Consider the following 54,264-nt stretch of genomic DNA (forward strand, 5'->3'; position numbering starts at 1 on the left):
GCGGCAAGCTGAACGTGGCGCTGTCGCCGGGCGGCACCCTGGATGTTGGCGTCTATCGCGTCATCAACTACGGCGGCGCGCTGTCCAATCCAGCGGCGCTGACGCTGGGCGCGCTGCCGACCGGGGCGGCTCGCGGCGACTACTTCATCCAGACCTCGGTGGACAAGCAGGTCAACCTGATCAACACGCATGGGCTGACGCTGAACCATTGGGACGGTAACGCGGGGCCGAAGAACAACAACCGGGTCAACGGCGGCGCAGGCACCTGGGTGGCGCCGGGCGGCGTGAACGACAACTGGACCGATTCCACCGGCTCGGTCAATGCGGCCTGGGACCAGGACGCGTTCGCGGTCTTCGGCGGCCAGAGCGGTACGGTGCGGGTCGACAGCACCACCAATGGGCAGATCAGCGTGCAGAGCATGCAATTCGTCGTCGACGGCTATGTCTTGCAGGGCAACGCGGCGGGCGACCAGCTGACCTTGAAGGGCCTGGCCACGGGAAGCGGGCCGAACGAGGCGGCGATCCGGGTGGGCGACGGCACGGCGGCTGGCGCGGGTTATACGGCAACGGTTTCCACGGTGCTCGATGGCCTGGCCAAGGTGGTCAAGACCGACCGTGGCACGCTGACGCTGGACGGCGTCAATACCTATGCCGGCGGCACGGCGGTCAACGGCGGCACATTGCAGGTATCGCGGGACGAGAACCTGGGCGCCCTGGCGGGCGCGCTGTCGCTGGATGGCGGCACGCTGGCCACGACGGCAAGCTTCGACACGGCGCGCGCCATCACGCTGGGCGGAGGCGACGGCGGCATCAACGTCGCGGCAAGCGCCAGCCTGGGCGTGACCAGCGCCATCAGCGGCAGCGGCGCGCTGCGCAAGGCGGGCGCGGGCACGCTGGCGCTGCACGCGAACAACAGCTATATCCGAGGCACGACGATCACGGCGGGCCCACTGCAACTGGGCGCGGGCGCGGGCGGATCGGCCACGGGCAGCATCGTGGGCAACGTGGCCAATAACGGCACGCTGGCCTTCAACCGCAGCAATAGCCACACCTTCGGCGGGTTGATCAGCGGTTCAGGCGGTGTTACGCAATTGGGCAACGGCACCACCATCCTGACTGCCGCCAATACCTATACGGGCGGCACGACAATCATGGCGGGTGCGTTGCAACTCGGCGCGGGAGGGGCAATTGGCGGGATTGTCGGCAACGTCGCCAACAACGGCAGCCTGGTTTTCAATCGCAGCAATACCTATGCGCATGGGGGGGGCATCAGCGGTACCGGCTCGGTCACGCAACTGGGCAGCGGCACGACCGTCCTGACCGCCAACAATACCTACACCGGCGGCACCATGATCACGGGTGGCACGTTGCAGTTGGGCGCGGGCGGCGCGACGGGCAGCATCGCGGGCAACGTGAGCAACAATGGCACGCTGGCCTTCAACCGCGGCGACACCTACGCCTACGGCGGGGTCGTCAGCGGCTCCGGCGCCGTTGCGCAGCGGGGCGCGGGCGTCACGGTGTTCAGCGGCAACAACAGCTACACGGGCGCGACCACGGTATCAGCGGGCAGCCTGTATATCGACGGCGACCAGACGGCCGCGACCGGGGCCACCACCGTGACCGACGCCCGGCTGGGCGGCAAGGGCGTGATTGGCGGCGACGTGACGCTGGCGGGCAACAGTACGCTGTCGCCCGGCGCGAACGGCGCGGAGCCTGGCACGCTGACGATCAAGGGCAATCTGACGCTGGGCAGCGGCACCGCGCTGGATTACTCGTTCGGCGAGGTCAACGTGGCGGGCGGCGCGCTGAACGACCTGATCGTGGTGGACGGCGACGTGTCGCTGGGCGGCAAGCTGAACGTGGCGCTGTCGCCGGGCGGCACCCTGGATGTTGGCGTCTATCGCGTCATCAACTACGGCGGCGCGCTGTCCAATCCAGCGGCGCTGACGCTGGGCGCGCTGCCGACCGGGGCCGATCGCGCCGACTACTTCATCCAGACTTCGGTGGACAAGCAGGTCAACCTTACATACAGCAACGGCATGACGCTGAACCATTGGGACGGTAACGCGGGGCCGAAGAACAACAACGCCGTCGAGGGCGGCGCAGGCGTCTGGGTGGCGCCGGGCGGCGTGAACGACAACTGGACCGATTCCACCGGCTCGGTCAATGCGGCCTGGGACCAGAACGCGTTCGCGGTCTTCGGCGGCCAGAGCGGTACGGTGCGGGTCGACAGCACCACCAATGGGCAGATCAACGTGCAGAGCATGCAATTCGTCGTCGACGGCTATGTCTTGCAGGGCAACGCGGCGGGCGACCAGCTGACCTTGAAGGGCCTGGCCACGGGAAGCGGGCCGAACGAGGCGGCGATCCGGGTGGGCGACGGCACGGCGATTGGCGCGGGTTATACGGCAACGGTTTCCACGGTGCTCGATGGCCTGGCCAAGGTGGTCAAGACCGACCGTGGCACGCTGACGCTGGACGGCGTCAATACCTATGCCGGCGGCACGGCGGTCAACGGCGGCACATTGCAAGTATCGCGGGACGAGAACCTGGGCGCCCTGGCGGGCGCGCTGTCGCTGGATGGCGGCACGCTGGCCACGACGGCAAGCTTCGACACGGCGCGCGCCATCACGCTGGGCGGAGGCGACAGCGGCATCAACGTCGCGGCAGGCGCCAGCCTGGGCGTGACCAGCGCCATCAGCGGCAGCGGCGCGCTGAGCAAGGCGGGCGCGGGCACGCTGGCGCTGCACGCGAACAACAGCTATATCCGAGGCACGACGATCACGGCGGGCACACTGCAACTGGGCACGGGCACGGGCACGGGCGCGGGCGGATCGGCCACGGGCAGCATCGTGGGCAACGTGGCCAATAACGGCACGCTGGCCTTCAACCGCAGCAATAGCCACACCTTCGGCGGGTTGATCAGCGGTTCAGGCGGTGTTACGCAACTGGGTAGCGGCACGACCGTCCTGACCGCCAACAATACCTACACCGGCGGCACCACGATCTCGAGGGGCACGTTGCAGTTGGGCGCGGGCGGGACTATCGGCGGCATTGTCGGCAACGTGGTCAACAACGGCAGCCTGATTTTCAATCGCGGCAATGTCCACACGCTCGACGGCGTCATCAGCGGGACGGGCTCGGTCACGCAGCAGGGCGCGGGCACCACGGTGCTCAGCGGCAACAACAGCTACACGGGCGCGACCACCGTCAGCGCCGGCGGCCTGTACGTCAACGGCGACCAGACCGCCGCCACCGACGCCACCACCGTCAACAACGCTACGCTGGGCGGCAAGGGCGTGATTGGCGGCGATGTGACGCTGACGGGCAACAGCACGCTGTCGCCCGGCGACAACGGCCCCGCGCCCGGCACGCTGACGATCAAGGGCAATCTGGCGCTGGGCAGCGGCACCGCGCTGGATTACTCGTTCGGCGAGGTCAACGTGGCGGGCGGCGCGCTGAACGACCTGATCGTGGTGGACGGCGACGTGTCGCTGGGTGGCAAGCTCAACGTGGCGCTGTCGCCGGGCGGGCGCTTCGATGTCGGCATCTACCGCATCATCAACTACGGCGGAACGCTGTCCAACCCCGCGGGCCTGACGCTGGGCACGCTGCCGGCTGGCGCCAACGCCGCCGACTATTTCATCCAGACCTCGGTGGACAAGCAGGTCAACCTGGCCTACACCAATGGCCTGACGCTGAACTATTGGGATGGCGATGCCGGCCCGAAGAACAACAACCAGGTCAACGGCGGCGCGGGCACCTGGGTGGCGCCAGGCGGCGTCAATGACAGCTGGACCGATTCCGCCGGCACGATCAATGCGGCCTGGAGCCAGGGCACCTTCGCGGTTTTCACCGGCCAGGGCGGCACGGTTCTGGTCGATAGCACCACCAATGGGCCGATCTACGCGCAAGCCATGCAGTTCGCCGTCGACGGCTATGTCCTGCAGGGCAACGGGGCTGGAGACAAGCTGACCCTGATGGGCACGCCCTCGGGCGGCGGCGGCCTCGATGATGCCGTCATCCGGGTGGGCGCGGGCTCGGCCGACGGCGCCGGCTATACGGCCGCCATCTCGGCGGTGCTCGACGGCACGGTCAGGCTGGTCAAGACCGACCTGGGCACGCTGGTGCTGTCTGGCGTCAACACCTATACCGGCGGCACGGCCGTCAACGGCGGCACGCTGCAGGTCTCGCGGGACGAGAACCTGGGCCTCGCGGCGGGCGCGCTGTCGCTGGCTGGCGGCACGCTGGCCGCGACCGCCAGCTTCGACACGGCGCGCGCCATCACGCTGGGCACGGGCGGCGGTGGCATCAATGTCGCGGCGGGGGCCAGCCTGGGCGTCACCAGCGTCATCGGCGGCAACGACGCCCTGACCAAGGGAGGCGCAGGCACGCTGACGCTGCATGCGGACAACGGCCATTCCGGCGGCACCACGATTTCGGCGGGCACGTTGCAGCTGGGCACGGGCGGCACGACGGGCAGCATCGCCGGCGATGTGGCCAACAATGGCGTGCTGGCCTTCAATCGCAGCGATGCCTACACCTTCGGCGGCCAGATCAGCGGCAGTGGCGCGGTCACACAGATGGGTAGCGGAACCACGGCGCTGACCGCCGACAACCGCTACACCGGCGTCACCACCATCGCGGCGGGCGCGCTGCAGCTGGGCGCGGGCGGTGCAGCCGGCGGCATCGTCGGAGACGTGGTCAACAACGGTCGCCTGATCATCCATCGCGACAATACCTACGCCCATGCCGGCGCCATCAGCGGCTCGGGCTCGGTCACGCTGCAGGGCGGGGGCACCACGGTGCTGACCGGCGACAGCGACTACACGGGCGGCACGCTCATCTCGGCCAGCACGCTGCAGCTGGGCGCGGGCGGCGCGACCGGCGGCATTGCCGGCGACGTGACCAACAACGGCGCGCTGGTGTTCAACCGTGGCAATGCCTACACCCACGGCGGCGCCATCGACGGCACCGGCAGCGTCACGCAGCGGGGCGGCGGGACGACGGTGCTGACGGCCGACAACCGCTACACCGGCGGCACCATGATCTCGGCGGGCGCGTTGCAGCTGGGCGCGGGCGGGACGACGGGAAGCATCGTCGGCGATGTGAGCAACAACGGCGCCTTGGTCTTCAACCGCAGCGACGCCTACACCTTCGGCGGACTCGTCGACGGCAGCGGCACGCTCACGCAGGCGGGAGCCGGCGTCACGGTGCTGACGGCTGATCACGCCTATACCGGCGGCACCACCATCTCGGCCGGCACGCTGCGGCTGGGCGATGGCGGCGCAAGCGGCTCGGTGCGCGGGAATATCCTCAACAACGCCGCGCTGACAATCGACCGTGGCGACCTGGTGTCGATGACGAACCTGATCTCGGGCTCGGGCCGGTTCACGCTGGCGGGCTCGGGGCAGACGGTGCTGAGCGCCAACAATGCCTACACGGGCATGACCGAGGTGCTCAAGGGATCGCTCCATATCAACGGCGACCAGACCGCCGCCACGGGACAGGCATTCGTGCTGCCGACCGCCACGCTGGGCGGCACCGGCATCATCGGTGGAGACGTGCGCGTGGCCGGCACGCTGTCGCCCGGCGGCGCGACGGGCGCGCCCGGCACGCTGACGATCAACGGCAAGCTGACGCTGGACGATGGGTCCAGGCTGGCCTACAGCCTCGGCCAAGCCGGCGTGGTGGGCGGCCCGCTCAACGACCTGACCATCGTCAAGGGCGACCTGGTCCTGGGCGGCACGCTGGACGTCGTGACGTCGCCCGGCGGCCGCTTCGATCCGGGCGTCTACCGCATCATCAGCTACGGCGGCGCGCTGACCGACAAGAGCCTGGCCATCGGCACGATTCCAGCACCGTCCTTCTCGCTCCAGACGGCCGTGGCCGGGCAGATCAACCTGGTCCACATGGGAGACTTGAGTCTGAACGTCTGGGACGGGTCAGCCACGGCCGACAAAAACAATGGCAGGGTCGACGGCGGCGATGGCCATTGGCAGCACGCCACGGGCAACGACAACTGGACCAACTCGCGGGGCACGCTCAACGCGTCCTATGGCGACGGCTCTTTCGCCATTTTCATGGCGGCGGCCGGCAAGGTCACGGTGGACAACAGCCTGGGCCAGGTGCGCAGCGGCGGCATGCAGTTCGCCAGCGACGGCTATCGCCTGCTGGGCGACGCCATCGAGCTGGCGCCGGACGCCGGCGGAGGCGCGATGATACGCGTGGGCGACGGCGCCGGCCCGGGCGCCGGCTACACCGCCACCGTGGACGCCGCACTGACGGGCGGCGCGCGGCTGGTCAAGACCGACCTGGGCACGCTCGCCCTGAATGGCGTCAACACCTACACGGGCGGCACGGAGATCAACGGCGGCGCGCTGCAGATCGCCGATGACGCGGCGCTGGGCGCGGCCGGCACCGCCATCCGCCTGGATGACGGCACACTGCGCACCACGCGGAGCTTCACGCAATCGCGCGCCATCACACTTGGCGCGCGAGGGGGCAGCGTCGAGCCGCAGGCCGGCACCACGCTGACGCTGGCCAGCAGTATTGGCGGCGCCGGCTCGCTGACCAAGCTGGGCGTCGGCACCGCGATCCTGACTGGCAACAACAGCTATGGCGACGGCGTTTTGGCCACGGACGGCGTCACCCTCATCAAATCTGGCACGCTGCAGGTTGGCGATGGCGGGACCAGCGGCAATATCCTGGGAACGGTCAGCAACGACGGGACTCTGGCGTTCAACCGCGCGGACCGCTATGTCCAGGCAGACGTGATCAACGGCAGCGGGCAGGTGATCCAGCAGGGCGGGGGCACGACCGTGTTCAACGCCGTCAACGGCTACACCGGCGGCACCACGGTGGCGGCTGGCGCGCTGGCCGTGGGCGATGCCTCGCATGCCGGCGCGGCGATCAACGGTGGCGCGGTGACGGTCCAGGGCGGCGCCACCTTCGGCGGCTATGGCAGCGTCAAGGGCAACGTCGGCAACGCCGGCACGCTGGCGGTGGCTGATGCCTTGCCCGGACTGGGCGGCGGCGCGGGCGCCTTCGCCATCGTGGGCAATCTGAGCAACAGCGGCACGGTGAACCTGGCGGGCGCCAGGCCCGGCAACCGACTGACGATCACCGGCAACTACGTGGGCCAGTCCGGCGCGCTGTCGCTGAACACCTACCTGGGCGCCGACGCCTCGCCGTCCGACAAGCTGGTGGTGGACGGCGGTTCGGCGTCGGGCGCGACGGCGCTGCGCATCGCCAACAAGGCGGGACCCGGCGCCAAGACCACAGGCGACGGCATCCAGGTGGTGCAGGTCATCAACGGCGGCACCACCGCGTCCGACGCCTTCACCAGCGCAGGGGTCTACGCGGGCGCTTATGCCTACAGGCTGTTCCGTGGCGGCGTCACCGCAGGCAGCGAGCAGAACTGGTATCTGCGCTCGGAGCTCAAGTCCGATGCCGCATCCAGGCCGATATACCGGCCGGGCGTATCGATCTATGGCGTGGCGCCGTCGCTGGCGCGTGAGTTGGCGGTACAGCAGATCGGCACTTTCCACGACCGCCGAGGCAACGAGGAACGGTTCGGCGATCGCCGCGCGGGCTGGGCGCGCACCTGGGGCGATCATCTCTCGGACCGCCGCGACGGCACGGTGGGAGCATCGTTCAGCGGCAATACATACGGCATGCAGGTTGGCCAGGACCTGCTCGCGCGCACGAGCGATAGTGGCCACCAGGATCGCTACGGCGTGTTCCTGGGCTATGCGAGCGCCAATGGCGACGTGAAGGGGGACGCCATGGGGCAACGCGGCTACCGCGCCGGCAAGCTCGGCATCCAGTCCCGCAGCGCGGGCGCCTACTGGACTCACGTCGGACCCGGCGGCTGGTACACCGACACCGTCATCCTGGGCAGTCGCCTGAAGTTGAATCCCACCTCCAGCGCCGGTGATACCCGGGCCACCCGGGGCCGCGCCTTCACCGCGTCGGTCGAAGCGGGATTGCCGATCGCGCTCAAGCCCAACCTTAGCCTGGAGCCGCAGGCGCAGATCATCTACCAGAACACTCGCATCGATTCGGTCAGGGATTCCGCGTCCGACGTGTCCTTCGCGCCGAAGGACGCGCTCATCGGCCGCGTCGGCGCGCGGCTGCAGGGCGAGTACCAGGCCAAGGGCGCGACCTGGAAGCCCTATGTGCGGGCCGACTTGGAGCACACGCTGGGCGGACGCGACAAGGTCAGCTTCAGCGGCGGCGCGACCACCGCGTCGGGCATGGGCGGCACCCAGGCCAGGCTGGGCCTGGGCGTTGCCGTGGACGCCAGCGACCGCGTCAGCGTCTCCGCGTCCGCCAGCTACGGCTTCAACCTGGGCGGCGAGCGGCGCGAGACGGTGCAGGGCAATCTGGGCGTGCGGATCCGCTGGTGAACGGCGGATCGCCGGGCTCGGCGCCTGAGGAGGCGACGAGTCCGGTCGCCACGGGTATTCGATATATATGCGGAAAATAATGAACATCACATTTTTGTGATTATTTTTGGCGTTTCAGTTTTTCCATGAAAAGGGGATATTTCCAGGAAATATCGATTGCATTAAATACGCCTGCCCCTGGACGGTTGGCTGGGAATTATTCAAGGGTTGGAGTCTTGATGAATGATTTACCCCGATCAGGAAGGGCGTGGAATTTCATCGCGCCAATCCAGGAGCGTGTATCTCGGGAGGCACCATGCCGTCCTTGCCCGAGTAAGGAAAAAAGGCGTGTCGTGGGCTGAAAAAATACACGGATACAGCCCTGCATCGGAACTTTTGTGGATATTGGTCGAATATCTTCGAATATGTATTCACTAATTTACATGGATATGGATTTTTTTGTTTTTGTGCTTGATTGGTATTAATGATTCGTGTCAAAGTAAATCAAAGGCCGCCTTTCTTGCTGCGTTAATTATCAGATTTTCCCCCTGAGTCGTGCCGCGGAAATTATTCGCAAATCCGGCAGCGTAAACCGCCACCGGGTGGGCTGCCGCATTGGCGAGCCGCGATGCGTGCCCCGCGGTCTATCCTGGCTGGAGGATGGCATGCGAGAACGGAAGCAGTCCCTTGTCCTGGTGCCGCGGCGCCTGAGCCTGCTGATTGGCGCGGCCCTGTTCGGCGGCTGGCCCGGTCCGGCCGCCTACGCGGCCTGCGTCACCTCCGGGACCAGCACCACCTGCAACACCAGCGCGCCGAATCCCGCGACCGCGCCGATCGGCCAGGGGCCTGCCACCGCGTCCGGCGCGTCCGTCACCCTGCAGCCCAACGCCCAGCTCGCGGTGGGCAACGCCAACGCCATCAGCCTGGGCGACAACGCCACCATTTTTCTAGGCGCCGGCGCTGTAGTCAGCAATACGGCCACCTCCGGCGCGGGCTTATGGACGGCCGGCAACAACACCGTCGAGTTCGGTTCCAGCGGCACGCTCACGGTGTCGGCGGGCGCCAAGATCCAGGCGCTGGGCACGCAGGCCAATGGCGAGGCCGTCAACGTCATGGGCGCGGGCAACACCATCCTCAACTATGGGCTGATCTCGGGGGGTAACGCCGCCGCGATCTGGTTCGAGGACCGCAGCAAGGGCGCGGCCAACACGGTCGACAACTACGGCATCATCCAGGCGGGCAACGGCACCAGCAGCAACGTCATCGGCAACAGCGGCAGCGGCGACGTCAGCTTCATCAACCGCAGCGGCGCCACCGTGCGCGGCAGCCTGACCTTCGCCAGCGGCAACGACTCGCTCACGCTGTATCCGGGCTCGGTCATCACCGGCGGTTTCAACGGCGGCGGCGGCACCAACAGCCTGTCGCTGGCGGGCGAGCAAGGGTCCAGCGATACCTTGCCCGGCACCATCAGCAATTTCCAATCGCTGATCAAGACCGGCGACGGCAAGTGGACCTTGTCCGGCTCGGTCGGCAGCAATGGCGGCGGCACGCCGCTGGCGGTGCAGGTGCAGGACGGCACGCTGGCCCTGACGGGCAACAATGCCGGTTTCAACGGCTCGGTCAGGGTCGATCCGGCCGGCACGCTGGAAGCCCGCGCGCAAAGCCTGCCGCCCAGCGTGACCAACAACGGGCTGGTGTTGTTCAACCAGCCGGACAACGGCACTTATGCCGGCACGATCAGCGGCACCGGCTCGGTCAGCAAGATCGCGGCCGGCATCCTGACGCTGAGCGGGGCCAATACCTACCAGGGCGGCACGCGCATCCAGGGCGGCACCGTCGTGGTCGGCGCCGACAACGCGCTGGGCGCCGGCAGCGGCGGCGTGACGCTGGACGGCGGCGCGCTGGCGTTCAACAGCAGCTTCACACTGGGTTCCGGCCGAGCCGTCAGCGTGACCGCCAACAACGGCACACTCAGCGCCAATGCCGGCGTGACCGGCACGCTGACCCAGGCGATCACCGGCGCCGGCGCGCTGACCAAGGACGGCGCCGGCACCATCGTGCTGACCAGCAACGCCAATAGCTGGGCCGGCGGCGTCACCATCGCCGCCGGCACGCTGCAATTGGGCAATGGCGGGGCCTCGGGCAGTCTGCCGGGCGCGTCCGCCGTCGCCAACAATGGCATGCTGGCCTTCAACCGCAGCGATCAGTTCACCTTCGGCAACCTCGTCACCGGCACCGGCGGCCTTAGCCAGATCGGCGCCGGCACGACCATCCTGACCGCCAACAACAGCTACGCCGGCCCGACCTCGGTGACGGGCGGCGCGCTGTATGTGAACGGCGCGCAGACCGGCACGGGTCCGGCCACGGTCGGCAACGGCGCCACGCTGGGCGGCACGGGCCGGCTGGGCGGCAATGTCACGGTCCAGTCCGGCGGCACGCTGGCGCCCGGCGGCGTCGGCGCGGTGCCGGGCACGCTGACGGTCGGCGGCGACCTGACCTTGCAGGGCGGGTCCACGCTGGCGTATTCGTTCGGCCAGGCCGGCGTGGTGGGCGGCCCGTTCAATGACCTGACCAACGTGGGCGGCAATCTGGCGCTGGGCGGCACGCTCAATGTGCAGACCTCGGCCGGCGGCTCGTTCGACCCGGGCGTCTACCGGGTGATCAACTACGCCGGCACGCGCAGCGGCACGCTGGCGCTGGGCACGGTGCCCTCGCCGGGCAACTATTTCATCCAGACCTCGGTGGACAAGCAGGTCAACCTGGTCAACACCAATGGCCTGACGCTGAACTACTGGGACGGCGCCATCGGCCCCAAGAACGACGGCCAGGTCAATGGCGGGTCGGGTGTCTGGACAGCCAACGGCGCGCTGACCAATGACAACTGGACCGGCATGGACGGCGCGCTGAACGCGCCGTGGACCCAGAGCGCCTTCGCCGTGTTCATGGGGCAGAGCGGCATCGTCAGCGTGGACAGCATCATCAACGGTCCGCTGCTGACGCAGGGCATGCAGTTCGCCGCCAACGGCTACACGCTGGTGAACAACACCGCGCTGGATGCGCTGACGCTGGTCGGCGTGCCCGTGAGCGGTGGGCCGAACGAGGCCGTGATCCGCGTGGGCGACGGCACGGCGGGCGGCGCCGGCTATACCGCCGCCATCGCCGCTACGCTGGCCGGCGCGGCCAAGCTGGTCAAGACCGACCTGGGCACGCTGGTGCTGTCTGGCGTCAATACCTACACCGGCGGCACGGCCATCAACAGCGGCACGCTGCAGGTCTCGCAGGACAGCAACATGGGCGACCTGGCGGGCGCACTGTCGCTCAATGGCGGCACGCTGGCCACGACCGCGACATTCGACACGGCGCGCGCCACCACGCTGGGCGCGAGCGGCGGCAGCATCAATGTCGCGGCGGGCACCAACTTCGGCATCACCAGCGCCGTTGGCGGCAGCGGCGCGCTGAGCAAGCTGGGCAGCGGCACGCTGGTCCTGCACGCCGACGCCGGCTATGCCGGCGGCACGACGATTTCCGCCGGGACGCTGCAGCTGGGTTCCGGGGCGGGGGGCTCGGCCACGGGCGGCATCCTGGGCAACGTGGCCAACAACGGCACGCTGGCCTTCAACCGCAGCAACAGCTACACCTTTGGCGGGCTCGTCAGCGGCACGGGCAGCGTCACGCAGCTGGGCGGCGGCACGACCATCCTGACCGCCGACAACACCTACACGGGCGGCACCACGATTTCGGCGGGCACGCTGCAACTGGGCGCGGGCGGCGCCACGGGCGGCATCGTCGGCAATGTCGTGAACAACGGCGGCCTGGTCTTCAATCGCGGCAACGGCTACGCCTTTGGCGGCGTCATCAGCGGGACGGGCTCGGTCACGCAGCAGGGCGCGGGCACCACGGTGCTCAGCGGCAACAACAGCTACACGGGCGCGACCACCGTGAGCGCCGGCGGCCTGTACGTCAACGGCGACCAGACCGCCGCCACCGGCGCCACCACCGTCAACAACGCTACGCTGGGCGGCAAGGGCGTGATTGGCGGCGACGTGACGCTGACGGGCAACAGCACGCTGTCGCCCGGCGACAACGGCCCCGCGCCCGGCACGCTGACGATCAAGGGCAATCTGGCGCTGGGCAGCGGCACGGCGCTGAATTACTCGTTCGGCCAGGCCAATGTGGCCGGCGGCCCCCTCAACGACCTGACCAATGTGGGCGGCAACGTTGCCCTGGGCGGCAAGCTCAACGTGGCGCTGTCGCCGGGCGGGCGCTTCGATGTCGGCATCTACCGCATCATCAACTACGGCGGTACGCTGTCCAACCCCGCGGGCCTGACGCTGGGCACGCTGCCGGCCGGCGCCAACGCCGCCGACTATTTCATCCAGACCTCGGTGGACAAGCAGGTCAACCTGGCCTACACCAATGGCCTGACGCTGAACTATTGGGATGGCGATGCCGGCCCGAAGAACAACAACCAGGTCAACGGCGGCGCGGGCACCTGGGTGGCGCCGGGTGGCGTCAACGACAACTGGACCGATGCCGCCGGCTCGGTCAATGCGCCCTGGAGCCAGGGCGCCTTCGCCGTCTTCACCGGCCAGAGCGGCACGGTGCTGGTCGACAGCACGAGCAACGGACCGATCAACGTGCAGGGCATGCAGTTCGCCACCGATGGCTATGTGCTGCAAGGCAATGCCGCCGGCGACAAGCTGACCCTGACGGGCACGCCCACGGGCGGCGGCGGTCCCAACGAGGCCGTCATCCGGGTGGGCGCGGGCTCGGCCGACGGCGCCGGCTATACGGCGACCATCTCGGCCGTGCTCGACGGCGCGGCCCGGCTGGTCAAGACCGACCTGGGCACGCTGGTGCTGTCTGGCGTCAACACCTATACCGGCGGCACGGCCGTCAACGGCGGCACGCTGCAGGTCTCGCAGGACAGCAACATGGGCGATCTGGCGGGCGCGCTGTCGCTCAATGGCGGCACGCTGGCCACGACCGCGACGTTCGACACGGCGCGCGCCACCACGCTGGGCGCGAGCGGCGGCAGCATCAATGTCGCGGCGGGCACCAACTTCGGCATCACCAGCGCCGTCGGCGGCAGCGGCGCGCTGAGCAAGCTGGGCACCGGCACGCTGACCCTGGGCGCGGACAACGGCTATACGGGCGGCACCACGATCGCCGCCGGCACGCTGCAGCTGGGCTCGGGTGCGGGCGGCTCGACGGCGGGCAGCATCCTCGGCAACGTCAGCAACAGCGGCACGCTGGCCTTCAACCGCAGCAACACGTATACCTACGGCGGCATCATCAGCGGCGCGGGCAACGTCGAACAGATGGGCTCTGGCACCACCGTGCTGACCGGCAACAGCAACTACACCGGCGGCACGCTGATTTCCGCCGGCGCCTTGCAGCTAGGGGCTGGCGGGGCGACGGGTAGCATCGGCGGCAACGTCACCAACAATGGTTCGCTGGTGTTCAACCGCGGCGACACCTACACCTTCGGCGGCTTCATCAGCGGCACCGGCAGCGTCACGCAGCAGGGCAGCGGCACGACGGTGCTGACGGGCAACAGCAACTACACCGGCGGCACCACGATCTCGGCGGGCAGGTTGCAGCTGGGCGCGGGCGGCACGACGGGCAGCATCGTCGGCGACGTTGCCAACAACGGCGCGCTGGTGTTCAACCGCAGCGACGCGTATACCTTCGGCGGCCTGATCAGCGGCGGCGGCACGGTCACGCAGGCCGGCGCCGGCACCACGGTGCTGACCGCCGACAACACCTACGCCGGCGGCACCACGATCTCGGCCGGCACGCTGCAACTGGGCAATGGCGGCGGGACGGGCAGCGTGGCCGGCCCGATCTCGAACGCCGGCACGCTGGTCGTGGACCGCAACAACAACGTCGTGCTCGCCGGCCCCATACGCGGCAGCGGCAAGCTGGTGCAGCAGGGCGTGGGCGACACCTTCCTGACCGGCGACAACACCTATAGCGGCGGCACCGTCATTTCCGCCGGCACCCTGCGGCTGGGCGCCGGCGGCACCACCGGATCGGTGACCGGCGACATCCTCAACAACTCGAAACTGGTGATCGAGCGCAGCAACGACGTGCTGATGACCGGCCTGATCTCGGGCACTGGCCAGTTGGTGCAAGAAGGCGCCGGCCAGACGGTGCTCAGCGGCAACAACTCCTATGCGGGCTCGACGCTGGTGAATTTCGGATCCCTCTATATCAACGGCGACCAGACCGCCGCCACGGGACAGACATTCGTGCTGCCGACCGCCACGCTGGGCGGCACCGGCATCATCGGCGGAGACGCGCTCGTGGCTGGCACCCTGGCGCCCGGCGACACCACCGGCGCGCCCGGCACGCTGACCATCAACGGCAACCTGACGCTCGGCAACGCGGCCAAGCTGGCCTATAACTTCGGCCAGGCCGGCGTGGTGGGCGGCCCGCTCAACGACCTGACCATCGTCAAGGGCGACCTGGTGCTGGACGGCACGCTGAACGTGGCCACGCCGCCCGGCGGCAGCTTCGATCCGGGCGTCTACCGCGTCATCAGCTACGACGGCGCGCTGACCAATAACGGCCTGGCCATCGGCACGATTCCGTCGCCGTCGTTTTCGGTCCAGACGGCCGTCGCCAAGCAGGTCAACCTGGTCAACACCGCCGGCCTGAACCTGAACTTCTGGGACGGCGCGGCCGTGGCGGGCAAGAACAACGGCACGGTCGACGGTGGCGACGGCCTGTGGCAGAACCCGGCGGGCAACGACAACTGGACCAATTCGCTGGGCGTGCCCAACGCGCCGTATGCCGACGCCACATTCGCCATCTTCATGGCCGCGCCCGGCAACGTTACCGTGGACAACAGCCTGGGCCAGGTGCGCAGCGGCGGCATGCAATTCGCCAGCAACGGCTATCGCCTGCTGGGCGGCGCCATCGAGCTGGTGCCGGACGCCGGCGGCGGCACGACCCTCCGCGTCGGCGACGGCAGCAGCCTGGGCGCGGGCTACGTCACTACCGTGGATAGCGTGTTGACCGGCGCATCGCGGCTGGTCAAGACCGACCTGGGCACGCTGGTGCTGAACGCCGCCAATACCTACACGGGCGGCACCGACATCAACGGCGGCACCGTGCAGATCGCCAGCGATACCGCGCTGGGCGCGGCGGGCACGGCCATCGGCATGAACGCCGGCACCTTGCGCACCACGCAAAGTCTCGCGCAATCACGCGCCATCATGCTGGGCGCGCAAGGGGGCGGCGTGGAACCGCTGGCCGGCACCACGCTGACGCTGGCCGGCAACATCGGCGGCGCCGGCTCGCTGACCAAGCTGGGCGCCGGCACCGCGATCCTGACGGGCAGCAACAGCTATGGCAGCGGCACCGTCGTCAAGGATGGCGTCACCATCATCAAGGCGGGCACGCTGCAGGTGGGCAACGGTGGCACCAGCGGCAACATCATGGGCACGGTCAGCAATGACGGGGTGCTGGCGTTCAACCGCGCGGACCGCTATGTCCAGGCCGACGTGATCAACGGCAGCGGGCAGGTGATCCAGCAGGGCGGGGGCACGACCGTGTTCAACGCCATCAACGGCTACACCGGCGGCACCACGGTGACGGCTGGCGCGCTGGCCGTGGGCGATGCTTCGCATGCCGGCGCGGCGATCAACGGTGGCGCGGTGACGGTGCAGGGCGGCGCCACCTTCGGCGGCTATGGCAGCGTCAAGGGCAACGTCAGCAACGCCGGCACGCTGGCGGTGGCCGATGCCTTGCCCGGCCTGGGCGGCGGCGCGGGCGCCTTCGCCATCACCGGCAACCTGGTCAACAGCGGCACGGTCAACCTGGCCGGGGCCAATCCGGGCAACCGGCTGACCATCACCGGCAATTACGTGGGCCAGTCCGGTGTACTGTCGCTGAATACCTACCTGGGCGCGGACGCCTCGCCGTCGGACAAGCTGGTGGTGGACGGCGGCGCGGCAACGGGCGCGACGGCGCTGCGCATCACGAACCAGGCCGGGCCGGGCGCCAAGACCACCGGCGACGGCATCCAGGTGGTGCAGGCCATCAACGGCGGCACCACCGCGCCCGGCGCCTTCACCAGCGGCGGGATCTACGCGGGTGCCTATTCGTACATGCTGTTCCGAGGCGGCGTGACGCCCGGCACGGAGCAGAACTGGTACCTGCGCTCGGAGCTGACGCCCGTCGTCGATCCCAAGCCGATCTACCGGCCCGGTGTGTCGATCTATACCGAAGTGCCGTCGCTGGCGCGCGAACTGGCGGTGCAGCAGATCGGCACCTTCCACGACCGCCAGGGCAACCAGGATCTGCTGACCGGCGCCGGCCGCCTGCCGGCGGGCTGGGCGCGCACCTGGGGCGATCATTTCTCGGAGCGCCGCGACGGTACGGTGGGCCAGTCGTTCAGCGGCAACGTGTTCGGCATGCAGGCAGGCCAGGATCTGTACGCGCGCGTTGGCGACAGCGGCCACCAGGACCGCTACGGCGTGTTCCTGGGCTACGCGCGCGCCGACGGCGACGTGCGCGGCGACGCGATGGGGCAACGCGGCTACCGCGCCGGCAAGCTCGCCATCGATTCCTACAGCCTGGGCGGCTACTGGACCCATATCGGCCCCGGCGGCTGGTACACCGACACCGTCATCATGGGCAGCCACCTGAAGGTCAATCCCAAGTCCACGGCGGGGGATACCTCGTCCACCAAGGGCCGCGCCTTCACCGCGTCGGTCGAAACGGGATTGCCGATCGCGCTCAAGCCCAACCTGAGCCTGGAGCCGCAGGCGCAGATCATCTACCAGAACACCCGCATCGATTCGGTCAGGGATTCCGCGTCGGACGTGTCCTTCGCGCCGAAGAACGCGCTCATCGGCCGCGTTGGCGCGCGGCTGCAGGGCGAGTACCAGGCCAAGGGCGCCACCTGGAAGCCCTATGTGCGGGCGGACCTGGAGCACACGCTGGGCGGACGCGACAAGGTCGACTTCAGCGGCGACACCACCAGCACGTCGGCCATGGGCGGCACCCAGGCGCGCCTGGGGCTGGGCGTCTCGGTCAAGGCCAGCGAGCGGGTCAGCGTCTACGCGTCGGCGGGATATGGCTTCAACCTGGGCGGCGAGCGGCGCGAAACGGTGCAGGGCAACCTGGGAGTGCGGATCAACTGGTGAGCGCCGCGCCGACGACGGTTTCAGCGGTCATGAAAATACCCCCACGCCGCGCGCACTGCGCGCGCTTGCTGCCCCCCGAGGGGGGCGCTTTTCATCTTGGGGCGGCCCGGCAATGAAAAATACCCCCCACGCCGCGCGCACTACGTGCGCTTGCTGCCCCCCCGAGGGGGGCGCTTTTCATCTTGGGGCGGCCCGGCAATGAAAAAAGCCCGACAATGGCGCTCGTCATCCTCCACCCAGGACAGCGGATATGAGCGGGAACGCAGGGCAGGGCAATACGGACGGCGGGGCGGCGTCGGGTTCGCCATGGCGCCGGATCGAGGCCGGCGTGGCCGCGCTGGTCCTGGTTCTGGCCCTGGCCGGGTGCGGCGGCGCGGGGCCGCGCGGCGGTACGCCCGCCACCGTCCAGCCACCGCCCGTGTGCCAGGCGGACGCGGCGCCGCCGTTCCAGCCGGAAACCTTGCCTGGCCGCGCCAGCCTGCAAGGCGCGCTGGCCCCGGCCTTGTCCGGCCGGCTGCAAGGCGCGTTCGACCTGGCCGTCTCGCGCTTGCCGGCCTCCTCGATGAGCGCGGCCGTGGCCTTGCCCGGACAAGGCAGCTGGAGCGCGGCGCAAGGCTCTGCCGAGCCTCTGTATGCCTGGGCCAGCGCCGGCAAGCAGGCCATCGCCGCCGTGGTCCTGCAACTGGCCGACGAAGGCAGGCTGAGCCTGTCGGATACGCTTGCACAGCGGTTGCCCGACGCGGCGAAGCTGCCCAATGCCGAGCGCATCACCATCGCGCAACTGCTGGCCCACACCAGCGGCCTGTACAGCGCCAATGAGGCGCGGGCGGCCCAGGGCAAGCGCGGCCCCTACACGCAGCAGGAGGAGCTGGACATCCTGGCGCGCCATGGCGCGCTGTTCCCACCCGGCGCCTGCTGGCGCTACTCGAACTCCGGCTATCGGCTGCTGGGCGCGATAGTCGCCCGCGTCACGGGCCGGCCCTGGCAGGACGAAATCCAGGCGCGCGTGATCGACCGGCTGGGCCTGCGGCACATGCGCGTGGTGACGGACGCCACGTCCCTGGTCGGCGTGGCGCCACCGTCGACGGCGGACGGCAGCCCGGCGCTGGACCTGGCCGAGCCCGGCGCGGCCGGCGCGCTGCTCGCGTCCGCCGCCGACATGGTCCGTTTCGAGCAGGCGTTGCTGGATGGCGAGCTGTTGAGCCCCGCCAGCCTGCAAGCGATGCTGGGCGAGACGCACCGGGGCTTCCAGCCCGGGATGTACTATGGTCTGGGCACGATGGTCTATGACATCCCCGACCGTGGCGGCCGCTTGCGCTGGCTTGGGCACAGCGGCGGCGGGCCGGGCATCAGCGCCGTCGTGGCCTATGACATCGACCGCCGCGCTTTCGTGGCGGCGGTCGTCAACGGAGGCGGGGACGCGCACGCGGTGGCCAATCTGCTGTTGCGCGCGTTGGATGCGCGCCAGTCGCAGGGCCGGGGCCTCGCGCCCTGACGTCCTTGCCGTGGCGGGGGCAGCGATCGTGCCGCCGGCTTGGAAGGCCTAGGGTTTATCCCAGGTGCGGGTCTGTCGATTTCCCCGACTCCCAGTCGTCGTGCCAGTACGACCCACTCTTTGCGAAGGAGCTTTCCATGGCTACCGGAACCGTCACCCTGCACCGTGTCCTGCGCGCGCCCGCCGAGCGCGTCTACAACGCCTTCCTGGACCGCGACGCGGTTGCGCGATGGCTGCCGCCCTATGGCTATCTATGCCAGGTGCATGAACTGGACGCCAAGGTCGGCGGCAAGCACCGCATGACCTTCCGCAATTTCGGGACGGGGCATGGCCATTCCTTTGGCGGCACCTATCTGGAACTGGTGCCGAACCAGGTCATCCGCTACTCCGATCAGTTCGACGACGCCAGCATGGCCGGCCAGATGCAGACCCGCGTCACGCTGCGCGAGGTGTCCTGCGGCACCGAGATCAGCGTCGTGCAGGAAGGCATTCCCGAGATGATCCCGACGGAGATGTGCTACCTGGGCTGGCAGGAATCGCTGGAGCAGTTGAAGCGGCTGGTCGAGCCGCAACTGCCGGATTGAAGCGCGACGATCTGCCGGAAGCGCAGCGGCCTGGCTGAAGCCTGGGCGTAACGGTCCGGTTGAAGGTCGGCGCGCGTCGCTTCAGGCCTCGCGCAACAGCACGTCTTCATAGAAGGCGCCGACCGGCAGCGCCAGGTCGCGCACCTGGATCTCCAGCACCCAGATGCCGTCGGCGGGCGCGAAGTCGGCGTGCGCCAGCTTGTGCTTGCCGTACAGCGCGTGCGGGAAATCCGAGACGCGGTGGCCGGGGATCTCGCGCACCAGCGCGCAGCCGTATTCGCGGGCATAGGCGTCGGCGCGGTCGTACAGCGCCTCGCCGGTCGCGCCGGCCAGCCAGTCGAGCCGGGCGCGGCGAAAGACCTCGCGCGCGGCGCGGGCGCAGCGCGCGCCGGCATCGTCGCGGCCGGTGACGAAGGTGTCGCCGTAATCACCTTCGTAGCCGTCCCAGACTGGACCGATGTCGACCACGAAGGTGTCGTCATCCCGCAGCACGCGCTGGAAATCCGTCGGCTGCACCGCCGGCGACTGGGTGTCGGCGCCGAAGCGAACATAAGTCGGATGCCAGTTGTGCGAGGCGCCCATGCCGCGCAGATGGGCGTCGGCGGCATTGACGGCGTCGCGCGTCGTCATGCCGGGGCGGATCAGCGCGGCGATGTCGCGCACGGCGTCCAGGGAGCGCTGGCGCGCGTCCAGGATGCCCGCCATCGTGAAGCGCTGGCCGACGCGTTCCCAGGCATGTTCGTGGCGCGGCGGCGCATCGACGGCGGCGCCGGCGGCCGAGGGCAGGAAGGCTTCCGACAGGAAGCGCGCGCGCGGCAGGCCCGCCTCGACGAGCCGGGCGCGGGCCTCGCGCACCATCGCGGGATTGCCGCAGGCGTAGACCACGCTGCGGGTCCAGTCGTGGCCGGCGGCCAGCGCCAGGTCCTGGACGCGGGGTGGCGCGGACGCGCTGGATCGCGTCCGTGCGCCGCCGCCGTCCAGCTCGACGGCGTGTTCCCGCGTCGTGTCCGACAGCGCGGCATGCCAGCGCAGGCCCGCATGCTTGCCCTGCAGCGCATTCAGCAGCGGCGCGGCGTAGCAGTCGTCCGGCGTCCGGCCGCCCCAGTACAGGGTCACCGATGCCATGCGCCGGTCGTGCAGCGCGGCCATCAGGATGGGGAACACGCCCGCGAAACCCGTGCCGGTGGCCAGCAATACCAGATGGTCCGGACCGTCTTGTGAACCACTCGATGAGCCTTTCGGCAAACTGCCCGGCGCACCGTGGCGCCAGCCATCCCCGGGCCAGACGCAGGCGCCCAGCGGGCCTTCCAAGGTCAGCGCATCGCCCGGCGCCAGGCGCGGCAGGATGCCGTCGGTGAAGACGCCGCCGGGCATGCGGCGGATGTGGAACTCCAGCCGGACCGGCCCGGACGCATCGCGCTCGGCGACGTGCGACGCGGAGTCGCCCGACATCGTGGCGCTCGAAGCAGCGGGGCTCGCAGTTGTGGCGACCGAAGCTGTAGCGACCGAAGCAAGGGAGTCCGGCGTAGCGGCGACCGGTACGTTGGCGATGGAGAAGTTGCGCCGGCTGCCGTCTTCCAGCAGCAGCTGCACATGCTGTCCCGGCAGCCAGGCGTAGGGCCGCGCGTCCTCCAGTTCGACGACGAGCTGCGTCACGTCCGGCGCCAGCGGCAGGCGCGACACCACGCGCGCGCGGCGCGGCTCGGGCGGCCGGGCCGGCGCCTGCCAGTGCGGAAAGGCCAGGCGCAGGTCGCTGACCGCGCGGCACTGGCACATCAGCAGCTCGTCGTCGGCGGTGACATAGGAACGTTCGTTGGCCGGTGCGATGCGTTCGTAGCGGCCTTCCAGGACCGTGGCGCGGCACGAGCCGCACTCGCCGCGCTGACAGGAGAAGGGCACCTGCGCGCCCTGGGCCAGCGCCGCGTCCAGGATGGAGGCGCTGCCGTCCGAGGAGAAGGCGCCGGTATCGACGGTAATGGTGTGGCAGGGGGCGGACAGCGGGTTCATCGCGGATTCCAGGAGGTTTGCCCCGATGGGGCCATGCGGGCAATTTATCGATAGAATGGCTTTTCAAATAGAGCCATTTTCATCAATCTGAGCAAGCCACTTTTCCGACCGGATCCTGGCCGGATCCGGGCCGCAAGGCGCGGACCGGCGTTGCCGGCCGGCAAGCAGGGAAGGGGCATGCAAGAGCCGCCGCCATGAACATGCCAGCCACATCATCCACGCCGCCCGCGTCCGCCCGGCGCCAGGAAGCCAGCCTGGACCTGCCCGTCGACCCGCCGCGCGACGGCGAATCCAAGCAGGCCTGGGTCTATCGCCAGATCCGCGAGCGCGTGCTCAAGGGCGCGCTGCCGTCCGGCGCGCGCCTGCCGTCCACGCGCAGCCTGGCGCAGCGCTGGCGCATCGCGCGGTCCACGGTCGAGGCGGCCTACGACCAGCTGCGCGGCGAAGGCTACACGGCCGGCACGGTCGGTTCGGGTACGTATGTGGCGGCCGTCATCCCGGACAATTTCTTCCGCAAGGGACTGCCGGGAGAGAGCGGGGCGTCCTGGGGCGCGGATGCAAGGGACAAGACGGGCAAGGCCGCGCTCGCCCCGGCCCGTCTCGCGGCCGGGCGGCCGGCGCGCCCGTTGCCGCATGAGCAGCCGGCGACGTCCGCGGAACAGGCGGCGTCCGACGAACCGCCGTTCGCTTCGCGCAGCGCCGACGCCGCGCTGTTTCCCATGACGGCGTGGAGCAAGGGACTGGCCGCCAGCGCCCGGCGCCTGACGCCCGCCCAGTTGGCCCGCGACGAGCCGCAGGGCTGGCCCGCGCTGCGCGAACAGATCGCGCGCTACCTGGGGGCGGCGCGCGGCATCGTCTGCGATGCCGCGCAGGTCGTGGTGCTGTCCGGCATTCGCGACGGCCTGGACCTGTGCGGCCGGATCCTGCTGACGCCGCGCGACAAGGTGCTGATCGAGGATCCCGGCTATGTGAATGCGGTGCCGATCTACCGTCCGTACACCTCGAGCATCGTGCCGCTGCCCATCGATGACCAGGGCTTTGCCGTGGCGCGGGCGCGCCGCCTGCGCGGCGTGAAGCTGGTCCATGTGACGCCCGCGCACCAGTCGCCCACCGGCATCACCATGCCCGTGTCGCGCCGCCTGGAACTGCTGGACTGGGCCGCGCAGGCCGGCGTCTGGGTCGTGGAGGACGACTATGACAGCGAGTTCAACTACGACGGCGCGCCGCTGGCGGCCCTGAAGAGCCTGGACGGCGCCGACCGCGTCATCCACTGCGGCAGCTTCAACAAGACCTTGTTCAATGCCCTGCGCGTCGGCTATGCGGTCGTGCCCAAGGCGCTGGCGCCAGCTTTTGCCGAGGCACGGCGCAAGACCGGGCGGTCGGGCAGCCTGATCGAACAGATGACGCTGGCGCGCTTCCTGGAAGACGGCGGCTTCGCGCGCCACGTGCGCAAGGCGCGCGGCGTGTATGCGCGCCGGCGCGACGCGGCGCTGCAGGCGCTTCGACAGGCCGTGGGCGCCGATGCCTTGCGCGTCAGCGGCGAGCACGCCGGCTTTCATCTGCTGTGGTGGCTGCCGCCGGGCTGGGACGCGCGGCAGGTGGTCGAGGCGGGCCGCAAGGCCGGCGTCGGCGTGCAGGACGTAGCCGAATTCGCGCGCAAGGCGACGCCGGCGCCGGGCGTGGTGATCGGCTACAGCGCGGTGGACGAAGCGCGGCTGCGGCGGCTGGGTGCGCTGCTGGCGGCGCTGCGGCCGGGGCGCGCGCGCGGATAAGGGCGCTGCCGGCACAGCAACGGACGCGGCGGCGCAATGACGGCAATGATGGAACGGGAGGCGGCCGGTGCGGGTTAAGCTTGCGGCCTTGATCTATCGCCACCCATGCTTTTCATGAAGAAACTCCTCGCCTTGCTGTGCGTCTCCTGGTCCGTGCCTGCGGGCGCGGCCTATGTTCCCGATGCCGTCGAACAGGCGGTGCTGGCGGCGGTGCTGCGCGATGAAGTGGTTTCGTTCTCCACCGGCGGCCATAGCTTCGTGGGCGAGGCGCAAGGCATCGTCCCGGTGACGGCCGCGTCGGCCTCGCAGGCCATGGCCGCCCGCGGCCACAACGCCAGGATGCCTGAACTGAAACAGCCGCTGCTGCTGTCGGGCGCGCTGGCCGCTACGGGCAGCGTCGCGGGGCAGGGGGATTGGTTTGATTTCGCCGATACGGCCGCGCCCAAGGTGCGCGCGCGCCTGGCGCCGGGCCAGGCCTTGGCGGGCAAGCCCCGGGCCGGCCAGGAACTGACGCTGGTCTGCGGCAAGATGGATCTGGCCAAGGACACGCTCAGCTTCAGCGGCTGCGAGCCCGCCGCCGCCGTCGCCGAGCGCGAGACGGCAAAACTCAAGGACGCGCTGGCCGCGTTCTACCAGGGCCAGCCGACCGATGCAAAAGTCGCCACGCTGGCGATCAACATCTCGCTGTATGCGCAGGAACTGCCCGCCGGCAGCGGCTGTCCCGGCGACGAGGCGCGCTGCGGGGCGTCCGTCGCGGCGGTCAAGCTGCCGAGCCTGGGGCACAAGAACGCCGTATTGCAGCGCTTGCGCGAGGCCGGCGTGGATCTGAGCGCGTTCAGTCCGCGCCAGCAGCCCTTGTTCGGGCACTAGGCGCGACAACGCGGGCCGGCCGGCAAGCCCGGCGGCCCTGGCGCCAAAGGCCTCCACCGCGTGGCCGCGCCAGATCACAGGCCACAACGCCAGAGCGCGATCGTCCAGCCCGCGTCGGACGCGCGGCGTTTCCTTGCATTGCCGTATCGGCCGGCCACGGCAGGCGACCGCGCGCTTGTCGTCGGACTCACTTCCATCCCCGCCCACCCTAAGGGTTAGACCTGATATCAGCTGCTCTACGCGCCTTGTAGGATCCCGTTAAATAAAAATGGGATCCCATTTGATCGATGTCATGGACAGGATCACGACTTTCACCACACAAGGAGCCAGAGGCACATGAGCAATATCGACAGCATCACCGGCAAGCGCATCCTCAACGAGGGCGGCCGCGGCGGCCCGTTGACCGAGGACCACCAGGGCATGCGCGCCTGCCACCAGGACGACCTGGAGTGGACCAATCTGCGCTACGAGGGTCAGTACGCCAAGATGATGTTCCACCCGACCGCCGAGGATCCGACCATCCCGAACGCCGGCATCGTGCGCTACGAGAAGGGCTCGGGGCATCCGCTGCACAACCATTACTTCGCGCAGGTCTGGTACATCCTGGAAGGCCAGTTCCGCATCGAGGGCAAGCTGTACGGCAAGGGCGCGATGATCTTCCATCCCGATCCCCATTTCGAAAGCGCGCTGGAAACCGTGGAGACGGGCGCCATCCTGTACGTGCAGTACGTCGGCCCGCACACGCGCCAGGGCGCCATCTATGAAGGCCGCTTCAACGTGACGGAGCGGCGGCCGCTGGAGGAAGAGACCACGGCGGTCTAGCGCCGGACCCGCGCGCCCACGGCGCCGCCGCCCGGCCAGGCCATGGCGGCGGCCCGCCGATGGGACTGCCGCGCAACCAGACCCATGCATACAGACGCGCATTCCCCCGCCCGCGATACGCAGGCGGGCGGGGACGAGCGCGCGCTCGAATCGGAGACACCGGGATGAATACCCCCGCAGCAGCGCCCCAACACCGTTCCCGCAAGCACTATGTGACCGCGGGCCTGTCCAGCATGATCGGCACCACCATCGAGTGGTACGACTTTTTCCTGTACGGCATTGCCGCCGCGCTGATTTTCAACAAGATCTATTTCCCCGCGATCGACCCCATCACCGGCACGCTGGCCGCCTTCGGCACCTATGCCGTGGGCTTCGTCGCGCGGCCCCTGGGCGGCATCGTGTTCGGCCATTTCGGCGACCGCGTCGGCCGCAAGTCCATGCTGATGATCAGCCTGATGCTGATGGGCGTGCCGACCGTGCTGATCGGGCTGACGCCCAGCTACGAGTCCATCGGCTACTGGGGCGCGGTGGCCCTGGTGTTCTGTCGCTTCCTGCAAGGCCTGGCGGTCGGCGGCGAGTGGGGCGGGGCGGTGCTGATGGCGGTGGAGCATGCGCCCGAAGGCAAGAAGGGGCTGTTCGGCAGCCTGCCGCAAGTCGGCGTCGCGCCCGGCCTGATCCTGTCGTCGCTGGCGATGGGCGCGGTGTCGCGGCTGCCCGAGGCGGACATGCTCAGCTGGGGCTGGCGCCTGCCGTTCCTGGCCAGCGTGTTCCTGCTGCTGGTGGGCTGGTACATCCGCGCCAAGGTCGGCGAGTCGCCCGAGTTCCAGGCCGCGCTGGCCCAGCCCAAGCCCGAGGCGCCGCCGCTGCGCGCCGTGCTGCGCGATCACAAGGCGCCGGTGCTGGCCGCGCTGGTGGCCTGCATCTCGGAGAAGACCTGGTTCTACACCATCGCGACCTTCTCGCTGACCTACGCGGTCGGCACGCTGGGCCTGCCGCGCGAGACCATCCTGAACGGCGTGATCTGGGGCGCGGCCGCCGCGCTGGTCACCATTCCGCTGTTCGGCTGGCTGGGCGACCGCTGCAGCAAGCAGGCGATCTTCATCGCCGGCGCGCTGGGCATCTCGCTGTTCTCCGCCGGCTTCTTCGCGCTGCTGGACGAGAAGACGGCGTATCACACCAACGTCGCCATGCTGGTGGCCTTCGGCGTGGTCTATGCCGCCATGTACGCGCAGGAGTCCAGCCTGTTCGCCAGCATGTTCCCGCCCGAGGTGCGCTACACCGGCATCTCGCTGGCCGTGCAGATCGGCGGCGCCATTGGCGGCGGCACCGCGCCGCTGGTCGCCACCTACCTGCTGGCGCAGGGCGGCGGCTCGCCCCGGCTGATCGTGTTCTATCTGGCCGGGCTGGGCGTGGTGGCGGCGGTGTGCGGGCTGATGATGCGGCCGTATCGCCAGCCGCTGGCGCAGGCAGGCGCGCCGTTCGCGTCGGGCAGGGCGGGCAAGCGCGTCGCGCCGCTGGCCAGCCGTTGAATGCAGGCTTGAAGGCGGGCGTGGAAGCGCGGCCCTAGCGCCGCGCTTCCATCCATTCCACCACCAGCTCGGTGGTGCGCGAGATGTGCGTGGCCATCGCTTCGCGCGCGGCCGCGCCGTTGCGCGCGGTCAGCGCGGCGATGATGTCCTCGTGCTGGCGGATGTTCTCTTCCATCAGCCGGGGCGGCATTTTCGAGGCAAAGCCCAGCACGTTCGAGACGATGCTGCCCTGCAGCTCGGCGACCAGTTCGTGCAGCCGTTCGTTGTGGCTGGCCTGGGTGATCAGGTTGTGGAACAGGGCGTTGAATTTCAGCCAGTCCGACCCGCCTTCGCTGCGCACGCGGGTGCGCAGCGCCTCGGCGTAGCGCTGCTGATGCTGCGCCAGCAATTCCAGGTCCTTGTCGTCGATCCAGTCCACCGCCAGCTGCGCCGCCAGCCCTTCGAGCTCGGCCCGGATCTGGAACGATTCGCGGATGGCGCGCACCGAGGGCACCGTCACCACGGCGCGGCCGGTGCTGGTCAGCGTGATGGCGCGGCGCGCCTCCAGGAAGCGCAGCGCCTCGCGGATGGGCGTGCGGCTGGTCTCGAATTCGGCGGCCAGCTCGTACTGGCTCAGCGCGTCGCCGGGCAGGTACTGGCCGTTGCGGATCCGCTGCAGGATTTCTTCCGAAATCTCGATCGAGGATCTGGACGCGTTTCGGGTGTTGCGGGTCTCGCTCATGCTCGGATCCATGGGGCCGGTCTGTGGCGGCCGTTCCTGGCGGCGGCGCCTTATGGCGGGGATGGTAGCACGCGGTTTGCGCGCGATTTCACCGCGCGCGCGGCGCCGGATTGCGTGCCGACAAGCGTCGGACATATCAGGCGCCCAGGAATTTGATATTGGACCGTGGCCCAGGCGCGTCCCTAGACTCTGCCCTGTACTGCGGGTTGTGAAGGAGACAAACACAATGCACTTGCAAGGAATTATCGGCTATCTGCTGACGCCCTGCGACGACGCCGGGCGGGTCGATCACGCGCTGCTGGCGCGCCACGTCGAGGAAATGATCGGCGCGGGCGTGCACGCGCTGGCGCCGCTGGGCAGCACCGGCTGCCTGCCGTACCTGGACGACGCCGAGCGCGAGGCCGTGGTCGAGACCGTGGTCGGCGCGGCGGCCGGCCGGCTGCCGGTGCTGGCCGGCGTTTCCAGCCTGGGCACCGCCAGCACCGTGCGCCACGCGCGCCACGCCGAGCGCGCCGGCGCGGCGGCGGTGCAGGTGCTGCCCAGCACCTACTGGAAACTGACCGAGGCCGAGATCCATGACTACTACCGCGAGGTCTGCGACGCGATCTCGCTCCCGGTGATGGTCTACAACAACCCCTTCACCACCGGTATGGACCTGCCCGTGCCGTTCCTGGCGAAGCTGGCCGCGCTGCCCAACGTCACGATGATCAAGGAAAGCAGTCCCGACGAAGGCAAGATCGCGCGGCTGCGCCAGGCCTGCCCGGACAAGACCGCCGTCTACATCGGCCTGAACCGCATGGCGCGCGGCGGTTTCGCCGCCGGCGCCGCCGGCTGGTGCACGGCCTCGGCCAATGTCGCCGCCGCGCATGCGGTGAACCTGTACCGCTGCGCCATGGCCGGCGACCAGGCCGGGGTGGACGACTGGTTCGCGCGCCAGTCCGGCCTCTTGAACTTCCTGATGGAACATGGTCTGCCGCGCACGGTGGCCGCCGGCCTGCGCCTGCGCGGCATTCCCAGCGGGCGGCTGCGCGCGCCGCTGGCGCCGCTGGCCCCGGAACACGAACACACCTTACTGAACATCCTCAAGCAAATGGAGATCGTGCAATGAAGCTGGGATTGCGCCGCCGTCTGGCGGTCTTGTTGGGAGCGGCGCTGCCGATGGCGGCGGCGTGGGCGCAGGCGTATCCGACGCAGCCGGTCCGGCTGATCGTGCCCTTCGGCGCGGGCGGCGTGACCGACACCACCGCGCGCGTGTTCGCCGAGGGCTTGACGCGCGAGCTGGGCCAGCCGGTGGTGGTCGAGAACCGGGGCGGCGCGGGCGGCTCCATCGCCGCCAGCGCGGTCGCCAAGGCCAATCCCGACGGCTACACGCTGCTGGTGATCACCAATGGCATGTACGCCGTCAACCCCTTGATCTACAAGACGCTGCCCTACGACCCGAACAAGGACTTCGCCTATATCGCCATGCTGGCCAACACGCCCACCGTGCTGGCGGTGAGCGCGGACAGCCCCCACAAGACGCTGCCCGACCTGATCAAGGCGGCGTCCGCGCAGGCCGACAAGATCGCGTTCTCGACGGCGGGCGAGGGCTCCGACAACTACCAGGTGCTGGAGGTATTGCAGCAGGCCACCGGCGTGAAGATGCTGCACGTGCCCTACAAGAGCGGCGCCGAATCGCTGACGGCCGTGATGAGCGGCAACACCGACGTGACCGCCATCTCGGCCGTCACCGCGACGGGCTATATCCAGGCCGGCCAGATCCGCCCCTACGCGGTCACTTCGTCGCGCCGCCTGGCCAGCCTGCCCGATATTCCCACCGCCAAGGAAGCGCTGGGCCTGGACGTGGAAGGCGGCTCGCTGTCCGGCATCGCCGCGCCGGCCGGCACGCCGCCCGAGGTGGTCGCGCGCCTGAACGCCGCCATCGCGGCTGTCGCTGGCGGCGCGATGGCGCAGGACAAGATCTATGCGCGCGGCAGCGAGCGCATGGAGGGCTCGCAGGAGGCCTTCACGCGCAGGGTGGCGCAGGAGCAGACGAAGTGGGCCGGCATATTGGCTCGTCAGGGCAAGTAAGGGCGCGGCATGCGTTGCGGCTGGGAACGGTTCTCGCGCATTGGGGACCGTCACCCCTCATGGCCGTTCCGCATCCCCGCCTTCGCCCAGCGCCTCGCGCGCCGCGTCGATGAACCAGCGCACCGCCGGATTCGCCGGTTCGGCGTGCGCGGCCAGCGCCACGGCGTAGCTCAGCGGCTCGCCGGCGGCGTCCTCCAGATCGACGAACGCCACATTGTCGATGGCGATCCGGCGCAATGCCTCCGGCACGATGGCCACGCCCAGCCCGGCGGCGATCAGGGGCAGCGTGACCAGGGCGTGCGAGGACTCCTGCATCACGCGCGGATGAAAGCCCGCACGCTGGCAGGCCGCCGCGATCTCGGCGGCGAATCCCGGGCTGTCCGAATGCGCCAGCGCCACCAGCGTGTCGCCGTCCATTTCGGCCAGCGCGGCCGACCGGCGGCCGGCGAGCCGATGGCCCGCCGGCACCACCAGCGCCAACCGTTCTCGGCCCAGCGGCGTCATGGCGATGCCCGGCACGCCCGACGCGGGCGGCACCAGCTGCGCCGCGTCCAGCTCGCCGCGCTGCAACTGCGCCAGGATCCCCACCGTGCTGCCGCTGCTCAGCCGCAGCCGCACCTGTGGAAAGCGCTGGCTGAACGCAGGCAGGATGCGCGGCAGCAGGTTCAGCGCCGCGCTCGGCACCGAACAGATGCGCAGCGCGCCCACGCGTCCCTGCGCGGCATCGCGCGCCGCCTGCAGCGCGGACTCGGCGCCGTCGAGCAGGCGCCGGGCTTCATCCAGGAAGGCGATGCCCGCGACCGTCAACCGCACACCCTGGCGGTCGCGCTCGAACAGCTCGGCGCCGATCTCGGCCTCCAGCCGCTTGATGGCGATGCTGAGCGGCGGCTGGGTCATGTGCAGCCGCTCGGCGGCCTTGCGGTAGTTCAGTTCGGTGGCCAGCACCACGAACTGCTTGATCTGCCTGAAATCCATCGCGAGTCCCCTGATCTTGTTTTGCGGGTCGTCGCGGCTGGCTGGCCAGGCGCGCGCCCAGGCGCGATTGTGCGCGCATTGGCGCGGGCTTGCACGCCGCTGGCATGGCATCGCAGCGGGACGCCGAAGGGCCATGCCAGCGGCAACGACGCTTTGGACTGCCCGATGCCGGCGCGACGCCGCCGGGCATGCCGGTCCGCGCGTCCTGGACAGGGCAGGGGCGCGACATTCTTCTACGCTTCGTAACGCACCGCGCCCGGCGGGCGGCAGTATCCTCTGCGATTCAGGGTCGCCCGGGAAGGCGCCGGGCGCGGTTCCAATAGGTGAAGCCGGGCGCAACGCAAGGCGCGCACGGCCCGTCCGCCATCTCCAGGAGACAAGCATGATCAGCAAGAACACGATATGCCTGTGGTACGACAAGGACGCGCTGGAGGCCGCGCAGTTCTATGCCCGCACCTTTCCCGACAGCGCCGTCGGCCGCGTGCTGCGCGCGCCGGGCGACTATCCGTCGGGCTCGCAGGGCGATGTGCTGACGGTGGAGTTCACCGTGGCGGGCGTGGCCTGCCTGGGCCTGAACGGCGGCACGGCGTTCAAGCACAACGAGGCGTTTTCGTTTCAGATCGCCACCGACGACCAGGCGGAAACCGACCGCCTGTGGCACGCCATCGTTGGCAACGGCGGCCAGGAAAGCGCCTGCGGCTGGTGCAAGGACAAATGGGGCCTGTCGTGGCAGATCACGCCGCGCGTCCTGACCGAGGCAATCGCCGATCCGGACCCGGCGGCGGCCAGGCGCGCGTTCGAGGCGATGATGACGATGGGCAAGATCGACATCGCGGCGATCGAGGCGGCGCGGCGCGGTTGACGCGCCGGGCGCGCCAGCGGCGAGATGGCAGGGCCGCGCCGGCTAGCCGGCCTCCGGCAGCAGCCGCAGCCCCGTCCGCTTCACGAATTCCTCGTAGCTGATCGGCGGCCCCGCCTTGGTGCTGGCGCTGTTGGCCTGCCAGTGCACCCAAGAGCGCCCCGTGGTGGCGTCGTACACGACCTTGTAGATATAGGCCGGCACGGCCACGCCGCTGCCGATGGTCCTGGGCTTGTCGGCGTAGACCGGTCCGGTGAACACGTAGACATCGCCGGACGCGCGCATCACGTACTTGCGGGTGTCCTGCTCGATCTGGCTCCAGGCGCCGCCGTTGTGCGTCTGGTCCTGCGGCACCATGTTGGCCAGCGAGAAGCTCTGCGCCATCGCGTCCGGGGTGGACATGTCTCCCGCCGGCGCCATGTGCCCGCGCGAATAGCCCGAGCCCTTGTAGTCGTCCAGCTCGGCGCGTTCCGAGCGCGGCAGGCGCGCCTCGGCGTAGAACTTGTCGGTGCGGCGCAGCCCCTGGCCCTGGGCCAGCGTCTGCCGGTTCAGGCGCTCGGCCACGAACACCGGCGTCTTGGTCTGGCCGTTGTGCAGGATCGCGAAGGCCGAGAAACAGACCTCGCGCAGCTGCTGGCTGCCGGGCACTTCCGGTGGCCGGAAGCTGGGGAAGAACTGCCGGCATTCGGCGAAGATGGTCTGCGCCGGCGCGCCCGTGGGCACGGCGATCGGCGCCGTGGCGGCGGGCGCGTTCTGCTCGCGCGGCGGCTGGCGATGCTGGGAATTCTGCTGCGGCTGATGGTGCTGCTGCGGCCAGCCCAGCCGCGCCAGCACGTCCTGCACCGGCGCCGGCATCCGCCACTGCGGATTCAGCATGTAGGTGGCGGCGCCGAAGCTCGCCAGGGACGAGAACAGCAGCGCCTTCAGGAAGCGGGGGAAGCGGCCGCCGGCGCTGGCGCGGGCCGGGGATCTGCGTGGGGGGCTTTTCTTCTTGGCGGGGGTCTTCGCGCGCGTCATTACTACCTGTGAGCTACGTGGCGGCCGCTACAGGCGGCCGGCATGGTCACGGATTGTAGATGAGTGACAAATCCAGCTCTATTGACGCGCGCGGGGTTCGCGGGCATGGCGCGGGGCAGGGCGCGCGCGAAGAAAAGACAGGCCGTCCGGGGCCGGCGGGCCGGCCCCGTCCCGGGGGCTCAGCCCTGTTGCAGATGCGCTTCGAACTGGCTGCGGTTGAACAGCTCAAAATACAGCACGTCGCTCCAGTACAGGCCCACCGGACGCTCAGTGGCGCCCGTGCGCGTGCTGTCGAAATCGTTGTCCAGGCGCAGTCCGTGGAAGGCGTCCAGCGGTTCCGCGGCGGGTTCGGCAACGGCCGTCCGAAGCGCGCGGGCGGCTTCGTCCACATTGGCCGGCAGCGCGTCCAGGGCCGCGCCGGCGTGCCGGCAGCGCGCGATTTCCGCGTCCACGCAGGCCTTCAGCTCGGCTTCGCCGGCGTGGGACATGATGTCCAGCTCGATGGTCTCCAGCAGCAGATGGCTGTCGCGATGGGCGTCGAGAAAGGCCAGTGTCTCGTCCAGCGCGGCCAGCAGCTGGTCCGAGGCGGGAGCGGCGGACGAGGCCGGAACCGGCGTCCGGGCGGCGTCCGCTTGCGGCGAGAACATCTGCTTCACGCGGTCCATGAAGGACGCCGGCTGCGACGCGCCGGAAGCGCTGGCCGCCGCCGTGGACCCAGGCGCGGGAGCCAGCGCCTGCGCCACGGCGGCGCGGACGATATCGGCAAAGCGCCGCACGCGCGCGTAGCCCGGTTCGAACACGCCGCTGATCGCATACAGCCGGGTCTTGCTGCCGGGTTCCTCGTCTTCCATCCCGTCCGACACCAGCGAGGCGCATGGCTGCGGATCGCCGGACATCAGCAGCCGGTACATGAAGGGCACGTCATACGGCCATTCCGACAGGCCGGAGATCGTCTCGGGGCGGTCGGCGTAGGCGGCGGGGCGGTTGCTGAGGCTGTAGAGATAGGATCGATTGGCCATGGGAGGGGGGGTATAGGGGGCGGATGGGAAGGATGCGCTATCTTAGTGCTGTTCTTGTCACTGTCTAGTGTCTGGACGAGCGGATTTTCCGGCCTGTCCATATCCGGGTCACTGCTACCTAGTCGTGTAGCAATTCTCACGTAAAATTTTGTTGCCGCCTTTACATATCGGCGCAATGCTTCGTTGCCGAGATGCACGTCGATCTCTTCACTCTCTACCTCATCATCATCGGGACGCTGCTCGCCAGCGCCTGCCTGACCTACTGGGAGCACCGGACCCATCCCGGTCGCAGTACGTCGCTGCGGCTGTTGGCGGCCGGCTTCGCCACGCTCGCGGCGGGTTGCTCCATCGCTCTGTACCGCGCGGCCCTGCCCGGGGTGCTGGGCTCGGCGCTGAGCAACCTGGTCATCCTGAGCGGCTATCTGCTGGTGCTGAACGCCGTGGCCGCGCTCAACGGGCGGCTGTACCGCGCCGGCTCGCTGGGCCTGCTGGGCGTCATGGCGCTGATCTGGGCCGGCGCGGGCTATTCCGGGCAGAACCTGGTCTGGACCTATGTCAGCGCCTTTCCCATCGCGCTGGTCAGCGGCATGACGGCCTGGGAACTGCTGCGCTGCCAGGCATTGAGATCGCTGTTGCCGCTGCGCATCGCGGTGGCCGTGACCAGCCTGCACGCGCTGCTCTACCTGGGTCGCAGCTTCGTCCTGCCCTGGTGGGTGGCCGGGCACGGCGCGGCCGCGCAGATGCTGGCCAGCAATATCACCATGTACGAGGGCGTGCTGTATTCCATCGTGCTGCCCATGACGCTGCTCAAGCTGGTGCGCGAGGAAACCCATGGCCAGCTGCTGCGGGAATCGCAGACCGACTACCTGACCCGGCTGGGCAACCGCCGCTGGTTCTTCGAGCAGGGCCAGCGCCTGATCGACGGCGGCCGGGGCCGCGAGCCGCTGGCCGTGCTGGCCTTCGACCTGGACCAGTTCAAATCCATCAACGACCGCTACGGCCACCAGACCGGCGACCTGGTGCTCAAGTCCTTCGCCGACATCGCGCGCGGCGTGCTGGGGCCGGCGGTGCTGCTGGCCCGCATCGGCGGCGAGGAATTCGCCGCGGTGCTGGCCGGCCGCGACGCCCGCCGCGCCGTCGCGCTGGGCGAGGACGTGGCACGGCGTTTCGCCGAGACGCTGTCCAGCCGCGTCGACAGCCTGGGCATCCCGGCCACCGTCAGCATCGGGCTGGCGCAGTTCGAGCACGACGCGCCGGCCCTGGCCCAGGGGCTGTCCTCCGCCGACCAGGCGCTGTACCGCGCCAAGGCGCTGGGCGGCAACCGGCTGGAAGTGGCGCAGCTGGCCGCGCGCATGGCGGCCGATTGAGACGGCCGGCGGCGCGTGCATGACAGCGCATCAGGCTGGCGCATCAGGCGATAGGCGCAGACCCGCCGGCGGCAAGAATGGATGCACGTCCGCTGGCTATACTCCCCGCGACCCGAACACGGAACCGTTCTCCATCATGTCCCATTCCCTCTCGCAGACACCCAGCCGGGACGGCTATTGGTTCGAACACCTCAACGACGACATTGCCCTGGAGCGCCACGGCAATCAGGTCAGGCTGGCCCGGTTCCAGCCGCCCTGGCTGGTGGTGGACCAGACCATCGCCACGCTCATCATCAGCGGCGGCTGGCCCGGACGGCTGTGGCGCGCGCGCGTCACGGAACTGGGCGACATGTCCGGCCTGGTGGCGAACCCCGGCTATTGGCGCGCGGCGGCCATGGAGCTGCTGGAGGAACTGCCGCTGTCCGTCCTGTTCGGCGCGCACGGCGAGCGCGTGGTGGCATTGCTGGAGCAGATCCAGGCGCTGTCGCGCGCGCAGGCCGAATGCCTGGCGGCGAACCTGGATCCGGACGCCGGCCACGCCTACGGCCGGGCCTGGCTGCGCTGGTCCGAGGCGCAAGGGCAGCAGCGGTCCACGCCGGCGGACGACTGGGAAGGCACGCTGGCCGCGCCCAGCGCGCGCGGCAAGGACAAATCGCCCATTCATTCCGGTTTCCTGCTGGTCCATGACCAGCTGCGCCGTCGCGCGCTGGCGCTCGACGGCGACCAGGCCATCGTGATCGAGACGGACGAGGACGGCGAGACCGAGGAAATGCTGGCGCCGTTGTGGCAAGGCGTGAGTGACGCACTGCTATATGCGGCGATGGCGCAGGGCGCGCCGCAATACGTGGACGCCGGTGACGAGGCGGCGCTCATGCGCGCCTGGCGGGCCTGCTACGAGCGTGGGTAGGCGTCTGGTGCGCGCTTGCGGCGACTAGCGGCATGTTCAGCGCGCCTGATCCTCATCTGGCTTGATGCCGGCCGCTGCCAGGCGCCAGCTGGGAATGCGGTATTCATACCAGGCCTGTTCCAGCGACTGGTAGCGCGCCAGCCAGGGTGCGAGGTGGTTCTCGATGTCTGCCGGCAGGGCCGCCAGCCAGTTGGCCAGCTCCTGTTCGTTGTGGATTGTCAGCACGGCGCCGCTGCCCAGCGTGGGTTCGTCGATCAACCCGTCGCCCGGCTTCAGATAGGCGCGGCGGTACAGGCGCCCCTTGTTCCAGATCTCGGCCGGCACATAGACCGGCCATTCCCTTTCGCACGGAAAGGACGCGTACACGCCCAGGGACAGGTGCTGTGCATTGTCGAAGGAGCCGCGATAGCGGATCAGCTCCGCGCCTTGCTGTACCTCGCCGCAGGCCCGCCACAGGCAACGCTTGCCCTTTTTCTTCCAACCCGCAAAGGCTGGCTGCGCGCGCAGCAGGTCCATGACGGCTTGTTCCAGATCGGCGAGGGCTATCGACATGCGGGATTCCCTTGAAGGTTGAGGGGTAGAGTGCAAGAGGCGGACGGCAGGGCGGGGATGCCGGGTGCGCGGGTCGCCTTTGGTCATACCTTGATGCCAATTCAAGCCGGGACCGGCCACCCTGGCGGTCAAAGTATCATGACCACGTTTTCACGGATCGGCCACGCTCAAGGCCAGAAGGATTTTCGATGAAAAAATGCGTTCCGCTCGCGCTCTTGTCTGCCGTCCTGCTGACGGCCTGCGGTCCCAACAAGATCGTCGCCGACCTGCCGTCGCCTGATGGCAAGTACCACGTCGAGGTCCGCCTCTGCCCGCAGCCCGGTTCGCTGACCTGGACCGAGAAGACGCAGGTCTCGGTGCTGCCCAAGGACGCCACCGAAAAATGCCAGGGATCCTTGCAGGCCGTGGCCCAGTTCGATTCCTACGGGCCGCAGGACCAGTTGCAGGTGGAGTGGCTGTCCGCCACCGAAGTCCGCGCCTGGCACCCGCAGTTCAATCCGGAGTACGGTCCGCAGTCGGCCAACTACAAGCCCGGCAACCCGATCAAGCTGATCTTCAAGCCCAAGCCCTAGGCGGCGCTCACAGCGTGTTCTTGTGGACCTTGCCGTCCTTCATGATCAGGCGCAGGTTCTTGTCGGGATCCGCCAGGAAATCGAGATTGGCCGAGGGATCGCCGTCGGCCACCAGCAGGTCGGCCCAGGCGCCCGGCGCGATCCGGCCCAGCGCGCCGGGGTAGGGATTGCGCTCGCCCGATAGCGCCAGCAGCTCGCCGTTGATGCCCGTGGCCTGGCCCAGCAACGTCAACGGATCGTAGAAGCGCGTCAGCTTCGCCAGCTGCCTGCCCTGCGTCGCGGTGTTGCGAGGATTGAACAGGATGTCGGTGCCCCAGCCCGTCTTGACGCCGTGCTTCTGCGCCAGCGCATAGGCCTGGACCGTGCCCTCGGCCACCTGCTTCTGGCTGGCCTGCCGCTCGGCGTCGGGATAGGCGTTGCTGTCCTCGTCCTGGAGGAACGGCTGCAGGCTCCACCACACGTCCTGGTCGCGCATCAGGCGCACGCTGGCCTCGTCGGCCAGCTGGCCGTGCTCGATGCATTTCACGCCGGCATGGATGGCGCGCTGGATGCCCTTGGGCGTGTAGACGTGCGTCATCACATAGGTGTTCCAGTCGCTGGCGGCCTCGACCCCCGCGCGCAGCTCGCGCTCGGTGAATTGGGTGCTGTCCAGCGGGTCGTACAGCGAGGCCACGCCGCCGCCCGCCAGCATCTTGATCTGGCTGGCGCCCAGCATCAGCTGCTCACGCACGCGGCGCAGCACCTGGGCCTCGCCGTCGGCGATCATGGCCACGCCGGTGTTTTCCACCAGGCTCAGCGGCGCGTTGTCGGCGCGCGGCAGATCGCTGCGCAGCCGGAAATCCCCATGCCCGGACGTCTGCGAAATCATTGCCCCGCTGGGATAGATGCGCGGCCCGTCCACCAGCCCCTCGTCGATCGCGCGCTTGAGCGCGAACGCCGGCCCGCCCGCGTCGCGCACCGAGGTGAAGCCGCGCATCAGCGTGCGCTGGGCTTCCTTGGCGGCCACCAGGTACAGATAGCCCAGGTCGGCCGTCATGGCCGTCATCTGCGGAATCGCCGCCAGCATCGTGTGCCAGTGCACGTCGATCAGCCCCGGCAGCAGCAGCTTGCCCTGGCAGTCCAGCACGCGCGCGCCTTCCACCGTGGCGGACGCCGGCAGCAGGTCGGCGATGCGCTTGCCCTTGACCAGCACCTGCACGCCCTCGCGCGCCGCCTTGCCCGAGCCGTCGAACAGGCGCAGCTTGGTCAGCAGCAGCGGGCGCGCGTCATCGGCCAGCGCGGCCGCCGCCGTCGCCACGGACGGCAGGGCGAAGGGCGCCAGCATGGCGGCCATGCCGCCCAGGAAATGGCGGCGCGACAGGTCCTCGGTCACGCGCTGGTGCAGCCGCTGGCACTGCGCGTCGTGGCAGGCGCACTGGCGGGTGCGCAGCGGCCCCAGGATCCGGGAAAACGGCGAGGAGGAATCGGAACGGTAAGTCATGGCTGGCCCGCCCGGTCACGGTAGGCCACAGCGACCATGGTCATCAGCACGAAGGTGATCAGCACGCACAGCAGCGTGCCGACCACGCCAGAGGCGATGCGTGCGCCGGTGGGGTAGTACAGCAGCGGTTGCAGGTCCATGGCGACGAAGCTGCCGATCACCAGCAACAGCAGCAGCGCCAGCATCAGCGGCCAACGCGGGTAGCGCATCGCCGCGCGCGCGTCGCGGAATCCATACTCGCCCGTGACCGCGACGCGCGGCAGGGACACGCCCACCACGGCCAGCGCGTACAGCACCGGCAGCCAGATCAGCGCCATCAGCGCGGTCAGGGAAGAGAAGAAAACCTTATCGGTCTTGCCATCGAGCAGCGCGTACAGCACAAAGGGCAGATCGCCGCAGACGCGCGCCAGATAGGTGACGCCGATGGCCAGCGCGGCCAGCAGCACCAGGTGACGGGCCTCGCCGGCGCTGCCGCGCGCCGCGCCATCGTCGGCCGCGTGATTGACGACCCGGTGCCAGGCGTAGCTCATGCGCGCGAAGGCGATCAGATTGACCAGCGCGAGCACCACGAACAGCCAGTCGCGGAACTGGTACGGCTTGGGCGTCAGCAGGGCGAAGGGCAGCGACAGCGTGAAGACCGCCAGGGACCAGGGCGCGGCGGCCAGCATGGCGCGGCCCTGGTTGCGGATGACGCTTGCGGTCGCCGAGATGAAACGGCGCGCTCCGGGTGTGTTCGACAAGGGATTCCTTTATCTGGCAACGAGGAGCTTAGTTTATACAGGTAGCGGCGCGTTGCCGCGCCGGCGATCCGCGCGGACGATGGAACGCATTCAGGGCAACTGCCGACTCAGCGGGGATGGATGCCATGCCCGCCGATCCGCGCGACCCGCCCGCGTTCTCCCTGAGCCAGTTCGAATGGCTGGTGCATCGTCGCCAGCACGAGGCCGCCGGATGCCTGTTGCTGCTGGGCCTGCGCCGCCTGGACGAGCGCCACGGGGCGCTGCCTGCCGGGCTGTCCGAGGACGCCCGGGCGCATTTCCTGGCCCGCTGGGCGGCGGCCATCGGCGCCCTGTTCGCGGACCCGGGCTTCCAGGTCTCGCGCGACGGCTTCGAACAGTTCCTGGCGCTGCAGCGCTGGCTGGCGGCCATCTTCGGCGCCACGCCGTTTGGGCATGCGGATCACGTGATCGCCGCGCTGGCCGGCGCGACGCGAGGGCGGGGCGGCGGGCTGGCGTTGGGGCCGGGCGACTTGCTCAAGTACTGCGTGTTGTGCGTGCCGGACTCCGAACTGGACGTGCCGCTGGACGCGCTCTGGGCCCATGACGCGCGGGCGGCGGCGGGCCTGTGCATCGCCCAGCTGGCCGCGCGCCAGATGGTCACGCCTTCGGCCTGCGCGCGCCGCGAGACCATGCTGCGCTGGCTGCCTTGCAAGCTGGCGCAGTTGCCGGACCTGCGCGGCCTGCCGACAGCCGTGCTGCATGACGCGTACATGCATTGCAGCTATGCGCTGGCGGCGGACAAGCACGACATCAAGCGCGAGATCAACCGCCTGCTGCGCCAGCGGCTGCTGGCCGACGGACTCGACGACATGCGCGCTCATCCGCCAAGGCGCGCGCGGCCCTTGATGCTGGTGGTGCTGGAGGCCTTCTCAGCGCAGCATTCCCTGTATCGCACGCACTCGTCGACCTTGCGCGCGGCGCGCGCCCGCTTCGAGCTGCACGGGGTGGCGATGGCCGGCGTCGTCGATGCGGCCGCGAGGACGGTTTTCGATCGCTGCCACAGCCTGTCGCCGCCGGATGAGGTGGCGCAGGCCGTGGCGCTGGCGCGCGAACTCCGGCCAGACATCATCTATTACCCAAGCATCGGCCTGTCGCCGCTGGCGGTCCGGCTGAGCAATCTGCGCCTGGCGCCGCTGCAGCTCGCCGCCGCCGGCCATCCCGCGACCACGCACGCGCCAGGCATCGACGCCATGCTGGTCGAGGAAGACACGCTGGGCGATGCCTCTTGCTTCAGCGAGCGCGTGGTCACGCTGCCCAGGGACTGCGTGGTGCATGTGCCGCCGCCCGGCTTCCAGGCCCGGCCCGCGTCGCCAGGCGTGGCCAGCCCGCATCCAGACCCGGAACGCCCGCTGCGCGTCGCCGTCTGCGCGACCTCGCTGAAGTTGAACGCCTGCTTCCTGGCGACCTGCCGGCGTATCGGCGAGCGCGCATCCAGGGCCATGCAATTCCATTTCTTCGTTGGCGACTGCCGGGGCGTGGCGCACATGGCCCTGCGGCGCACGGTGACCGCCGCCGTGCCGCAAGCCCAGGTGCACGAAAGCATGCCCTACGAGGACTATCTCGCGCGCCTGCGCGGCTGCGATCTGTTCCTCGATCCCTTTCCCTACGGCAACACCAACAGCATCGTCGACACCGTCAGCCAGGGCCTGCCCGGGGTCTGCATGACAGGCCGCGAAGTGCATGAACGCCTGGATGCCACGCTGTTCCGGCGGCTGGGCTTGCCGGAATCGTTGATCGCGGCCGATGCCGAGCAATACGAGCGCGCCGCGATCGGACTGATCGACGATGCGCGGGGCAGGGCAGCCCTGACCGCGATGATCCTCGGCAATGGCGGCGCCGACGCCTTGTTCCAGGGCAGGCCCGAGCGTTTCGGCCCGATCGTCGAGCGTCTGCTGGCGCAGGCCCGTTCCGCCGTTCCTGACATGCCGCGCTGACGCGTGGAACCGAAGCACGCACGCGTCCACACAGCGTCACCCGACCGCGCCGCCCGGCGCGGCGAGGTCCTTGCAAGCTCAATCGTTCGTTCAGGCGCCCAAGCACGGAGGCCGCATGCATTCTCAGTCCCGCATTCCACGCAAACAGCAACGACGCGTTCCGGCAGTCAGATCCATCCATAGCCCGCTGTACCGTTCATTGTTCCTGGGCATCGTGCTGGGCGCGGCCTTGCCCGTGGCGGCGCAAACGGTGGATGCCGTCAGGGTGGAGGGGGGCGCCAGCACGGAAGGCTTGCCCGTCGATGCCAGCCATCACGCGCCGGCCGAGCTGATCGTTTCCGGCAACGTGACGTTGCGCGGCGGCGATGTGGTGGCGGACACCGACAACACCTATGCCGTGCCCAGGCAAGACCAGACCGTCACCGGAGGCAGTGCCGCCTTGTCCGCCGTGCAGAACATGAGCGTGGCGGGTTCGATGGTGCTGTCGGGCGGCCAGGCGACCGCGATCTCCGACTACCAGGATTACGAGGTCCCGGATCGGGGTGCGGCGAGGGGCGCGGGCGGCGCGACGACCACGCGAATCGGCGGCAGTCTCGCGGTGGGCACGGACCTGGTTGTGCGGACGGCGCCTGCCACGGCGTTCTCCCTCGAAGGACCCTACGCGTCGGCGCGGGCAGGCGCGGCGAGCCTGGAAGTGGGCCGCAACCTGAGCGTGGGCGGGGATTTCGTGATCGACGCCGCCCCGGTGGGGGTGATGCTGGTGTCGTCGAGCTCGGGCGCGGCCCAGGCGCTGCGCGAGGCCATTCAGGTGACGGTGGGCGGCGACGCATCCGTCGCGGGCCGCCTGGAATTGTTCGGCGGTCAGGCCCTGGCGGAAAACCAATCGTCCGAGGATGTCCTGGCCTCGGCCCGGTGGCGTCCCGTCACGCTGGACGTGGGCGGCAACCTGGCAGTGGCCGGCGACACGACCCTGCATGGCACCGACGCTAACGTGATACGCGTGGGCGACGCGCGCGCGGTCGGCGACGGCCGGGCATCGGATGCCGGCGTGATGCGGATCCGCGTGACCGGCGATAGCGTCATCGGAGGCGGCCTGGCGTTGCAGGCGGGCTCGGCGGACATCATGAACACCCGAAGCGCCTCGGATACCGCGCAGGCCACGGGCCAGTCCGTGCAGTACGTGGCGCAAGGCGACCTGAGCGTCGCCCAGGGCATCACGCTGCAAGCGGGATCGGCCAAGGTGGGACGTCCAGGGCGGGATCTCCGGTTCAACGGCGTCGCCAAGGGGGGCAACAGCAGCCTGCAGGCGAGCGCCAACCTGACCAGCGATGGTCCGGTCAGCGTGCTGGCGGGCACCCATTACGTGGCTGCCCGACCCGCCACGCTGGAGTTCCGGGAGACCGCCATCGACGCGCCCGCCTACGCCGCCGCCGGATCCGCCTCGCTGTCGGTGGCGGGGACGCTCTATATCCGCCACCAGGACGGACTGGTCGTGGCCGGCGAGCCCGGCGCCGGGCTGCCCGGCAACGCGGCCGCGGGCAGTCCCTATGGCCAAGCGGTGTTTGCCGCCGGCGTGCTGCGCAGCCCGGCAGCGACCTTCAGTGACGCCAGCCGCGTCAGCATCGGCACGCTGGACCTGCGCGACACCAGCACCCAGCTGACGTTCGACAACACCCGGCCCTACAACGCCGTCACCGGACAAGGCGTGCAGATCAGCCAACTGCTGTTCGGCGGCGGCAACACGCTGACCATCGGCGGCAACGGCGGCTTCGGCTTCCAGGGCGGCATCACCGTGCTTGGGCCCAATGCCGCCTATCAGGGCCCGGCCCTGTCCGCCAAGGGCGGCCAGCTGAGCTTCCTGCTGCCCGCCGACGCCGTCAACGGCACCACCATGCTGCGCGCCAGCGCGCCGATCGGCACGCAGGGTGCCACCGTGGCCATGCAGGCCGCCGGCCCGCTCAAGCGCCTGCAGCCGGGTGACCGCGTCACCCTCATCAGCGCCACCACCGGCACGGTCGCCAACCCGGGCTCGCACATCCTGGAGTATGGCGCCTACCGCTACCTGTTCGATGTGCAGAGCGCGTCCGCGCTGACCGCCACGCTGGCCGCCACCAATCTGACGCTGGCCGCCAACAAACTCTACCCTCGGTCCATCGGCGCCGGCATCGGCGCGCTGGCCGACAGCGGCGGCATGCTGTCGGCCGCCGACCTGCGCGGCCCCGAGCGGCGCGGCCTGTTCTTCAGTCCGGACCTGGGCCACACCCGCTACACCGACAAGAACCTCAAGCTGGACCGCGCCAACGCCGTGTTCGGCTACGCCCTGGGTGGCGCCACCGCCGCCGGCGACTACGTGGTGGCGCCGCTGGTCGAGGCCGGGCGCACCCGCTATCGCGGCCAGGCCTCGTCGGGCGGCCTGTCGGCCGAGGGCAAGGGCCGCGTCGACAACATCGGCGTGGGCATCCTGGCGCGCTACTGGTTCCTGGGCGGCGCGTATGCCGAGGCCTCGTTGCGCGGCGGACGCATGCGCGGCAGCTATACCGACGATATCGATGGCAGCACCAACTACCGGAGCCGTTCGAACTATTGGGGCGCCCACGCCATGCTGGGCCATGTGGTGCCGTTGAGCGAGCGCGGCCAGCTCGACGCCTATGCCCGCGCGCAGTGGCAACGGCTGGGCGGCGATTCCGTGCGCAACGACGCGGGCGACCAGCTCAGCTACGACGCCACGCAAGCGCTGCGCACGCGCCTGGGCGCGCAGTACGTCTACGCGGTCGGCGACCAGACGCGCCTCTACGCGGGCGCCGCCTGGGAGCAGGACGCCAGGACCGAGGTGCGCGCGCGGCTCGACGGCAAGGCCTTGCAGGGCGCCGACACCAATGGCGGCGCGACGGTGCTGGAAGCGGGCGCGCGCTGGGAGCCGTCGCCGTCATGGTCGCTGCGCCTGAGCGCGCAAGGCCAGTTCGGGGCGAGACAGGGGATAGGGGGAGAGGCTTTCGTCTACCGGCGCTTCTGAGGCGGGACGCAGGCCGCGCTCAGTCTTCAGCGGCCTGCCACGCCCGCAACCGTTCAAAGACCCGAAAGCCCACATAATCGCTTCTGTCCGGGTAACGCCGCCGGTAGTAGCAATCCCAGTAACTGATCATGCGCTGCTCGGCCAGGTCCAGAAACGCCGCGTTGTCGCGCAGGAACCCACCGCAGCCTCGTGCGTCCATCGCCGGCAGATGGGCCTCGACCGTCTCCAGGATCTGCATCACGTATTCGCCGCAAAGCTGCAGCACGAAGGGCAGGGGCCACGCCTGCTCAGCCTGGGCCAGCCGCGCGATCTGGCGCTGCCGCAGCTTGCCGTCCAGGTGCCGCGACAGCACGCAGGCATAGATCAAGGCCTGGGTCGCGTTCAGTTGTGGAAACAGCGCTTCGTCAAAGCCGTGTTCGATGCGGTAGGGCAGGGTGAGCGCCTGTCCCCGCACCCGGACGGGCACGCCCCGGTGATAGTCGGCGTCCGGCCGGATCAGCGCGCTCACGCGGCTCACGTCCTCGCGGATCTCCGCCGGAAAGGCGGCCGCAAGCGGATCCGTGAGCGGCGTGTCGCGTGATGGAAAGTGATCGGTCATGGAACGAGGCGGGCGCGGAGGGAGGCCGGGGATAATCCGGCATCCCCGCCTGATTATCCTGCGCGGCTACTTGCGATAATTGCTGGCCTCGCGCTCGCCGGCCCATTTGCGCAAGGCATTGATGAACTCGGGGCAGACATTGCCGTCCACCTGGCTGTCGATGATGATGCTGTCCTGCATCCGCATCACCACCTTGCATTCATACACCTTGGTGCGATTGCCGTAATACCCGCTATTGGTCTGCTGGAATACCGGCGTGGCCGCGCTGGTCGCCGTGGCCGGAATCATGCCCACCACTTGCTGCGACGAGCCGGTGGACACCCATTCGGTATACGGGGCGGTCTGGTAATCGGACCAGACCAGCTCCATCGTGTTGCCCACCGCGCGCTTGGTCGACGGCTCGCCCAGCGCGGTGATCGCGTCGGCCACCGGACGGCCCTTCATGTTCTTGGCCACGTTCACGCTGGGCGACAGCGACAGCCCCTGCGAGAACATGTTCGAGAGCGAGGGCAGCGTCGAACTGCCGCCCGTCGGCATCGGCGCGCAACCCGCCAGGGCGGCCGCCGCCAGCAACACCGGCAGGGCCTGCGCCGACCGCCATACCGAACGAAGTCGCGATGTCTTCATAATGTGCTACGTGCTCCCTCTATATCTGGCGTGCTGCCGCTGGCGTACTGCCACCGGTCTATTACCAATGCGATCATCTGGCGCGGGAAAACCCCGCGCCGAAGGTGCGTCATGTTAACGGAAAGACCGCGCCATATTGCATGGCAAAACCCGTGAAACTCGTTAAGTTCTGTTTCCAAACGAGCGCGCGCCGCGCGCGGGAGTCAAACACCTGCGTGATAACATTCGCGCGTTTCGTCGCTCGCGCATATTCCATCGCGCGCTCGCGTAAATGCCTTGTTTCCAGCACGCCGCACCTTACTTACTGGATACCGCAAAACGATGATGCCCGCGCGTCTGCTTGCCCTGTTCCGCGCCACCGGCGCCGCCTTCGCCACCGCCGGCGCGCTTGCCCTGTCCATGCTGGCCGCGCCCGCCGCCCACGCCGAAGCGTTGTATGGCGCCGTCGCCACCGACGAAGCCCAGGCCAAGCTGTATTGGGTCATGCCGGAAACCTCGGCCGGCGTAGCCAAGCAAGGCGCGCTGGCCAAATGCAACAAGGCCGGCGCCAAGGGCTGCAAGAGCGTCACCGCCTTCTCCGACAGCTGCGTCGCGCTGGCGCGCAACTCGCGCAACGATCTGTTCTGGGGCAATAGCGTCTCGGCCGAAATCGCCGCGAAGAAAGCCATCCGCACCTGCACCAACGACAGCGCCGACGGCAAGTGCAAACTGGCCGCCATGCCGCTGTGCGCCGGCCCCGGCTATAGCGAAGCCGACCTGAAGGCCCCCAACACCGCCACGCCCGCCCAGCTTGAAGCGCTGTCCGCCAAACTGGACTCGCGCGGCTACTGGGGCTCGGTCGCCGAAATGGAATCCGGCGCCCTGACCTACGCCGACGGCTACCCCACCGAGAAACAAGCCGTCGATGCCCTGCTCAAGTGGGAAGACTGCAAGGGCTGCCGCACCGTGCTCACCTATACCGACACCTGCGTCGGCATGTCCTGGGGCAAGGGCAGCGAAGGCCGCGGCACCGGTTTCACCGCACTCAATACCGACCCCGTCGCTGCCCGCAATGAGGCGCGCGCAACCTGCAACGCCAAGAGCAACGGCCTGACCTGCGTGGCCACGGTGCGCTGCTCGGGGCGCGCGTATATCAGCGGGTATAAGGGCGAGGACGAAAAGGCGAATTAGTCAGGAGACATGATGCGGGGCGCGTCATCGGACGGCGCGCCTTGCCTGTCGTCGCTTGAGATCACTTGTCCTTCCGTGCCAGCGCCAGCCGCGCTAGGCACGCCAGGCGCGCGCGTACGGTCGGGAACGCCTGGCCGTCGGATTGCCACACAGTCATATCGTGTCTACCGGCGATCCAGATCATGTCCGACGTGCGCTTTCGTCCCTTGCTCGCAGACCTTTGCCGGTTCGTCGGCCTGGACGCTTCCGACATTCTTGAAACGGGCAGCCTGCGCATAGGCGATGTCGACTTCATGCTGAGCTGCGGGCTGGGCGTGTTTTCGGAATGCATGCAGGTCAACTGCGATTTTGGCCTGTCGCCTGACGCTCAGAGCGGCGGCGGTTGCGCGGAGCTGCTGCGCTTCAACGTCATGGCTCACGAGTTTTCCCGGTTGGGCGAACAGATCCATATGGTTTTCGGCGCCTCGGGCAGTGGTCGGGTGCTGCTGATGAGCGCGCTGCCCCTGGCGGATCTGTCGGGGAAAAAGCTTGCCACCTATCTTGATACCCTCGCCGGCCAGGCGATTGCCTGGCGGCAGGGAGAGGATTGCCTGACGACGGCAATTCGGGGGGCTGGCAATGGACGGCAATAACGGGATTCGCAATCGCTTCACCCCCAATACGTCGAGCAATCGGAACGACGGCCCGAATCAGGCGGGCAATGGAAACGGTGGCATCAATCAAGCCGTCAACGGAAACGGCGATGCCCGACCACCGCCAAATCAGGACGTCGGCCACGTGGTGCTGGATATGCACCACGTCGAGCCCGTAGTGAACCAGGCCGTCACCGGGGAGCTGGCGATGCGTCACGGTATGGCCAGGGGCGTAGTGGGCGGCTTGATGTCGATCGCGGCGCGAATCGCGGTTCCCTTTGTGGTCCGGTCGGTGCCTGTGCTGGGAAACCATGCCACCGGCGAGGCGCTGGCATTGACGATGGCCTTTCGCCTGGGACGCCAGGTTTCCGATACGGCGGATCATTTGCTTGGCGGCGTCATCCAGGATCAACAGGCCAGGGGGCGCGTCGCCAACGCCCTGGGCGGCATTGCAGGCATGGCGGCATATTTTGTCGGCCGGCAAGCCAGTCCGGTAACGATCGCGAACAGCGCATTGACGGCGATTCTGAATCGGGCAATCACCAGCGCCCTTAGTCATTTCGGCGCCACATTCAGCAATACCATCGGGCCGGTGCAGGCGCGGGATGCGCTGGCTTCAGAACATGGCGTGCGTTTCATGCTGGGAATGCTGGCAAGCGCATTAATGGAATCTCCGGTGTTCCAGCTTCCTCGTGACTCGATCGTGCGCCCAATCACGTCAGGCGCCGTGGCGCTCTTCGCGACATTGGCGGGCAGCATGGCGGAAAACAGCTTGAGAACAGGAGAATTGGCCGCCACGGACGCCAACCGGCCCGGAGCGCTGTCAAGCATCGTTCGCGCTTTGATCGGCCCGTTTGTCGATGGCAGCCTCTCGCCAGCAACGTCGATCATGACGGGTCTGATGATGGAAACCTACAGTCCCGAGGCGAACGGACAGGACAGGGACGTCTATTTTGCCGTGCTGGCCACGATGCTTAACGAATTGAGCACAATGACCGACGGCATTCTTGATCGCGTGCTGGCCAGTGCGAACCGGCCAGATCCAGACCTCGGACAATAAGCCTTAAGCGGCCTGGTCGATGCTGGCCGGCTGTCTGATTTGCCTCGCATGGCGTTTCCCGCGATCATCACGTCGGGAATTCAACGCGCACCCGGCGGTGTATTCCTGCCTTGATTCACGCTCTAGCAGGAGTCCCGCCCATGTCCGAACACCACCAATTCCTGTTTCCGCGCGACATGCACCTGCCGCCGCCCGACTGGCGCGCGCTGGAAGCCAGATTGCTGGACGGCGGCTACGTGCTTGAACCGCGCGGCCAGAACATTCCCCGACGCGCCCTGATCAACCTGAGCTTCGGCCTGGCCAGCCTGCACGAAGGCTCATACCAATACGATGAACACATGCGCACGCCCGGCGATGTGATCGCCCTGTATGCGCGCGCCGGTTATCTGCCCCCGGACATTCCCATCCGCCATAACGACACCATGGAAGAAAGCGTGGCGCTGCTGGCCAGCCATGGCATCACGCTGGGCGATCTGTATGCCGACGACGAGGGCAGCGATTGGCATAGCCCGCAATACTGCCTGGGACCGGCGGCCAGGGAATATCTGAGCGCCGACGTGCGCGCCGATCATGACGCGGATCTCCAGAGCATTCCGCTGATGCTGCTGGCCTATGACGGGCCGTCGCCCAGGGTGGCGGTGGGAGAGAACCTATGCGAGCCGAGTTTGCCAGGGTCGGAGGCACCGCTGGAGTCCTTGCCGCCGTTTGGTTCGCATATTGATTTCATCGGGGCGGCTTATGAGGATCCGGGCGTGCAGTGGCATTGCGCGGACGATGGGAAGGCGTATCGGATCCTGGAGCTGGATTGGCATTTCAGCCTGGCGATGGGGTTTCGGATGGTGAGGCTGGAGGGGGTGGATGAGGCGAGCGCGCAGGGGCTGGCGAGGATGATCGGGAAACTTGCCGGGTTGGAGATGGCTTGCAGCCATCGGCATTTGTGAGGGATTGCCGTGCCGGCTCTGGCTTCCTGGTGTTCCGCGCCCAACGGCCACCGTCTTGAATACGCCGAACATGCAGCAGGCGCATGCCGCCAATTCAGGCCAGCCGCTTGATCGAATCGATTTGCTATCCTCGTTGCAACACGCCGGCCGCGCCGCCTGACCCGCGCCTAGCCCATCCTTCGCATCCCCGCCCATCATCGACCATGACGCCCTCATTGAAAAAACACCGCCCGTCCGTGCAGCGCATCCTCGCGGACGTTGCGTCCCTGAGCCATGATCAACGCTACCGGCGCATGGTCGAACTCGGTCGTGCCTCCCTCATGGATGCCCATCTTGCCGAAGACCTGAAATCCCTGGCGCAATCGGATATCCATTACGAGCGGCTGTTGGCCCTGATGTCGGCCAGCGGTTCCTGCGCGGAGGATCTGATTGTCACGATGCTCGCCGATCCCTCGCCCATGCTGGCATCGCGCGCCGCCCGATTGGCCGCACGGGCCTTGCCCGATGAGATATTGATCCGGTTGATGCCGGATCTGACGAAGCCATGCCGCGTGGATCTGGCTTGCCGGCTTTGGCAGTCCGGACGCGGGCAGGTGAACGACGCCGTCTACCCGACACTCGAAGGGAGCGCGCGCCGTCATCTGCTTTCCTGGACGACCGATGCCTTCATCGAGCGGCATCTGGACGCCGAGCAGATGGCCGCGCTTGACGCGCCGCAGTGGGCGACGCTGGCTCAACGCTTGCCCGGATTCGTGCGCGACAGGCTGACCCATGCCCTGGAGCAGTCCGGCAATCCGTCCTACGTCCTGCGCCTGGCCGTCCGGGCCTCGCTCTATCGCATGTTGCGCAGCGACCCGGATGCCGGCTTGAGCCTGCTGCGCGTGGCGTTCACCCGGATGCCGGTCCATGACTTGCCGCTGGCGCGCTACGGGTCGCTGTTCCCGAAGGAAATCGCCGCGATCATCGCGGGCTTGGGCGGCAGGCAGCGCATTGCGCTCACGGTGCAGACCCTGAAGCGCCTGGACGCGTCCACGCTTTGCGAATTGTTGGCGGCCGACGCGCTGCCCAACCTGCATGAAGTCTTCCCACACCTGAATGCCGGCCAACGTGACGCCCTCTACCGCCAGGGCGGCGAAGCCTGGCGCGAGCACAGCGGGGCGCTCCCGCTCGCCTTCGTGCAAGCCCTGTCCAGCGCGGCCAGGCAGACCGAAGCGCGCCACGCGTTTTCGCTGCGGCTGCTGGCCGCCGAGCCGATGGCGCGGTTGCCTTACCTGTCCTGCCTGCCGTTCCAGGAAGCGCTGGCCCTGGCCCAGCCCTTCCTGTCGCAACCCGATGGCGAGCTGCGCGCGCAGGCCGTGGCCGCGGTGGTCGGGGCGGGGCGGTACGAGGCCTCGAGCCTGCCCGCCATCCTGGATTTCTGCCGTGCGCGTGAGAACGAGCAGGACCCCGTGCGGCTGGCCATGTTGACGGCCCTGGCGGCGCTGCCGCCGTCGCGTTGGGAAGCCGCGCATCTGCCCGGTTTCACGGCGCTGATTGATGCCGCGCTGCGCGCGCGGGACTGCTCGCACCAGACCATGGCGGCCGCCACGCAGTGGCTGATGGCCATCATCGCCGCGCACGCGGCCTTCGTGGCCGAGACGCTGCCCCGTCTGGTGGAACGCATGGGCAGCATGGGCAATCTGCGCTACGGGCATTGGGAATCCCGCATGAGCGATGGCGAGCTGATCGGAATCGCCCCGCACTTGATGAGCCTGCTCGACACGTGGATCCGGCGGGAACGCGCCCCGGTCGCGCTGCAACTGATCTTCGGCTTCGGCTGCCGGGCGAAGGCCGTGGACCGGTTCATCGAGCTGCTCGCCGACCTGACCCAGGACAAGCGCGGCAACGTGGCTCGTTCGGGACTGGAGGCGCTGACGCGGCTCGGACTGCGCAAGCGGGCCGCCGAATTGATTCCCCGCCTGGTGCAGGACGATCCCAGCTGGATCCAGGTTTCAGCGGTGTCCTGGCATATGCATCTGCACAGGCAGGACCTGCTGACGCCATTCCTGAGCGCGCGGGTCTACAAGGGGCGCTTTCCCAGCGGCAAGGCGGCGTTCCTGCCCGCCTTCGACAGCGGCTTCTCGCGCTGGACGGCCGCGCAGCAGCAATGCTATGCCGACGAACTGGTCAAGATCCTTACCAGCACCCAGCGCAATGCCTGGGAACTCTACGGTTCGGTCGAGCGCTACGCGGCCATGCCGTCCATCGACCTGGCGCCGCTGGTTCATCTTGCGCGCCTGGACGCGCCCGACCAGGGACTGCGCGACAAGACGCTGGAGGCGCTCGGGCGCGCCGACTCCGGGCGCGGCGTGGCCGAGCTGATGCAGGCGCTGGATGACAACCGGGCCCGCGTCGCCATCTATGCCTTGCGGCGATCCCTGATGAACCTGCGCCCGTCGCAGGTGCTGGACCTGCTCGCCCGCGTGCCGCGAGGCAAGGTCACCGTGGCCAAGGAGATCATCCGGCTCGCCGGCGATCTGAGGACGGACGACGCCTTTGCCTTCCTGGCCCGCATCGAAGGCGACGGCAAGCTGCATCCGGACGTGGCGATTGCCTTGATGCGGGCGTACTGGAACTTCCTCGAACACCCCGACGTCTGGCAGCGATTGCATGCCGCCGCGCGCAGCGAGCAGCCGGCACTCGCGCGCGCGACCATCCGCATTCCGCCGACGGGACTCTCCCCGGACGGCCAGCGCGCCTTGAGCAGGCATCTGGCATTGCTGCTTGGACACGCCGATGCGCAAGTCCGCAAGGAAACCCTGGAAAGACTGATCGCGATGCCGCCGGGTGAAGGCGAGCCTTCGCTCTATCAAGCACTGGCCGCGCAGCTCGATGACGTCGATGTCTCGCGAGTTGAACTCGCGGCCAGCGCGCTGCTGGGCATCCATGCGAGAAACCAGCCGCGTGAACTGGCAAGCAGTTTCGCGGCCACGACGCGGGCACAGTCATTGGCCGCCATCGTGAACTCGTACCGGAGGCAGACGCGATCTGGCCTGCTGGAACTGGGCGCGTCGGCGAGCCTGCTGGTCGAGGCCTTGCTGGCCAGGCGCTGGCATCCGGGGCTGGCGCTCCGGCTGGCGTTTTCGGTATTGAATCCGGAGGCCGCGCTGGCGATCGCGCGGCAGTTCGATGCGGCGGAATTGATGCACCCCGGCGTTGTTGGAGACGTCCTGGATGCGCTTTCCGAGACGGTGACCGGCGCGCGCCTGGAAGCGCTGGCCCAGGTTGAAGCATCGCTTGGCGCCGAGCGCAACGCCGGCATGCGGCGCATCGGCCTGGGCATGTTGTGCGAAATGTCGGCCCGTTGCGGATGGCCCCCGGAGATGCGCCAGCGGCTGTTTGCCTATCGGCAGGACAAGGATGCCTGGGTGTCCGACGCGGCCGACCTGATCACCTATCCGGATGAGTCTGCAGAATGAAGCGATTCCTTGTGGCCCACGACTACGGCATGGGCTCCCTGTGGTGGTGGATCGAGGCCCCCTCGGCAGAGGCGATCATCCAGACTTATGCCGAAGTCATGATCGTTGAGCCGGCCGACGGCGAGGCGGAGAGATTCGCGGACATTCCGTCGCTTCGCATCGGCGATCCTGCGCCTGCGGGGCTAGATGATCTGGAGGAACAGCGCCGAGTTCAGCGGGCCAGCCCGAAATTCGGGGCGCTGGTGGGGCGCGGCAGCGTCTATATCAGGAAGGATTATCCCGAGGAACAGGAGATCTATTTCTTCGAGTACGACGAGCAGGGGTATCGCACGCGGCAGGTTGTTGTGTCGGCGGGTGGCGAGGCGGAACGTAGCGGGCCGGAGGATTGGCTTTTCAATCCGCCGGAGGATTTGTGGGATCCGGAGCTGGCGGAGTGTGAGATTGCGCGGGAGGAGTTTGAGGGTTGGTGGGGGGTATAAGCAAGGCTCGGCCGGACTAAATTCGGCACGGGGGCGATGGCAATCGGACGCCGCTATTTTGTTTGGCGTTGCCATTGTGACGGGGCGCCGGCCGGTGAGGTTGGAGGGGGGCGGCGTCGACATTTGTGATGAAGAGCCCCTACTTTCTGCTACGCTCGTAAGAAATTTGAGATATATATAAAAATAGATTGCCTGTAAAGGTCTCCAGCTCCGTTGAAAGTTTGATGCTTTCTGGTGAGTTGGAGGAATAATAGATTTAATTCCTTTGTTCTCAACCGAGTATCAATGTCTAACACTAAACTCACGGATGCTCAGCTCAAGACGCTAAGGCCACTTGAAGAAGAACTGCGTAAGGCGGTTCGGCAGGCGGAGCCAGATATGGCGATTGAGGTCGCATCAAAGATCCAGGTGATCTTCGATAAAGACAGGGGGCATACCCGTTTGCTGAGAGCTAAGCTATGGGCATTTGAAGCATGCCTAGATGCAAATCGGATTTCTTACTCGGAAAGAGGATTTATAGGTATACGGAAGCTCGCAGGGCCGACAACTCGGCTCTATTTGGAGGCGTCGTCGTTGTTGGCTGTTTGTTGCTTGCGGAGAAAGGATGTCGGTGAGGCAAAGAAGATTATTTCAGAAGTTATAAATAGAATAAATAACATAACATCGGACCGGACTAGGCATCAATTTCAGCGGCGTTTAGTGGAGAGAATTGAAGAGGAGTGTATTCTTGCGGAATTGATTGGCACCGGTGAGGCGTCGTTGGATGCTAAGGAAATTGAAAATAAAGCGATATTTTTGATACAGAGAAGTAGTGATGATGATATTTTTAAATTAATAGGAAGTAGTGTTCCTGAGGGTGGCGTGAAACTTCTTGTTGGTGTTAGAAATTATTCTATAAATCAGTTGCCTGCTCCCGATAGAAAATTGCTGCCTCCACCGGAGGTGGCGGAAAGCCCAAAGAATATCGGTCGAACGGCGTTCTCTATATTAAAGCGAGTCGCTTGGAAATCTCTATGCAAACCATCTAGCCCAATTTATAAGCTCTGGTCAAACAGGATTCCTAAAGTTTTCAATGAAGGTTATTTCTCGGCTGCAATCGTAAGTGCGCTTGGTGACTTCAGAATTGGAGTTCCAATGATTGCTAGTGGATTGCTGGCGCTTGTCATGAAATACTCGGCGGAGGAGTTTTGTGATATATCAAAACCAAAGGGAATTATGATTGGTAGGGATGAGAAATAGATTCTTATCTGACGGTTGCGCAATTGAAATGATGGTTTTGCGGGAGTGTCAGAAATTCTGTGTTCAAGGCGGGCTTAGGAACTACACGGAAGGCCTGATAAACCGTTCCTGATAGAGGATAGCGAATTGGTTCATGGCCTGCTTCCAATCGCGAGCTGGCCGTCCCCA

33 protein-coding genes are annotated in these 54,264 nt (G+C 68.2%); 23 read left to right on the top strand and 10 right to left on the bottom strand.

The features are described from left to right. The first annotated feature begins 14 nt into the window (after positions 1-14). From AC6LJ9_RS16855 to AC6LJ9_RS16870, 4 genes are all read left to right on the top strand, one after another. Positions 15-8,411 carry an autotransporter-associated beta strand repeat-containing protein gene (locus tag AC6LJ9_RS16855; RefSeq protein ID WP_498148445.1) on the top strand — a complete coding sequence of 2,799 codons (8,397 nt, stop codon included), beginning with the start codon at positions 15-17 and terminating at the stop codon, positions 8,409-8,411. Positions 8,412-9,055: 644 nt separating this feature from the next. Beyond that, positions 9,056-17,548 carry an autotransporter-associated beta strand repeat-containing protein gene (locus AC6LJ9_RS16860; RefSeq protein WP_498148446.1) on the top strand — a complete coding sequence of 2,831 codons (8,493 nt, stop codon included), beginning with the start codon at positions 9,056-9,058 and terminating at the stop codon, positions 17,546-17,548. A 250-nt stretch (positions 17,549-17,798) separates the two neighbouring features. After that, the gene (locus AC6LJ9_RS16865) at positions 17,799-19,043 is read left to right on the top strand and encodes a serine hydrolase domain-containing protein (protein WP_498148447.1); all 1,245 of its coding nucleotides are present in this window, start codon (positions 17,799-17,801) and stop codon (positions 19,041-19,043) included. Positions 19,044-19,180: 137 nt separating this feature from the next. Continuing rightward, on the top strand, positions 19,181-19,627 hold the full coding sequence (locus AC6LJ9_RS16870; RefSeq protein ID WP_212316177.1) for an SRPBCC family protein: 447 nt from the start codon (positions 19,181-19,183) through the stop codon (positions 19,625-19,627). Positions 19,628-19,708: 81 nt separating this feature from the next. Here AC6LJ9_RS16870 and AC6LJ9_RS16875 read toward each other — a convergent pair whose 3' ends face one another. After that, positions 19,709-21,634 carry an NAD(P)H dependent flavin oxidoreductase family protein gene (locus AC6LJ9_RS16875; RefSeq protein ID WP_498148448.1) on the bottom strand — a complete coding sequence of 642 codons (1,926 nt, stop codon included), beginning with the start codon at positions 21,632-21,634 and terminating at the stop codon, positions 19,709-19,711. Between the two features lie 194 nt (positions 21,635-21,828). Here AC6LJ9_RS16875 and pdxR point away from each other — a divergent pair, with 194 nt between their 5' ends. The 4 genes from pdxR to AC6LJ9_RS16895 all read left to right on the top strand — a co-directional run bounded on the left by pdxR (position 21,829) and on the right by AC6LJ9_RS16895 (position 26,627). Continuing rightward, positions 21,829-23,406, top strand: a complete 1,578-nt coding sequence (pdxR, locus tag AC6LJ9_RS16880) for a MocR-like pyridoxine biosynthesis transcription factor PdxR (protein ID WP_498148449.1) — start codon at positions 21,829-21,831, stop codon at positions 23,404-23,406. Positions 23,407-23,520: 114 nt separating this feature from the next. Next, a complete protein-coding gene (locus AC6LJ9_RS16885) occupies positions 23,521-24,276 on the top strand; it encodes a hypothetical protein (RefSeq protein ID WP_498148450.1) in 756 nt (251 codons plus the stop codon). A gap of 336 nt (positions 24,277-24,612) precedes the next feature. Further along, complete coding sequence (locus AC6LJ9_RS16890; RefSeq protein ID WP_498148451.1) at positions 24,613-25,098, top strand: cupin domain-containing protein; 486 nt, start codon at positions 24,613-24,615, stop codon at positions 25,096-25,098. Positions 25,099-25,262: 164 nt separating this feature from the next. Continuing rightward, positions 25,263-26,627, top strand: a complete 1,365-nt coding sequence (locus AC6LJ9_RS16895; protein ID WP_498148452.1) for an MFS transporter — start codon at positions 25,263-25,265, stop codon at positions 26,625-26,627. 34 nt (positions 26,628-26,661) lie between these two features. On the opposite strand, the gene AC6LJ9_RS16900 is transcribed toward AC6LJ9_RS16895, so the two are convergent. Next, positions 26,662-27,348 carry a GntR family transcriptional regulator gene (locus AC6LJ9_RS16900; RefSeq protein ID WP_103276526.1) on the bottom strand — a complete coding sequence of 229 codons (687 nt, stop codon included), beginning with the start codon at positions 27,346-27,348 and terminating at the stop codon, positions 26,662-26,664. A gap of 226 nt (positions 27,349-27,574) precedes the next feature. Here AC6LJ9_RS16900 and AC6LJ9_RS16905 point away from each other — a divergent pair, with 226 nt between their 5' ends. After that, the gene (locus AC6LJ9_RS16905) at positions 27,575-28,456 is read left to right on the top strand and encodes a dihydrodipicolinate synthase family protein (protein WP_498148453.1); all 882 of its coding nucleotides are present in this window, start codon (positions 27,575-27,577) and stop codon (positions 28,454-28,456) included. Further along, a complete protein-coding gene (locus tag AC6LJ9_RS16910; RefSeq protein WP_498148454.1) occupies positions 28,453-29,418 on the top strand; it encodes a Bug family tripartite tricarboxylate transporter substrate binding protein in 966 nt (321 codons plus the stop codon). The genes AC6LJ9_RS16905 and AC6LJ9_RS16910 overlap by 4 nt, the downstream gene beginning before the upstream one ends. A gap of 57 nt (positions 29,419-29,475) precedes the next feature. Here AC6LJ9_RS16910 and AC6LJ9_RS16915 read toward each other — a convergent pair whose 3' ends face one another. After that, the gene (locus AC6LJ9_RS16915; RefSeq protein WP_498148455.1) at positions 29,476-30,393 is read right to left on the bottom strand and encodes a LysR family transcriptional regulator; all 918 of its coding nucleotides are present in this window, start codon (positions 30,391-30,393) and stop codon (positions 29,476-29,478) included. Positions 30,394-30,775: 382 nt separating this feature from the next. Between AC6LJ9_RS16915 and AC6LJ9_RS16920 the strand changes: the two genes are divergently transcribed. Then, the gene (locus AC6LJ9_RS16920; RefSeq protein ID WP_498148456.1) at positions 30,776-31,255 is read left to right on the top strand and encodes a VOC family protein; all 480 of its coding nucleotides are present in this window, start codon (positions 30,776-30,778) and stop codon (positions 31,253-31,255) included. A gap of 42 nt (positions 31,256-31,297) precedes the next feature. Here AC6LJ9_RS16920 and AC6LJ9_RS16925 read toward each other — a convergent pair whose 3' ends face one another. Together AC6LJ9_RS16925 and AC6LJ9_RS16930 are read right to left on the bottom strand one after the other, a co-directional pair. Then, entirely contained in the window at positions 31,298-32,269 is a 972-nt protein-coding gene (locus AC6LJ9_RS16925) for a DNA/RNA non-specific endonuclease (RefSeq protein ID WP_498148457.1), read from the bottom strand. Positions 32,270-32,448: 179 nt separating this feature from the next. After that, a complete protein-coding gene (locus AC6LJ9_RS16930) occupies positions 32,449-33,288 on the bottom strand; it encodes a DUF7822 domain-containing protein (protein WP_498148458.1) in 840 nt (279 codons plus the stop codon). A 191-nt stretch (positions 33,289-33,479) separates the two neighbouring features. On the opposite strand from AC6LJ9_RS16930, the gene AC6LJ9_RS16935 reads away from it, so the two are divergent. Together AC6LJ9_RS16935 and AC6LJ9_RS16940 are read left to right on the top strand one after the other, a co-directional pair. Continuing rightward, complete coding sequence (locus AC6LJ9_RS16935; protein WP_498148459.1) at positions 33,480-34,655, top strand: GGDEF domain-containing protein; 1,176 nt, start codon at positions 33,480-33,482, stop codon at positions 34,653-34,655. A gap of 136 nt (positions 34,656-34,791) precedes the next feature. Beyond that, positions 34,792-35,562, top strand: a complete 771-nt coding sequence (locus AC6LJ9_RS16940) for a hypothetical protein (protein WP_498148460.1) — start codon at positions 34,792-34,794, stop codon at positions 35,560-35,562. A 36-nt stretch (positions 35,563-35,598) separates the two neighbouring features. On the opposite strand, the gene AC6LJ9_RS16945 is transcribed toward AC6LJ9_RS16940, so the two are convergent. Continuing rightward, positions 35,599-36,114 (bottom strand): hypothetical protein, encoded by a 516-nt coding sequence (locus AC6LJ9_RS16945; RefSeq protein WP_498148461.1) that lies wholly within the window; start codon positions 36,112-36,114, stop codon positions 35,599-35,601. Positions 36,115-36,302: 188 nt separating this feature from the next. Between AC6LJ9_RS16945 and AC6LJ9_RS16950 the strand changes: the two genes are divergently transcribed. After that, the gene (locus AC6LJ9_RS16950; RefSeq protein WP_498148462.1) at positions 36,303-36,686 is read left to right on the top strand and encodes a hypothetical protein; all 384 of its coding nucleotides are present in this window, start codon (positions 36,303-36,305) and stop codon (positions 36,684-36,686) included. 7 nt (positions 36,687-36,693) lie between these two features. On the opposite strand, the gene AC6LJ9_RS16955 is transcribed toward AC6LJ9_RS16950, so the two are convergent. Then, complete coding sequence (locus tag AC6LJ9_RS16955; RefSeq protein ID WP_498148463.1) at positions 36,694-38,166, bottom strand: metal-dependent hydrolase family protein; 1,473 nt, start codon at positions 38,164-38,166, stop codon at positions 36,694-36,696. Beyond that, positions 38,163-38,906, bottom strand: a complete 744-nt coding sequence (locus AC6LJ9_RS16960; protein ID WP_498148464.1) for a hypothetical protein — start codon at positions 38,904-38,906, stop codon at positions 38,163-38,165. Before AC6LJ9_RS16960 ends, AC6LJ9_RS16955 begins: the two co-directional genes overlap by 4 nt. A 125-nt stretch (positions 38,907-39,031) precedes the next feature. On the opposite strand from AC6LJ9_RS16960, the gene AC6LJ9_RS16965 reads away from it, so the two are divergent. Further along, positions 39,032-40,879, top strand: coding sequence for a peptide transporter (locus AC6LJ9_RS16965; RefSeq protein WP_498148465.1), 1,848 nt, complete (start codon positions 39,032-39,034; stop codon positions 40,877-40,879). A 199-nt stretch (positions 40,880-41,078) separates the two neighbouring features. Beyond that, entirely contained in the window at positions 41,079-43,892 is a 2,814-nt protein-coding gene (locus AC6LJ9_RS16970) for an autotransporter domain-containing protein (protein ID WP_498148466.1), read from the top strand. A gap of 19 nt (positions 43,893-43,911) precedes the next feature. Here AC6LJ9_RS16970 and AC6LJ9_RS16975 read toward each other — a convergent pair whose 3' ends face one another. Both AC6LJ9_RS16975 and AC6LJ9_RS16980 read right to left on the bottom strand, forming a co-directional pair. Continuing rightward, a complete protein-coding gene (locus AC6LJ9_RS16975) occupies positions 43,912-44,490 on the bottom strand; it encodes a hypothetical protein (RefSeq protein ID WP_498148467.1) in 579 nt (192 codons plus the stop codon). Between the two features lie 66 nt (positions 44,491-44,556). Beyond that, positions 44,557-45,117 (bottom strand): hypothetical protein, encoded by a 561-nt coding sequence (locus tag AC6LJ9_RS16980; protein WP_498148468.1) that lies wholly within the window; start codon positions 45,115-45,117, stop codon positions 44,557-44,559. A 321-nt stretch (positions 45,118-45,438) separates the two neighbouring features. On the opposite strand from AC6LJ9_RS16980, the gene AC6LJ9_RS16985 reads away from it, so the two are divergent. The 7 genes from AC6LJ9_RS16985 (at position 45,439) to AC6LJ9_RS17015 (ending at position 54,096) form a co-directional block, all read left to right on the top strand. Further along, a complete protein-coding gene (locus tag AC6LJ9_RS16985; protein ID WP_498148469.1) occupies positions 45,439-46,287 on the top strand; it encodes a DUF4189 domain-containing protein in 849 nt (282 codons plus the stop codon). Positions 46,288-46,469: 182 nt separating this feature from the next. Continuing rightward, positions 46,470-46,919 carry a hypothetical protein gene (locus AC6LJ9_RS16990; protein WP_498148470.1) on the top strand — a complete coding sequence of 150 codons (450 nt, stop codon included), beginning with the start codon at positions 46,470-46,472 and terminating at the stop codon, positions 46,917-46,919. Beyond that, on the top strand, positions 46,906-47,979 hold the full coding sequence (locus AC6LJ9_RS16995) for a hypothetical protein (protein ID WP_498148471.1): 1,074 nt from the start codon (positions 46,906-46,908) through the stop codon (positions 47,977-47,979). The genes AC6LJ9_RS16990 and AC6LJ9_RS16995 overlap by 14 nt, the downstream gene beginning before the upstream one ends. Before the next feature lie 140 nt (positions 47,980-48,119). Further along, entirely contained in the window at positions 48,120-48,920 is an 801-nt protein-coding gene (locus AC6LJ9_RS17000; RefSeq protein ID WP_498148472.1) for a hypothetical protein, read from the top strand. A gap of 236 nt (positions 48,921-49,156) precedes the next feature. Continuing rightward, the gene (locus AC6LJ9_RS17005) at positions 49,157-52,378 is read left to right on the top strand and encodes a hypothetical protein (protein ID WP_498148473.1); all 3,222 of its coding nucleotides are present in this window, start codon (positions 49,157-49,159) and stop codon (positions 52,376-52,378) included. Beyond that, on the top strand, positions 52,375-52,857 hold the full coding sequence (locus tag AC6LJ9_RS17010; protein ID WP_498148474.1) for a hypothetical protein: 483 nt from the start codon (positions 52,375-52,377) through the stop codon (positions 52,855-52,857). Before AC6LJ9_RS17005 ends, AC6LJ9_RS17010 begins: the two co-directional genes overlap by 4 nt. Before the next feature lie 285 nt (positions 52,858-53,142). After that, on the top strand, positions 53,143-54,096 hold the full coding sequence (locus AC6LJ9_RS17015; protein WP_498148475.1) for a hypothetical protein: 954 nt from the start codon (positions 53,143-53,145) through the stop codon (positions 54,094-54,096). Positions 54,097-54,264: the final 168 nt, after the last annotated feature.

This window comes from Achromobacter sp. 1011811831 (assembly GCF_059760905.1).

Coding starts and splice junctions, on each gene's coding strand:
- AC6LJ9_RS16980 (WP_498148468.1), bottom strand. CDS start 45,117: ATGAAGACATCGCGACTTCGTTCGGTATGGCGGTCGGCGCAGGCCCTG.
- AC6LJ9_RS16920 (WP_498148456.1), top strand. CDS start 30,776: ATGATCAGCAAGAACACGATATGCCTGTGGTACGACAAGGACGCGCTG.
- AC6LJ9_RS16860 (WP_498148446.1), top strand. CDS start 9,056: ATGCGAGAACGGAAGCAGTCCCTTGTCCTGGTGCCGCGGCGCCTGAGC.
- AC6LJ9_RS16870 (WP_212316177.1), top strand. CDS start 19,181: ATGGCTACCGGAACCGTCACCCTGCACCGTGTCCTGCGCGCGCCCGCC.
- AC6LJ9_RS16900 (WP_103276526.1), bottom strand. CDS start 27,348: ATGAGCGAGACCCGCAACACCCGAAACGCGTCCAGATCCTCGATCGAG.
- AC6LJ9_RS16910 (WP_498148454.1), top strand. CDS start 28,453: ATGAAGCTGGGATTGCGCCGCCGTCTGGCGGTCTTGTTGGGAGCGGCG.
- AC6LJ9_RS17000 (WP_498148472.1), top strand. CDS start 48,120: ATGTCCGAACACCACCAATTCCTGTTTCCGCGCGACATGCACCTGCCG.
- AC6LJ9_RS16965 (WP_498148465.1), top strand. CDS start 39,032: ATGCCCGCCGATCCGCGCGACCCGCCCGCGTTCTCCCTGAGCCAGTTC.
- AC6LJ9_RS16915 (WP_498148455.1), bottom strand. CDS start 30,393: ATGGATTTCAGGCAGATCAAGCAGTTCGTGGTGCTGGCCACCGAACTG.
- AC6LJ9_RS16875 (WP_498148448.1), bottom strand. CDS start 21,634: ATGAACCCGCTGTCCGCCCCCTGCCACACCATTACCGTCGATACCGGC.
- AC6LJ9_RS16885 (WP_498148450.1), top strand. CDS start 23,521: ATGAAGAAACTCCTCGCCTTGCTGTGCGTCTCCTGGTCCGTGCCTGCG.
- AC6LJ9_RS16895 (WP_498148452.1), top strand. CDS start 25,263: ATGAATACCCCCGCAGCAGCGCCCCAACACCGTTCCCGCAAGCACTAT.
- AC6LJ9_RS16985 (WP_498148469.1), top strand. CDS start 45,439: ATGATGCCCGCGCGTCTGCTTGCCCTGTTCCGCGCCACCGGCGCCGCC.
- AC6LJ9_RS16975 (WP_498148467.1), bottom strand. CDS start 44,490: ATGACCGATCACTTTCCATCACGCGACACGCCGCTCACGGATCCGCTT.
- AC6LJ9_RS16935 (WP_498148459.1), top strand. CDS start 33,480: ATGCACGTCGATCTCTTCACTCTCTACCTCATCATCATCGGGACGCTG.
- AC6LJ9_RS16950 (WP_498148462.1), top strand. CDS start 36,303: ATGAAAAAATGCGTTCCGCTCGCGCTCTTGTCTGCCGTCCTGCTGACG.
- AC6LJ9_RS16990 (WP_498148470.1), top strand. CDS start 46,470: ATGTCCGACGTGCGCTTTCGTCCCTTGCTCGCAGACCTTTGCCGGTTC.
- pdxR (WP_498148449.1), top strand. CDS start 21,829: ATGAACATGCCAGCCACATCATCCACGCCGCCCGCGTCCGCCCGGCGC.
- AC6LJ9_RS16925 (WP_498148457.1), bottom strand. CDS start 32,269: ATGACGCGCGCGAAGACCCCCGCCAAGAAGAAAAGCCCCCCACGCAGA.
- AC6LJ9_RS16865 (WP_498148447.1), top strand. CDS start 17,799: ATGAGCGGGAACGCAGGGCAGGGCAATACGGACGGCGGGGCGGCGTCG.
- AC6LJ9_RS16995 (WP_498148471.1), top strand. CDS start 46,906: ATGGACGGCAATAACGGGATTCGCAATCGCTTCACCCCCAATACGTCG.
- AC6LJ9_RS16905 (WP_498148453.1), top strand. CDS start 27,575: ATGCACTTGCAAGGAATTATCGGCTATCTGCTGACGCCCTGCGACGAC.
- AC6LJ9_RS16955 (WP_498148463.1), bottom strand. CDS start 38,166: ATGACTTACCGTTCCGATTCCTCCTCGCCGTTTTCCCGGATCCTGGGG.
- AC6LJ9_RS17010 (WP_498148474.1), top strand. CDS start 52,375: ATGAAGCGATTCCTTGTGGCCCACGACTACGGCATGGGCTCCCTGTGG.
- AC6LJ9_RS17015 (WP_498148475.1), top strand. CDS start 53,143: ATGTCTAACACTAAACTCACGGATGCTCAGCTCAAGACGCTAAGGCCA.
- AC6LJ9_RS16945 (WP_498148461.1), bottom strand. CDS start 36,114: ATGTCGATAGCCCTCGCCGATCTGGAACAAGCCGTCATGGACCTGCTG.
- AC6LJ9_RS16940 (WP_498148460.1), top strand. CDS start 34,792: ATGTCCCATTCCCTCTCGCAGACACCCAGCCGGGACGGCTATTGGTTC.
- AC6LJ9_RS16890 (WP_498148451.1), top strand. CDS start 24,613: ATGAGCAATATCGACAGCATCACCGGCAAGCGCATCCTCAACGAGGGC.
- AC6LJ9_RS16930 (WP_498148458.1), bottom strand. CDS start 33,288: ATGGCCAATCGATCCTATCTCTACAGCCTCAGCAACCGCCCCGCCGCC.